47 protein-coding genes, 1 tRNA gene, 1 other RNA gene and 2 pseudogenes (2 of these 51 running past the window's edge) are annotated in these 57,671 nt (G+C 42.8%); 26 read left to right on the forward strand and 25 right to left on the reverse strand.

The genetic code is table 11. The annotated features are described in order from the left end of the window. Positions 1–335, reverse strand: a pseudogene (locus HYU97_08260) (ORF6N domain-containing protein) (it extends 52 nt beyond the left edge of the window). Between the two features lie 94 nt (positions 336–429). Here HYU97_08260 and HYU97_08265 point away from each other — a divergent pair. Beyond that, complete coding sequence (locus HYU97_08265; protein MBI2336737.1) at positions 430–1,728, forward strand: hypothetical protein; 1,299 nt, start codon at positions 430–432, stop codon at positions 1,726–1,728. Here HYU97_08265 and HYU97_08270 read toward each other — a convergent pair. After that, a pseudogene (locus HYU97_08270) lies at positions 1,703–2,230 on the reverse strand (ORF6N domain-containing protein). The gene HYU97_08265 and the pseudogene HYU97_08270 overlap by 26 nt on opposite strands. After that, positions 2,227–2,403 (reverse strand): hypothetical protein, encoded by a 177-nt coding sequence (locus HYU97_08275; GenBank protein MBI2336738.1) that lies wholly within the window; start codon positions 2,401–2,403, stop codon positions 2,227–2,229. Before HYU97_08275 ends, HYU97_08270 begins: the two are co-directional and overlap by 4 nt. A gap of 154 nt (positions 2,404–2,557) precedes the next feature. Here HYU97_08275 and HYU97_08280 point away from each other — a divergent pair. Both HYU97_08280 and HYU97_08285 read left to right on the forward strand, forming a co-directional pair. Continuing rightward, positions 2,558–2,644 (forward strand) — tRNA-Leu (locus HYU97_08280). A 4-nt stretch (positions 2,645–2,648) separates the two neighbouring features. Next, positions 2,649–3,101 (forward strand): nucleotidyltransferase substrate binding protein, encoded by a 453-nt coding sequence (locus HYU97_08285; protein MBI2336739.1) that lies wholly within the window; start codon positions 2,649–2,651, stop codon positions 3,099–3,101. A 253-nt stretch (positions 3,102–3,354) separates the two neighbouring features. Here HYU97_08285 and HYU97_08290 read toward each other — a convergent pair whose 3' ends face one another. Further along, positions 3,355–3,738 (reverse strand): hypothetical protein, encoded by a 384-nt coding sequence (locus HYU97_08290; protein MBI2336740.1) that lies wholly within the window; start codon positions 3,736–3,738, stop codon positions 3,355–3,357. A gap of 63 nt (positions 3,739–3,801) precedes the next feature. On the opposite strand from HYU97_08290, the gene HYU97_08295 reads away from it, so the two are divergent. After that, positions 3,802–4,458 (forward strand): carbonic anhydrase, encoded by a 657-nt coding sequence (locus HYU97_08295; GenBank protein MBI2336741.1) that lies wholly within the window; start codon positions 3,802–3,804, stop codon positions 4,456–4,458. Here the strand turns inward: HYU97_08295 and HYU97_08300 are convergent, their stop codons facing one another. Both HYU97_08300 and HYU97_08305 read right to left on the reverse strand, forming a co-directional pair. Beyond that, entirely contained in the window at positions 4,459–6,675 is a 2,217-nt protein-coding gene (locus tag HYU97_08300; protein ID MBI2336742.1) for a hypothetical protein, read from the reverse strand. Continuing rightward, complete coding sequence (locus HYU97_08305; GenBank protein ID MBI2336743.1) at positions 6,665–9,535, reverse strand: hypothetical protein; 2,871 nt, start codon at positions 9,533–9,535, stop codon at positions 6,665–6,667. The genes HYU97_08300 and HYU97_08305 overlap by 11 nt, the downstream gene beginning before the upstream one ends. A 155-nt stretch (positions 9,536–9,690) precedes the next feature. On the opposite strand from HYU97_08305, the gene HYU97_08310 reads away from it, so the two are divergent. Beyond that, positions 9,691–10,869, forward strand: coding sequence for a PD40 domain-containing protein (locus HYU97_08310; protein ID MBI2336744.1), 1,179 nt, complete (start codon positions 9,691–9,693; stop codon positions 10,867–10,869). 174 nt (positions 10,870–11,043) lie between these two features. On the opposite strand, the gene HYU97_08315 is transcribed toward HYU97_08310, so the two are convergent. Continuing rightward, entirely contained in the window at positions 11,044–12,210 is a 1,167-nt protein-coding gene (locus tag HYU97_08315) for a hypothetical protein (GenBank protein MBI2336745.1), read from the reverse strand. A gap of 142 nt (positions 12,211–12,352) precedes the next feature. Here HYU97_08315 and HYU97_08320 point away from each other — a divergent pair, with 142 nt between their 5' ends. After that, the gene (locus HYU97_08320; protein ID MBI2336746.1) at positions 12,353–12,580 is read left to right on the forward strand and encodes a twin-arginine translocase TatA/TatE family subunit; all 228 of its coding nucleotides are present in this window, start codon (positions 12,353–12,355) and stop codon (positions 12,578–12,580) included. Continuing rightward, positions 12,564–13,295: a twin-arginine translocase subunit TatC gene (gene tatC / locus HYU97_08325; GenBank protein ID MBI2336747.1), complete on the forward strand. Its 732-nt coding sequence runs from the start codon at positions 12,564–12,566 to the stop codon at positions 13,293–13,295. The genes HYU97_08320 and tatC overlap by 17 nt, the downstream gene beginning before the upstream one ends. Before the next feature lie 244 nt (positions 13,296–13,539). Here tatC and cysN read toward each other — a convergent pair whose 3' ends face one another. The 4 genes from cysN to HYU97_08345 all read right to left on the reverse strand — a co-directional run bounded on the left by cysN (position 13,540) and on the right by HYU97_08345 (position 17,601). Beyond that, positions 13,540–14,778 (reverse strand): sulfate adenylyltransferase subunit CysN, encoded by a 1,239-nt coding sequence (gene cysN / locus HYU97_08330; protein MBI2336748.1) that lies wholly within the window; start codon positions 14,776–14,778, stop codon positions 13,540–13,542. Beyond that, positions 14,779–15,681: a sulfate adenylyltransferase subunit CysD gene (gene cysD, locus HYU97_08335; protein ID MBI2336749.1), complete on the reverse strand. Its 903-nt coding sequence runs from the start codon at positions 15,679–15,681 to the stop codon at positions 14,779–14,781. 146 nt (positions 15,682–15,827) lie between these two features. Then, complete coding sequence (gene raiA / locus HYU97_08340) at positions 15,828–16,148, reverse strand: ribosome-associated translation inhibitor RaiA (protein ID MBI2336750.1); 321 nt, start codon at positions 16,146–16,148, stop codon at positions 15,828–15,830. Between the two features lie 67 nt (positions 16,149–16,215). Continuing rightward, entirely contained in the window at positions 16,216–17,601 is a 1,386-nt protein-coding gene (locus HYU97_08345) for a hypothetical protein (protein ID MBI2336751.1), read from the reverse strand. A 417-nt stretch (positions 17,602–18,018) separates the two neighbouring features. Here HYU97_08345 and HYU97_08350 point away from each other — a divergent pair, with 417 nt between their 5' ends. Further along, positions 18,019–22,908, forward strand: a complete 4,890-nt coding sequence (locus tag HYU97_08350) for a sigma 54-interacting transcriptional regulator (protein MBI2336752.1) — start codon at positions 18,019–18,021, stop codon at positions 22,906–22,908. Positions 22,909–22,944: 36 nt separating this feature from the next. Here HYU97_08350 and HYU97_08355 read toward each other — a convergent pair whose 3' ends face one another. Then, positions 22,945–24,936, reverse strand: coding sequence for a LysM peptidoglycan-binding domain-containing protein (locus tag HYU97_08355; protein ID MBI2336753.1), 1,992 nt, complete (start codon positions 24,934–24,936; stop codon positions 22,945–22,947). Positions 24,937–25,144: 208 nt separating this feature from the next. Here HYU97_08355 and HYU97_08360 point away from each other — a divergent pair, with 208 nt between their 5' ends. From HYU97_08360 to HYU97_08370, 3 genes are all read left to right on the forward strand, one after another. Beyond that, positions 25,145–27,709, forward strand: a complete 2,565-nt coding sequence (locus HYU97_08360; GenBank protein MBI2336754.1) for a hypothetical protein — start codon at positions 25,145–25,147, stop codon at positions 27,707–27,709. A gap of 106 nt (positions 27,710–27,815) precedes the next feature. Beyond that, positions 27,816–28,583 carry a hypothetical protein gene (locus HYU97_08365; protein ID MBI2336755.1) on the forward strand — a complete coding sequence of 256 codons (768 nt, stop codon included), beginning with the start codon at positions 27,816–27,818 and terminating at the stop codon, positions 28,581–28,583. Between the two features lie 117 nt (positions 28,584–28,700). Further along, positions 28,701–29,345: a hypothetical protein gene (locus tag HYU97_08370; protein ID MBI2336756.1), complete on the forward strand. Its 645-nt coding sequence runs from the start codon at positions 28,701–28,703 to the stop codon at positions 29,343–29,345. A 15-nt stretch (positions 29,346–29,360) separates the two neighbouring features. On the opposite strand, the gene bioD is transcribed toward HYU97_08370, so the two are convergent. From bioD to gmhB, 5 genes are all read right to left on the reverse strand, one after another. After that, entirely contained in the window at positions 29,361–30,083 is a 723-nt protein-coding gene (bioD, locus tag HYU97_08375) for a dethiobiotin synthase (GenBank protein ID MBI2336757.1), read from the reverse strand. 3 nt (positions 30,084–30,086) lie between these two features. Further along, on the reverse strand, positions 30,087–31,379 hold the full coding sequence (bioA, locus tag HYU97_08380; protein MBI2336758.1) for an adenosylmethionine--8-amino-7-oxononanoate transaminase: 1,293 nt from the start codon (positions 31,377–31,379) through the stop codon (positions 30,087–30,089). A gap of 114 nt (positions 31,380–31,493) precedes the next feature. Next, complete coding sequence (gene bioF / locus HYU97_08385) at positions 31,494–32,669, reverse strand: 8-amino-7-oxononanoate synthase (GenBank protein MBI2336759.1); 1,176 nt, start codon at positions 32,667–32,669, stop codon at positions 31,494–31,496. Further along, the gene (gene bioB / locus HYU97_08390) at positions 32,666–33,607 is read right to left on the reverse strand and encodes a biotin synthase BioB (GenBank protein MBI2336760.1); all 942 of its coding nucleotides are present in this window, start codon (positions 33,605–33,607) and stop codon (positions 32,666–32,668) included. The genes bioF and bioB overlap by 4 nt, the downstream gene beginning before the upstream one ends. 82 nt (positions 33,608–33,689) lie before the next feature. Continuing rightward, entirely contained in the window at positions 33,690–34,238 is a 549-nt protein-coding gene (gene gmhB / locus HYU97_08395) for a D-glycero-beta-D-manno-heptose 1,7-bisphosphate 7-phosphatase (protein MBI2336761.1), read from the reverse strand. A gap of 38 nt (positions 34,239–34,276) precedes the next feature. Here gmhB and tsaD point away from each other — a divergent pair, with 38 nt between their 5' ends. The 6 genes from tsaD (at position 34,277) to HYU97_08425 (ending at position 40,208) form a co-directional block, all read left to right on the forward strand. Continuing rightward, positions 34,277–35,302 (forward strand): tRNA (adenosine(37)-N6)-threonylcarbamoyltransferase complex transferase subunit TsaD, encoded by a 1,026-nt coding sequence (gene tsaD / locus HYU97_08400; GenBank protein ID MBI2336762.1) that lies wholly within the window; start codon positions 34,277–34,279, stop codon positions 35,300–35,302. Further along, complete coding sequence (gene rsmA / locus HYU97_08405; GenBank protein ID MBI2336763.1) at positions 35,247–36,065, forward strand: ribosomal RNA small subunit methyltransferase A; 819 nt, start codon at positions 35,247–35,249, stop codon at positions 36,063–36,065. The genes tsaD and rsmA overlap by 56 nt, the downstream gene beginning before the upstream one ends. Before the next feature lie 592 nt (positions 36,066–36,657). Next, positions 36,658–37,320 (forward strand): deoxynucleoside kinase, encoded by a 663-nt coding sequence (locus HYU97_08410; GenBank protein MBI2336764.1) that lies wholly within the window; start codon positions 36,658–36,660, stop codon positions 37,318–37,320. After that, positions 37,295–38,092 carry a 3-methyl-2-oxobutanoate hydroxymethyltransferase gene (gene panB, locus HYU97_08415; GenBank protein ID MBI2336765.1) on the forward strand — a complete coding sequence of 266 codons (798 nt, stop codon included), beginning with the start codon at positions 37,295–37,297 and terminating at the stop codon, positions 38,090–38,092. Before HYU97_08410 ends, panB begins: the two co-directional genes overlap by 26 nt. Continuing rightward, positions 38,089–38,928 carry a pantoate--beta-alanine ligase gene (locus HYU97_08420; protein ID MBI2336766.1) on the forward strand — a complete coding sequence of 280 codons (840 nt, stop codon included), beginning with the start codon at positions 38,089–38,091 and terminating at the stop codon, positions 38,926–38,928. The genes panB and HYU97_08420 overlap by 4 nt, the downstream gene beginning before the upstream one ends. Further along, positions 38,925–40,208 carry an amidohydrolase family protein gene (locus HYU97_08425; protein ID MBI2336767.1) on the forward strand — a complete coding sequence of 428 codons (1,284 nt, stop codon included), beginning with the start codon at positions 38,925–38,927 and terminating at the stop codon, positions 40,206–40,208. The genes HYU97_08420 and HYU97_08425 overlap by 4 nt, the downstream gene beginning before the upstream one ends. Here HYU97_08425 and HYU97_08430 read toward each other — a convergent pair. The 4 genes from HYU97_08430 to HYU97_08445 all read right to left on the reverse strand — a co-directional run bounded on the left by HYU97_08430 (position 40,205) and on the right by HYU97_08445 (position 45,865). After that, positions 40,205–40,816, reverse strand: a complete 612-nt coding sequence (locus HYU97_08430; protein ID MBI2336768.1) for a hypothetical protein — start codon at positions 40,814–40,816, stop codon at positions 40,205–40,207. The two genes, HYU97_08425 and HYU97_08430, sit on opposite strands and share 4 nt — an antisense overlap. Positions 40,817–40,876: 60 nt before the next feature. Continuing rightward, positions 40,877–41,164 carry an HU family DNA-binding protein gene (locus HYU97_08435; GenBank protein ID MBI2336769.1) on the reverse strand — a complete coding sequence of 96 codons (288 nt, stop codon included), beginning with the start codon at positions 41,162–41,164 and terminating at the stop codon, positions 40,877–40,879. A 101-nt stretch (positions 41,165–41,265) separates the two neighbouring features. After that, complete coding sequence (locus HYU97_08440) at positions 41,266–44,373, reverse strand: efflux RND transporter permease subunit (protein ID MBI2336770.1); 3,108 nt, start codon at positions 44,371–44,373, stop codon at positions 41,266–41,268. Then, on the reverse strand, positions 44,348–45,865 hold the full coding sequence (locus HYU97_08445) for a TolC family protein (protein MBI2336771.1): 1,518 nt from the start codon (positions 45,863–45,865) through the stop codon (positions 44,348–44,350). Before HYU97_08445 ends, HYU97_08440 begins: the two co-directional genes overlap by 26 nt. Positions 45,866–46,153: 288 nt before the next feature. Here HYU97_08445 and HYU97_08450 point away from each other — a divergent pair, with 288 nt between their 5' ends. Both HYU97_08450 and HYU97_08455 read left to right on the forward strand, forming a co-directional pair. Beyond that, the gene (locus HYU97_08450; protein MBI2336772.1) at positions 46,154–46,798 is read left to right on the forward strand and encodes a sigma-70 family RNA polymerase sigma factor; all 645 of its coding nucleotides are present in this window, start codon (positions 46,154–46,156) and stop codon (positions 46,796–46,798) included. Further along, complete coding sequence (locus tag HYU97_08455) at positions 46,795–47,589, forward strand: zf-HC2 domain-containing protein (GenBank protein MBI2336773.1); 795 nt, start codon at positions 46,795–46,797, stop codon at positions 47,587–47,589. Before HYU97_08450 ends, HYU97_08455 begins: the two co-directional genes overlap by 4 nt. Positions 47,590–47,792: 203 nt before the next feature. On the opposite strand, the gene HYU97_08460 is transcribed toward HYU97_08455, so the two are convergent. Further along, on the reverse strand, positions 47,793–48,002 hold the full coding sequence (locus HYU97_08460; GenBank protein MBI2336774.1) for a hypothetical protein: 210 nt from the start codon (positions 48,000–48,002) through the stop codon (positions 47,793–47,795). A gap of 106 nt (positions 48,003–48,108) precedes the next feature. Next, on the reverse strand, positions 48,109–48,450 hold the full coding sequence (locus tag HYU97_08465; protein ID MBI2336775.1) for a hypothetical protein: 342 nt from the start codon (positions 48,448–48,450) through the stop codon (positions 48,109–48,111). Positions 48,451–48,610: 160 nt separating this feature from the next. On the opposite strand from HYU97_08465, the gene HYU97_08470 reads away from it, so the two are divergent. Further along, a complete protein-coding gene (locus HYU97_08470; GenBank protein MBI2336776.1) occupies positions 48,611–49,402 on the forward strand; it encodes a DUF4065 domain-containing protein in 792 nt (263 codons plus the stop codon). Beyond that, positions 49,377–49,766, forward strand: coding sequence for a hypothetical protein (locus tag HYU97_08475; protein ID MBI2336777.1), 390 nt, complete (start codon positions 49,377–49,379; stop codon positions 49,764–49,766). The genes HYU97_08470 and HYU97_08475 overlap by 26 nt, the downstream gene beginning before the upstream one ends. Here HYU97_08475 and HYU97_08480 read toward each other — a convergent pair. Beyond that, positions 49,763–50,755 (reverse strand): AAA family ATPase, encoded by a 993-nt coding sequence (locus HYU97_08480; protein ID MBI2336778.1) that lies wholly within the window; start codon positions 50,753–50,755, stop codon positions 49,763–49,765. The two genes, HYU97_08475 and HYU97_08480, sit on opposite strands and share 4 nt — an antisense overlap. Before the next feature lie 93 nt (positions 50,756–50,848). Then, the gene (locus HYU97_08485; GenBank protein MBI2336779.1) at positions 50,849–51,775 is read right to left on the reverse strand and encodes a hypothetical protein; all 927 of its coding nucleotides are present in this window, start codon (positions 51,773–51,775) and stop codon (positions 50,849–50,851) included. A 142-nt stretch (positions 51,776–51,917) separates the two neighbouring features. Between HYU97_08485 and HYU97_08490 the strand changes: the two genes are divergently transcribed. The 5 genes from HYU97_08490 to HYU97_08510 all read left to right on the forward strand — a co-directional run. Next, a complete protein-coding gene (locus HYU97_08490) occupies positions 51,918–52,613 on the forward strand; it encodes a hypothetical protein (protein MBI2336780.1) in 696 nt (231 codons plus the stop codon). Positions 52,614–52,623: 10 nt separating this feature from the next. After that, positions 52,624–52,908 (forward strand): hypothetical protein, encoded by a 285-nt coding sequence (locus tag HYU97_08495; GenBank protein ID MBI2336781.1) that lies wholly within the window; start codon positions 52,624–52,626, stop codon positions 52,906–52,908. Further along, on the forward strand, positions 52,901–53,317 hold the full coding sequence (locus HYU97_08500; protein MBI2336782.1) for a ribonuclease HI family protein: 417 nt from the start codon (positions 52,901–52,903) through the stop codon (positions 53,315–53,317). The genes HYU97_08495 and HYU97_08500 overlap by 8 nt, the downstream gene beginning before the upstream one ends. 732 nt (positions 53,318–54,049) lie before the next feature. Continuing rightward, an RNA gene (rnpB, locus tag HYU97_08505) (RNase P RNA component class A) lies at positions 54,050–54,369 on the forward strand. A 536-nt stretch (positions 54,370–54,905) separates the two neighbouring features. After that, positions 54,906–57,671, forward strand: partial view of a vitamin B12-dependent ribonucleotide reductase gene (locus HYU97_08510; GenBank protein ID MBI2336783.1) — the 5' portion only. Its footprint extends 1,488 nt past the window's final position; 2,766 of the gene's 4,254 nt are visible here — the first part of the coding sequence; its start codon is at positions 54,906–54,908; its stop codon lies off the right edge, out of view.

A 57,671-nucleotide genomic window follows, 5' to 3' on the forward strand; every position in this document is an offset into this window, starting at 1 on the left:
ATTTCGATGTTTACCCGAACAGCGTTTTTGCTCCTCAGCACACTTGAAAGCATAGCAACCCCTTGTTCAGTAAAAACGATTGGTAAGTGCTTGATATTTTTACCTTTAATCAAGGTCACAATTTGTGACCTTGATTGAATCACTCCTACCTCATCCCATGTAAGTTCAAACATAAAGTCCATGGGAAATCGATCAAGGTTTCGCCTTACCGCCTGGTTTAAAACCTTGGTTTGCACACTATAAAGCATTGCTAGATCGCTAGCGAACATTACTTTGTATCCACGTAAGAAGAAAATACGTTTGGTAATTTCATCAATTGAGATTAAATCTCTCATAAAATTTTATCTTAGCAATTACCATGCCAGTTGGACTGGTCACAAATTGTGACCAATTGTAAAACAGAACAAAATAAAATAGAGGTTTATTTGATTGAAAACTAAAACAAAAAAAATTCTGCTGTTAGTGGGAATTCTTAGCGCGTTTGGCTTATTGGTTTTTTATTCACCGATTTTTCTTGGTTGGATCACTCACGATATTTCTCCCATCGATGATTCAGACCTTCTACTCGGTAAAATTTCCATCTTAGAACAGGGCAATGGCTATTTTGATTTAGTCAAAGCCGTGGCAAATCTTAAATCTATTATTGATGAGCACGAACGAAACCTTGAACTTTTTGACATGGTGGAGGGAAAAACTTGGGATGAGAAATTGGCTGATGAACTACTTTCACAAAATCAGGCTACTTTGGACCACTTTCATGCTGCAATGCAAAGGCCAGCCTTTCAAAACCCTGCTTTTAGCAATCCTGAAGAAATAAGTTTTAAAACAAAATCGTTCGTAAACGCGTTTTCAATAATGGATCTAAGTAAACTCGAAACCCTCTATTTATTGTCCCTTACCAAAAAACGGCTTCATCATGAAGCCATTAACCAATCCTTACAACTAATGAAATTCGGACAAAAAATGCAGGATTCGGTCACAAGCCTTTTGTTTTATATGGTAGGAAGCTCTCTTAAACAACAAGGGATAAACATCATACAACAAACGATTCTTTCGAATTCAACACCGGTTGAAGATCTACAAAGTTATATCCAATCATTAGAACCATTTTATGACAATGAACGTGGTTTAATTAATGCAATGAAATTTGAATACGCCTTGTTCAAAAATTTATTCAAGAATCCAAAAAATATTAATGAACGGAACATCTTAATCAAAGATAATAAATCTTTTTTAAAAAAATGGTTTAAGAAAGGTGACCCACGTTCTCGAACAATCGAGATTGGTTATTATTTTAGACCCAATAAGACACTACAAATGAAGGCCGAAAATACTCGAGCCATAATCGAAAAAATATCCCTCCCCTGTGGGGATTTAGCGGACATCCCACAACCTACTCAAAAATCTCGCGTCATCATGTATTTTACCGAAAATATAATGGGTAAGCTGATGGTTGAAATGGTTTCCCTTGACCTCGTACGACACATTGAAAAAAGGTGTGAAGAAGATTGGCTCCTTGCCACCACCCAAAGCCTAATGGCCATTCAAGCTTACAAACTTGAAAAAGGAGATTATCCGAAAACTTTAGAGGACTTATCTCCCACTTACCTTCCCCACCCTCCCATCGACCCTTATGATGGCCAAGTGCTAAAGTATGATCTTGAGAAAAAAATCATTTATTCAGCAAGTAAAGATAAAAATCTTAAGTATTCTTTTGATCAACTTTAAACCCAATTTGCTTTTTTGATTTTGTCGGAGGTTTCATCAATTCACGAATAGCTTCAAATAATGTGCGAATATGACTGTCGTGTTTTGAAACTACTTTCTCTCATTCGGTCATCTTTTCAAAAAGCTCTTTGTGATGAGAGACAAGCTCACGCATTTTTACAAAGGCACGAACTACATAAATGCTAGCCTCGATGGCATGCTGACTGTTTAGCAGCGATGCTGCCATAATAGCCCCATGCTCAGTGAACACGCATGGTAACCCCTTATAAAATTTAAGCTTTTTGAGGTGGTCACAAATTGTGACCACCTCATGTTTCTCTTTCTTAGTAATTTGAAAGATAAAATCCTTGGGAAATCTTGAACTATTTCTTTTCACAGCTTGGTTTAAAACTTTTGTCGAAACCCCATAAAGACCCGCCAAATCAGCATCTAAAATGACTTTTTGGCCACGAAGGAATAAAATTCGTTCGGTAATTTCATAAATGGGAACTAAATTATTCATGGTCGATGATTAAAAGCAATAATCATACCAAAGACGAAGTGGTCACAAATTGTAACCACCCATTGGGTTTGAATCAACGATTGCCAAACTCCCTTATTTTCACTAGTGGGATAGGGGAAATTTGTATAAAGGTTTTCAGAAATGTCCCAGGCCAAGGCAAAATTAATTTTCAAGCGAGGCGTACTCGCGTAATAGGTAAACTTCAGCCAGTGGCTGAAGGCAAACTATGGAAGCGTATAAGCTCTTGATCCGAGCTGGCTGTACGTCGAGCGAAGAAAATTAATTTTAACGCAGGCATGGGGCATTTATGGAAACCGTATCTTTAAGGCCCGGGTGGCGAAATAGGTAGACGCACAGGACTTAAAATCCTGAGTTCCGAATAGGGACGTGCCGGTTCGATTCCGGCCCCGGGCACATTATGAAAAATGTACGTTGGAAACAGAGATTTCAAAACTTTGAAAAATCTTTTTTGCAGCTAGAAATAGCACTTAAAATCAAAAAACCTTCTGATACAGAGCGGGCGGGGCTGATTCAATTTTTTGAGCTTAGCTTTGAATTAGCATGGAAAACACTTAAAGATTATCTTGAATCACAAGGCTTTCAAGTGAATAGCCCCCGAGAAACGTTGAAGCAAGCCTATCAGGCCCAAGTGATCAACCATGGAGAGATTTGGATAGAAGCGCTCGATAACCGTAACCTAACCGTGTATGCCTATGATGAAGCTACCTGTTTGAAAATTGTTGATTTGATTCAAAATAAATATTTTTCTATTCTTAAAGAACTCTATCAAACCTTGAAAAATAAAAACTCACAAGCAGAAGATTCGGAATTTACCCTGAGGGCTGCCGAAGGGCCTCTGGGTTCAGAATGACATGGTAGTTTGAGTTGATTTTAATACTGTAACTAACCCAGAATTTAAAAAGCACATCCAGCAATACGGTCAAATTTTTTTTACTAACAAGTCCTCTGTATAGGCTACAGATTGCGAGGATTATGTGGCGAGAGAAGGAAAATGAGCAAAAAGCCCGCAGGCGTACCTTAGGGTACGTCGAGGACTTTTTGCGAAATCTGACGCACTCGCAGCCCATAAGCCGAAGCAAGCTGTAGCCTATACAGAGGACTTGTTAGTAAGGCACGCTGACGTAGCCTTGGCATTTGCCTGAGCCTTCGATGGCCTGGCCTTGGAGGCCTTTGCTTAGGCAAGCCGCTAAAGTGCTATCATTGGGGTTTAGCAATTTTAGTGAATCTACCTTCCCGGCGTTCCAGACCCATTCCAAAGAAACTTCTTTTCCTTTAAGCCCGCACGATTCAAAAGTCTTTTTATTCGAACCTAAAAAAGCCGTCATCATAATAGAACCCATGAATGACGCCTGCGATAGCTGGCAATTGAGCTTGCGGGCCTTGACTCCATCAACGTCGGTATCTTCGATCTTGATATTCATGATGGCCAAAGCAGGAGAGGATAATAATAATATAAATAATAACGAAAAGGCTTTATTTCTTTTCATTGTAAGTTCCTTTACTTATGCTGTTGAACATTTACTCTTTAATAGGATTTGATGAGGTAAGCTATGCTTAAAATGGTTCAGGGCGTTATTAATTTTCATAAAAATATTTTGCCGGGCTTGCGCCATCAATTTGCCCAATTAGGTAATGGCCAATCACCCGACACCTTAATGATTGCTTGCTCAGATAGCCGGGTGGTTCCTAATCTTTTTGCCTCAACAGACCCTGGGGATTTGTTTGTGATAAGAAATCCTGGCAATTTAGTTCCACCCTATCAAAACACAACAACAACTCAAACCTCAGAAGGGGCAGCCATTGAAATCGCCGTTGATACCCTCAAAGTAAAAGATATTATTGTTTGTGGTCATTCTCACTGCGCTGGCATGACGGCACTTTTAAATGAAGAAAAGGCAACCCCTCAATTAAAACAGTGGCTACGCCATGGACAAAAAGCAAAAGGTACCTTTCATTTAGGTAAAACTTTTAATGATTCACTGCCTGCAACTGAGCAGCTTTCTCAGCTCAATGTAATGAGTCAGCTGGAAAACTTAAAAACCTACCCTGAAGTATTAGATCATTTAAAAGCAGGCACATTGCGTCTTCATGGATGGTGGTTTGATATTGCAGCTGGCAACGTCTATGCTTTTGATCCTGAAGAAAAAAAATTCTTAATCATCGACGAAAAACAAGGGGCAAAAATTCTGCAACGCTTGACCACTTAGCTATCTTTGATGACAAGTGCCACAGGTATTTCCGGTGTGGCAGGCGGTGGCGCAACTTGCTTTCAAGCTTTCAGCTCGAAAATCGTTTCCGTGAAAAACGGGGGACCAACGATCGATCCATCCCATTGCATGGTAGCGTTTATCAGGAGAGGCGGTTTCGGGGGTGAGGTCGTTTTTACCATGACAAGCTAGGCAGGCACCTGAACCTGAATGACAAGTGCTGCATTCTGACGGATTGGCCCAAAAGCTTGCTCCGTGCCCTTGGAAGCTGCCGAGGTGATTGCGACTGTAGGCCTCGAGAGGTTCTCTGGGTTTGTGACATTCAAGGCACGTTGTCGTGGGATTAACGGGGCCCTCTATTTTAACGGGTTGATGACAATGACTGCATTGCGCCAACGGCACAGCGCTTGTTGCGAGCAAAGCTTGATCGGTTGAGTATTGATGGGTTGATTTCCAATTAGCTTCAGGATGCACCACCACCTGCCTCTTCGTGTGACAGGTGTTACATGTCCCTTCGGCTCCCTTAGATGGAAGCGTAGGCACACCTTCTCCATTATCGGTATGGCAAGTGGGGCAGGCAACACCTAAAGCGCCCGTGGTATGCTGCCCATAAATACGATGATCGATGTTAGGTGGAATTTGTGCAGAGGGTTTTTCGGTATGGCAATAGTCACAATTCTTTTCTTCTATTTCGTCATGACAACTTACACATACTTTCTCTTTTGGGCGTAATTGGCCAGAATCCTTGGGCCTATGACAAGTGCTGCAATTGTCGTCCATGTCTAAATAGGTAGTACCTGAATAACCGGGAGTCGCAAAATGGGGAACATGCTTGAGCGCAAAAGGCGCCGCTGCATCCCGAGGCGAAACGGGCACATTAAGGGCATAGCTGCTCGGAGTTTCTTTCGGAGAAGGTCTCCAGGCAATTTGCACAAGCCCTCTTACATCTATACCAGAACCCCCAAAAGTTGAGGCTGGGGTCAAAACCTCCGCAACAGGTGCAACATAAAATCCCTCCCCAATAGCAACTTCAGCAGAGACCCTACCCCCACCTGACAGCTGATCCTCGGGTTGATAGGGTTGCCCCGGGCTTGGCATATAAAATTCTGCGGGTACATCAAAAGGTGGCAGAGAAAGAATATCGGCTGGCTCTACATAATTTAAATAACCCGTGGCTAATAAAACAACAGGGCCCAAGGTGGTACGAACGTTCAAAGCTAGTTGGCTAAGTCCCCCATCGGTTTCGCTGTCACGCCTCATCCCGGTTAAACCCATTTGGGTAAAATAATCTAATAATGAAAATCGAATATCTGCATTGAGTTGATAGCCATCTAATTCACTCTCACGCATTAAAAGGCCAGCTACCGTCATGACCTCAAGACGGTAGGCACCTGGAAAATCAAAAGACAAGGCTCCGGCCAGATCCACCTGATGTCGAGGTAAGCTGGTTGGCCCATCCGCTACTTTTTCTCCATCCACATAGACCTGACCCCCTGGAAATAAAACTTCTAAGGGATGCCCCTTTAGTAAAGACGCTAAAGGGTTTTGATCGTATTGATAAGCCACCCAAACTCGCCACGTGGAATCGGTAAGAACGGTCAATCGAGCCGCCCCTTTAGTGACGCTTTCTGACAAGGGATCGATGTCAACCATACCTTGAAGGGAACCAAGGCCTGGATGAGAATAAGCACCGCCTAGACCAACATCCACAGTTTCTAGGTCTGGAAAGGGCTTGCGGTAATCAGCTCGAGTGTAAAAGATTAACCCATCGATGGGTCGCAGAGAAAGTTTTGCCCCCACGCTAGGAGAATCATCATGAACTTCAGAATAAAGATCGACAGGCCAACCTACATACGCATCAAACCCAAGCCAAGGCGCGATAACAAACCGCCCGGCTACCCCATCGAGCGATAAAGGCGCACCATGGTCTAATAAAAAAAGCCGCCCGGCTTGAACTGCTCCCGATCTCCAAGAATATTGGGCATAAGCTTGATCGACAAAAAGTTTATAATTCCCCTCTCCACGATTATCTTCGGTCACTCCGCCTATTCTTAAAAAAGCCTTGGCTTTCTCATATAAAGCTACCCAACCATCAAAGTCAAAAAGCCCCGCATAGTGATCTTCTTGTAAAAAAGAACCCACCCGGGGATTGAGATTGTAAGTAATGACTGCAGGCTCCGAAGTTGCTCCAACCGCTAATGGCCCTTTATCCCCCATGGTGACACTCCTGACATACAGGTTCTTGATAAGTAGTTTTGGGCTCATGGGCCTGGTTGTGACAAAGGCCCAAATTTCCCTTACTACACGTGTTTTGAATGGCTGGAATGGTGCGGGTATCGTAATGAATATTTTCGGCGGGGCTCATGCCTTCTGCATTCACAAATAAAGGGCTGAAGTGCATAAACGCAGTATGCCCAGGGCTATTAGTAGATACCCAAGGGGAATTATCATAAGACACATGGGGATAGGCGGTGTGACATTCATAACAAGAAGGCACGCCTTGCAAATTATTCAGAGCAAGGTCGGCTTTGCTTTGTTGGTTCGAGCTAAACCCCACAACCTCACCGTGACATTTCAAGCAATTTTGATTAGACTTCGAATAATAAAATCCGTGGCCCTCACCTTTGGCCCATTGCCCAACATGGGTCACCCCTTCTTTTGAATCATGGCAGCCGATGCGTTCACAGTTAAGTTTAGGGCGTACCCCTTCATCGGTGCGATCATAATCTTCGCCGTGACAGGTGCTGCAAACTTTTGCATCGGTTTTGCGTTCTTTTAAGAAAGTAAGCGCATGTTCGGTTTTAGGCGCAGGGCTCAACCAATCACTTTGCCGATGCGGATATAAGGCATGGCATTCATAACAAGAAGGTGCCAGGTCACTACCTTCAAAAGAAGAACCATGACAATTGACCGTATCACACGATTGCTTACCATCATCGTAGGCCTCTGCACCATGCACCTTGCCCTTTTCCCAACGGTTGTTGCCATTGTGACCTTGAATGTGCGGATAATTTTCGTGGCATTTGAAACAAGAAATACCTGAGTTGCCTCCCTTAAGATCATCGCCATGACAATTGCTGCATTTTATTTGCCCTTCATTATGACACAGGCGGCAAGAATCTGGTTTTCCATCAACCTTGGTTAGTTCGAACGTGTAGGTCCCATGTTTAACTTTGGCATCCCAATTGGGAATATGTGGATAGCTAGGGTGACAGCTTTGGCAACTCACTTGCGTTACCCCACCCGAATAATCACCCCCGTGACAAAGCCGACATTCGGCCATCTTATCTTCGGCATTACTCGTTTTAATATACTGCGCATGCCCTTCAAACTTAGGCCAGTGTTCGAGAGTCGCTGCTGGATCTATTTTTGCTGATTTGTGTTTCAGAAAACTGGGGTGACATTCTTGACAAGTTTTGGCCCCCTCTGGGAACTGATCTAAATTAGAACCATGGCAGGTTTTGCAACGATCAATATCGGCTCTGGCTGCCTGCCCATGCGATAACTTCCAACCTTGATTCCATGGGCTATGGGGATAGTCTTCGTGGCAACTTCGACAATCGGGGCCTTTAGTCTTTGGCCCTGGAATGAGATTATCACCGTGGCATCGCACCGTGGCACAAGAATTAGCTGTATTCGCTAATACAAAATCTTTATGAATATTGGCTTCCCCAGCATTAGGGCCCCAATTGGCGGCGTGCGGATATTCTTCGTGACAGCCATAACAACTGGGGTTTTGCCCCCCTTTAAGATCGTCGCCGTGGCATTGAGTACACTCACTCTTGTCGTGCGACAGAGTATAGTCGCCGTGAAATTCATATAGCTTCCACAAACTGGTATCTTCTAGAGTGTAAAGGCCTGTCTTGGTAGCATGTGGATAAGAGGGATGACACGTAAAACAGTTTTTACCGTTGGGTTTAACTTTTGCTAAATCAAAACCATGGCAGCCCTGACAGGTGATAACATTTTTATTTAAGTCATCACGCACCACTTCATCGTGGGAATTTTTCCAATCATTAAGGTGGGGATAGTTGTGACAAGAAAAACAATTTTTATCCCCCAAAACTTTTTTGAAATCATCCCCGTGGCATTGTTGACATATCGCAGGCCCAAATTCTTGATAAGCCTGGCGATGATCTGTTTTCCAACCTTTGTCATGGGGGAAAACACCCTCGTGACATCCTTTACAAGAAACGCCTGAAAGCCCCCCTTCTAATTTGGTGCCGTGGCAAGATGTCGCACATTTTTCCTGTCGCACTTTAGGATCGGCTGATAGCGCACCATGCTGATCAGAACTTACCCAATTTTCTGGATGAGGATAGGTGCCGTGACAAGAAAAACAATTTTTGCTCGGCACTTCATTGCCTTGAAAATTTTCCCCATGACAGACTTGGCATTTTTCTTTGGCGGCTTTTTCAGCTTGTTGGCCGTGAATGTTTGCCAATTTCCAGTTTCCTTCATGAGGGAAAACCCCTTCATGACAACTTTTGCAAGCAACCCCCGAAAGACCCCCTTCTAATTTGCTGCCATGACAAGAAGTAGCACACTTCTCTTGTCTTACCTGTGGATCAATAACCAATGCACCGTGTTGATCAGAATTTTTCCAATTTTCTGGATGAGGATAGGTATCGTGACAAGAAAAACAATTTTTACTCGGCACTTCATTGCCTTGAAAATTTTCCCCATGACAGCCTTGGCATTGTTCTTTGGCGGCTTTTTCAGCTTGTTGACCGTGAACGTTTGCTAATTCCCAATTTTCTTCATGCGGAAATAAACTGTGACAACTTTTACAATCGGGTGCCCCTTGCCGCATCTTATGACAGGCCAAACACACCTCCCCTAGGTTATCGTTTAAAAATTCTTGCCCGTGCATGGAGGGACTAACCCAATCAGCGGGGTGAGGATAAGGAAGCTCAAGAGAAACATCTAGGTTTGGGTCAAGACTCGCTGGGGGGTTGGACTCGTTTAAAAGGTCTTCTAAAGTGTAGGTGTCCCTTCCACAACCTGCTAAAAAAAGCAGGATGGTACAAAAAAGAAGAGTAAAAAATTGTCTATCTGGATATGGAAGTAAATCCATAAGTAGTCATCGGTTAAAAAGGGCTTTTGTTTCTTAAGAACTGCCTTTTTTATGGTAAAAAAATGAATGATTTAAATCAGTTAGCGGCATGATCCAATTCATGTTCAAAAAAACGTACATTGACAAAATGTTGTTACACCGACTAAAATCATGACATGTGGGCCTGCACAAAATGTAACCTGGGGGTCATTTTCATAGCTTTAAGTCTGCTTGCAATGAGTTCCTGTGGAGGCAGCCAAGAACCGACGAACCAACAAGAAACCCTTACCCAAGGGCAAAACAAGCCTACTCCACCGCCTGCGACTTCATTCCCCTCATTGTTTGGTCCAACTTTGAAGGCGCCATTTTTCCCTCCCATGGGCCCTATGTTTCAACCACCACCTAAGAAGCCTCAGCCCACTCCATCACCCACTCCACGATCCACTTCGCAGCCCACTCCACCACCCACTCCACCGCCTGCAAATACGGCTAACCTCATTGTTTATACCCGCAATATTATCCTCAATAATTTTCTAGGTGGCCCCTCGTTACAAAACGGCGGACCCTTCATCGAAATTCTAAACCCAGATACTAAAACATCTAGAACCCTGGTTCAGGATGCCGGAACCACAAGCCTCATGCCTTCTTGGAACCAAGACAAAACAAAAATTGTTTTTGCTTCTAACCGAGATGGAGATGCCACGAAAGATTTAGACTTATGGGTGGCTAATGCGGATGGTAGCGGTTTGGCACCTTTAACCAATAGCCTTGGCCACGATTGGACGCCCGCATGGTCTCCCGATGGTAAGTGGATTGCCTTTGCTTCAACTCGAAGGGCTGCCCCCAATCAATACAATGAAGTTTACGCGTTTGATATTTTTCTTCTTAACGTTGCAACGGGCGAACAAACTTTGTTAGCCGATCTGGGCCGTCAAGATGAAGACCCTATTTTTTCTAAAGACAATCAAAAAGTCTATTTTGTTGGCGAGGTGATCGAACAAGACCAAAGTGTTTTTAAGATTTTTGAGGTCAACATTGCAGGTAATGCACAACCTCGTGATTTAGGAATAAGAGGCGAAGATATTAGCATCGATTATAATAAAAATATTTTATACTATTACAACCAAGCTAGCCTTTATTCTTTTGATTTAAATACTCCACAATCCAAAAAATTAACCGCTGACGGGCAAAACATCCCTTATGAACCATGGGTTAATTCTAATGGAAATCCACTCCAAGTGGTTTACATCAATAATTTAGGGGCCAATGGCGGAAATATCGTTATTTCCAATTTAGATGGTTCGAATGCTTCAACCGTAGGCCTCATGCCTGATGCCTTTTTCCCACGCTGGTAAATTACTAACCAGTCGGCCGTATGGGCTACAGCTTACTTCGGTTTATGGGCTGCGACTGTGTCAGATTTCACAAAAAGTGCTCGACGTAGCTATGGCTACGCCTCCGCGCTTTTTGTTCATCTTCCTTGTCTCACTCCATAACCCTCGCAATCTGTAGCCCATACGACCGACTGGTTAGTAATCATTTTTTATAACCTTAAGAAAAAGATTAAAGCCTAATTCTTCTGCTAGGATTTCCGGTTTGGAATCTGCTGGGGCCAGAGCAGCTAGTTCTTCGCGAGTGCGAAAATTCAACGGCCATTCATTCACATACCATTGAAAGATTTTAGTCGTTTCTGCTGGGCAAAGATTACCTACTAACAATACCCCCTTAGGATTCAACATCGAATACAATACTTGTAAGAGCATTTTGGAAAGATTGTCATCGAGATAATCAAACAGCCCTGAACTAATAATTAAATCTTGGCCGTTCAATTGCCCCATGGTTTCGGGATCTGATAACATTTTTTGAATGGGCTGGTTAAAAAATGCAAATCGGGTACGGCGTTGGTATTGTTCTTGTAAATTGCGCAACCGATGTTGCAGCCTCTCAATGGCATCGGTGTCTTGGTCGAGAAAAAAGGCCTCTACCTGATTACTCTCGGGGGTTGTCATAAAGTGTTGGAACGGAATCGAAGGCCCACAGGCTAAATCTAACACACGCACGGTATCTTTGGATTTTAGCGCCGCTTGTATGGTTGCCACTAAAACATCATACATAACTTTAAGCCGATTTTTGACCGGAGCCCCCGAAGGTGAAGTCACACTGAAGCGATGGCAGCATTTTTCAAACAAAGTTTTACCCACATAAACATTATCATCACAAAGCATTTCCATCATGATAAAATCGCCAGCATAACCATGGGGTTTGAGAATAGCACGGGTGGAAAAGGCTGAACAAAAAGTGACAAATCCTAAAAGTTGTTCTTGAAAATAGGTTTTGTAAATAAAGTGCTCTGCTGGAGAAAGCCCTTGGCACAAGGGCTCCATAAGTTTGGCGTAGTGATTGATATCGTCTACAATTTTATCGCCATAAATCGTCAGCAGCTCTTTTTCCATTTTGGTTTTTATTTCATAAGGGGCATTGGCCAAAATCTTTTCTTCGGCATCGAGCAGGCGTTGATAATGACTCAAACAATAACGAAGATCGGCCACGTGAAGGCGAAATTCTGGTTTGATTTTCTCAGGATCAACTACTTGTTTAAGAAATTTTTCAGCTCGATCGCGAGTATCTTGTAACTCGGTTTCTTTGAGTTGATTATAAATGGCCTTTGATTGTTGAAGGTAATAATGGTCGTACACCGAATAGGCATAATTTAAACAAAGTTACGGGTCAAGAGGCCTTCTTTAGTTTTGTGGCCTTCTTTAGTTTGTGGTAGGTTGAAAGATCACATTTGTCCCATTGTGTTCTGAACCCATTTGCTGTAAAAGAATTTCCTGCCCTATGTTTGGCTTAAGTTCCCCAGAATTGATGGTCGTTTTGTTGGTTGCGCTAATTTTTATTGGCCCTAAACAACTCCCTGAATTGGGAAAAAGACTGGGCCACCTCATGCGTGCCTGGCGCTCCACCAAAACAGAAATAGAATTGCAAATTAAAGATTCTATGAACCCTGCCGATAAACCTAACCTCAAACCCCCTCCGGCCGATAAGCCCCATGAACCAAAACCCTGAATCCACTTTAATCCAACATTTAGTCGAACTGCGCCGTCGCTTAATCTCGGCTCTGCTTGGTTGGCTAGTGGGTATTGGAATTTGTCTTTATTTTTCTAAAGAAATCTTTGGGTATTTAAGCCTTCCCTTAAAAAAGGTTCTGCCCGAAGGTTCCCACTTCATAGCCACCCACCCCATTGAAGCCTGGACTACTTATTTTAAAGCCTCGCTCTTGGCAGGTTTCTTTTTAAGCTCACCCTTTTTATTTTACCAATTGTGGAAATTCGTAGCGCCCGGGTTACTAGCCAAAGAAAAAAAAGTCACTCTAGGGTTTGTCATCACCTCGTCTGTCTTTTTTATTGGAGGTTCGCTTTTTGGTTATCATTATATTTTTCCCATCACCTTCCAATATTTTTCGGGGTTATTTTCAGGAACCGACATTTTACTTTTGCCCCGAATGGCGGATTATTTTTCACTGGCAGCCCAAATGTTACTGGCCTTTGGTTTGATTTTCGAATTGCCTTTATTGATTTATTTCTTAGCTTCTTCAGGGATTGTATCTTTCAAAACCCTCTGGGGGTTTCAACGCTACTTAATCGTCGTTGCCTTCATCATAGGCGCCATCCTCACCCCACCCGATGTGCTTTCTCAAACCTTACTCTCAATCCCCATCATCCTACTTTATCAAGTAGGCCTGTTAGGCGCATGGTTTCATCGTAAAAAAATCCCAAAATAAAATTTATCTGGTCTCCCCTAATTTGCAGCCAACCCCTACTGAAGAGACCCGGCGCTCCATCGCCGACCCTCATATGGGTCTGTCCGGCATGGACTTTCTGTCATTGCGAGCCCAACGGGCGTGGCAATCTCACCGGTTAAACCGAGGGGATTGCTTCGTCGCAGACTCCTCGCAATGACAGAAGGGGCCCCGGCGATTCCGCGATGGGTCTCTTCAGTAGGGGTTGGCTGCAAATTAGGGGAGACTATTTAATTATGCCGGCGGCAACGGTGTTGTTGGTGAGTTCATCAATGAGAATGAAATTCCCGGTGTTGCGATTATACGCATAGGGATCGTAGACCAGGGGTTTGAGTGTCTTGATTTGCACGCCCGCAATTTCGTTGAGATGCAATTCGGTTGCCGGTTGTTTTTCTAAGGTATGGATATCGACCCGATGATCCAGAGCCTTCACCATGGCTTTCGTCAGCAAGGTTCCATGTTTGATTGAATATTTTTTTTGAAGTTGAAGAGGTGCCTCAGCCATCCAACATAGGGTTGCCGAAAAATCGGTGGATACTTGAGGTGCTTTTTTTGTGTCGGCCAACGTGTCCCCACGACTAATGTCAATTTCATCTTCTAGGGTGAGGGTAATAGATTGAGGGCAGAAGGCTTCTTGCCAAGAGCCTTGGAAGGTATCAATCGATTTAACTTTCGATTGACGACCCGAAGGCAACACCTGTATTGCTTGGCCTACCTTTACCACTCCGCTTGCAATTTGCCCAGCATAGCCCCGATAATCTAAATGAGGGCGAACGACATACTGCACTGCCATACGAAAATCTTTTAAATTGCGGTCGTGTTCAACCTCGATATTTTCTAAAATATCTAAAATAGTTTCTCCTGAGTACCAAGGTGCCAAGTCACTACGCCGTACAATATTGTCACCCTTGAGGGCAGAAATGGGGATAAACCGTAAATCTTTTAATTGAAAAGTTTGGGCAAAATCTTTAAATTCTTGGACAATGGCGTCGAAGCGCTCTTGTTTCCAATCCACCAAATCCATTTTATTGATACACACTAAAACATGCTTGATACCCAATAGATTGGCAATGTAGGCATGGCGCCGGGATTGAGGCAACAAACCTTTACGGGCATCGACCAAAATCATCGAAAGATTAGCGGTTGACGCACCTGTGACCATATTGCGGGTGTATTGTTCATGCCCTGGGGTATCGGCAATAATAAATTTGCGTTTGTCGGTGGAAAAATAGCGATAGGCCACATCAATCGTAATTCCCTGTTCTCGTTCGGCACGCAGCCCGTCGGTGAGCAGTGCCAAATTAACACGTTCTTCTTGTTTACGTTGGGCGGTTTTTTCAATAGCTGAAAGTTGGTCTTCGTAAACTTGATGGGCATCATACAGCAAACGGCCAATCAGCGTTGATTTGCCGTCATCAACACTCCCGGCAGTGGTAAAACGTAAAATGGATTTTTCTTCCATCATTTAAAAATACCCTTCTTTTTTCTTCTCTTCCATCGATGAATCCGAGCCATGGTCAATTACGCGATTTTCTCGTTCGGAACGTTTGTGATGAAAAGTTTCATCGACAATTTCTTGCAAGGTTGTGGCCGTGGAGCGAATCGCCCCCGTACAAGGGGTGCAACCGAGCGAGCGATAGCGACAAACAATTTTTTCAATTTTATCTCCCGGTCGTGGGGGATTTTTTTCGGTCAGTGGTAAAATCATTTCCCCACGAACAATCACTTCTCGTTCTTTAGCAAAATACAGTGGCACCACGGGGATTTTTTCCACCATGATGTAATGCCAAATATCGGCCTCTGTCCAATTGGAGAGCGGAAACACGCGAATCGATTGCCCTGGATTAATTTGCGCGTTGTAAAGGTTCCACAATTCGGGGCGCTGATTTTTAGGGTCCCATTGCCCAAATTCATCGCGAAAAGAATAAATTCTTTCTTTGGCCCGTGATTTTTCTTCTTCACGCCGGGCCCCACCAAAAGCCGCATCAAAACCATATTTACTCAAAGCCTGAAGCAACCCCGTAGTTTTTAAGGCCCCACAACATTTGTCAGTACCATATTGCCAAGGGTTCATATTCCCAGCAATGGCACTTTCGTTGCGCTCAACAATGAGATTAGCCCCAATACTTTTAATAAATTGATCCCGAAATTCATACATTTCGGGGAATTTATAACCCGTATCGATGTGCATGAGTGGAAAGGGAATTTTGCCCGGATAAAAAGCCTTGAGGGCCAAGCGCACCATCACACTAGAATCTTTACCCACCGAATAAAGCATGACCGGGTTTTTAAACTCGGCCACTACCTCACGGATAATATGAATGCTTTCCGATTCTAATTCTTCTAAATGAGTTAAATGATGAGTCATAATTTATCAGCAAGCCTCAAAAGGGGGCCTCTAAAAAGGGCCCAGATGCAAGGCGCCCGCAAAGACGCGACCGGAGCGTATATGGAAATACGTGAGGATCGCGGCTTTGCGGGCAACGCTGCAGATGGGTCCTTTTTAGAGGCCCCTTAGGCTGATTTAATGGAACCATTGTGCCGCCGCTGCGATACCCTCAGGTCATGATCTTTGCGCAGCTGCATTTCTAATTTATGCACGGCTAGATCAATGGATTTATACATGTCGTCGGACAATTCCGTGCTCGTATAATCCTTGCGATTGGCATGAAATTCAATCTTACATTGAAAACTCTGTTTTTTCCCAACCACCGCAAGATAAACATGGGCATTATCCGGATCGGCAAACTTGGTAAGGTGACCCATAACGCCTTCAATATGATTTTCAATAGCTTCGGTTCTTTCTACATCGTGAAAATGAATCTGAATTTGCATTAAACACTCCTCATCGTCAAACAACGAATTCTGTTATGCTTATGGTTGGGATGAAATGTCAAGCCCATCAGAAATCGGAGAGAGAAATCCAAAAGATCGCCTGGCCAGCATCATCGATAACCATCAATTTCCCCGCACTTTCATCGATGACTAAACGCGCTGGATCAATGGCCTGCGTGCTCACCGAAGACGAAGCTGCTGCAGATTGCGCTGGGCTATATTTATAAACAACTCCATCTGTGCCTAACATATAAAGATCAGTGCAACTGCTACGATCCCCACAAACAATATCCACGGCTAAAACAGAGTCCGGCAATGTTAATTCATTAAAACCAAAATTCGAATCAAAATAACCAGGGATTGAATCGGAGATGCGAATTCCTAAAGGCCGCTTCACTGCACTTGCGCCCACCACTTGACCAGCCGAAAAGGCACGATATTGGGCGGGCACACTATTAGTACTACCATTGATTAATTGGGTGTCTTCAAACATAACCAACTCCATTGTCCCATCGGTTGCACCAACATAAACAAACCAACCTTCATTACCAAAGGTTGCAAGACCTAAAATAGAATCTACGTCGATATTTGAAACCTGGTCACTCTCCGTCGGATAAGCCGTGCTAATCAGATACTTTATTAACTCAACAAAGTCAGTGCCCGCACATAACAAAAGATAATCTGTAGGATCAGCGCCACTAGCACCAGGGCTATCGATACGCACATATTTTAGTGAGGCATTGGTACATTGACTACCCTGAGAACTGGTTAAAGCTGAAGCTGATCGATTAATTTTATGCAGCTTATTATTCGCATAGTCTGTAACCAAGATAACATCGTCTTTAGCGGTTGCACTCGTTAATTCCATGGTAGAATCATTGATGATCGAAACAAGATCAAACGTCGATTCTAAAGACGTGCCGGTATTACTAAAAACTTTCAGCGTATATTGATCGCTTAAATCTTTCCCTAAAAGGTAGCTGCGATTATTTTCTTCATCTACATACACATCAATAATTTGCGATAACTTATGGGCAAAGGCGTCATCCGGCACCGTAATACTGCCGCAGCTGGCGCTGGTACCCGCACTGGTGGTTTGCCGAATACAAAGGATATCACCCGCATCGGCCGTAATGGAACAAGCAAATGAACCATCACTTTCTGCGGTATCGCAAAATTGACTGGCATAGGCGGTTGAAGACAAAATCTGTTGCCATGGGATGATCGAGCTCGTGCCATCTTGCACCTCGATGGTAACCTCAGCCCCACCTTCCACGGCCCCGGCCTCGCCCACCACATACACACTGCCACTGCCATCGGGTGTCACCGTAATATTAGCCACGGTTGGCGCTGGAATAGAAACCGGCGGTGCTGCAGAACCACAATTGCTGAGGATTAAAAATAGACTAAAAAGAAAGGCGGCGCGTAGGAGGCGCAAATTGCTTGGGAACATGAAAAAGCCCTCAATGGATCGTATCAACTAGACACCTCTAACCTTATGCAGGTTAAAGAGCCACTATACTATCCTTTTGGTGCCCCTACGAGAAAATTTAGAAGACTCACTTGTCATTGCGAGGCCAGCCGGCCGAAGCAATCCCCTCGGTTAGGCAGAAGAGATTGCTTCACCCTGCTGGGTTCGCAATGACAGAAACCCTAACACAACTACTATAAAAAAAATTTAAAGCTCAATCAATGGTTATCTCATCAAAAAAATCTTAGAACTTAAACGAGATAACCATTGGTTATCCTTGAGCTTCCCCTTTTCCCCTATCCAAAAAATCGATGCTGTTAAATAATTTATATATATAATATTTTTACAAAGAACCGCTTTAACTATATAATCAAGTGCCTACTTAATAGAAATTATCGAATGAAAGTGGGGCCGAAGTTGCCTACCATTGATCAACAATATGAAATCATTAAAGAATTGGGCTCAGGCCTACAATCTACGGTTTTCTTGGTCAAAAAAACAAACCAATGCCTTGCCTTAAAGCTTTTTAAAGAGGCCCTGCCTGGTTACGATGTTAATGCGACCCTCGAAGCGATTAAGGCGGAGTGCCAAGTTTTAAAACAGCTCCATCACCCTGGCATCGGAAATTTAGAAGAATTTGGCTATGACCCCAACCGGCAACAATATTATTTAGTTTCAGAATATATTGAAGGCAATAATCTCTACGAGGCCACCCACGAAGCCCATTTTGAAACCGTTGAAAATCTTTTCATTCAGGCCTTACGTGCCCTAGCTTATATCCACAGTCGAAAAATTTTTCACTGCGATTTAAAACCTGAAAATATTCGGGTTCAGCCTTCCGGGGTTTTGAAAATGATCGACTTCGGATTGAGTGGTTTAAAAACCAACAACACTTTTTTTGGTACCCCGGCTTATGTAGCACCCGAATTAGCCTTTGGCTTTGCACCCAACAGTCGCTCTGATCTTTATAGTTTAGCAGTTACTTTTTATGAATGTATCTTACGCATCAATCCGTTTCGCAGCCCTACTTTAACCGAAACTTTAGGGCTGCAACAATCGCTACATCCCACTGAATTAAGAAAAATCAATGTTCACATTCCGGAATATTTTTCTACTTTGATTGCCAGGCTCATGGCAAAAAATCCCAGCCGCCGCCCAGGTAGTGCGGCTTTAACTCTTAAGGCGCTCAATCAACTCTCTGGCAAACAAATCCCTTTAGAAACCGAAGCCACTCTGCAAAGCTATCTCCCGACCGACACCGAACTCATCGGGCGCAAAGAAATCTTACGTTCTTTTGAAAATATTTTAGCAACGCCCCAGAACTCTACCCTAATTTTATGGGGTGAAAGGGGCAGCGGGAAAACGCGCCTCTTAAAAGAATTAAAATTTTTAGCCCAACTCAAAGGGATTTTTACCCAAAGTTTGAGTAAACCTGCCTTGCCTTTAAAAGAAGAAGCTTGTGTCTTATTTTTCGACAATGCAACTCCTGATGCTTTAAAAAACCTCCACTTACTAGTTTTAAGTTTTCGCTTTCCTCTTTTGATCGTGGCCACCTGTCACCTGGCCCCCGAAGAAATCGAAGGCTACAAATTTGAACTGCCTCCCTTTACACCTGATGAAATCAAACAATACCTCACCTCACTCACGGGCTTAAGCGATCCTCCGCTTCAATTATGTCAGGAATTACAAAAGCGAACCCATGGCAATCCTTTATTCATCACGCATCTTTTACAAGAACTCATCACTCAAAAGCGCCTTTTTGATGACATGGGGCGATGGTCTAAAGATACCTTTGAAGATTTGGGAGTGGAATTTGAAAACCTTCCCCCCCCTGAACAAATGAAACACTACTTTGACAAACTTTTAACTCATCTTAAACCGGATGAGCTTCTCATCTTAAAGCTCATGGCTATTCATCCTAGCTCGGTTAATCAAAAAGACCTACGAGCACTTCTTCCCAACTCAGAGCCTCTATTACTTAATCTATTGGGAAAAGACCTCTTAGCAAGACTTGATTTCACCTACCACTTTACTAATCCACTTTTAAAAACCCACTTACAAAGCAAACTAAAAGATGAAGCCCCTTCGCTACATCAACGTTGGTTAAAAATAATTAAACCAACCGATCCTACTACTTATCTCCATCATGCAGGTAGAATTGAAAACAACGAAGCCGCAGCCAAAGAGCTTCTCTCATTGGCAGAACATCAATTAAAAGAGAGCCAGCTCGATAACGCCTTACAAAATATTCAACTCGCTTTATCTTACAAGCTCCAAGAGGTTGAACTGCAAGCTAAATTACTTAACTTACAGGGAATTATTTACGAAAAACTTAATCTTTTTACTCAAGCCCTCCAAACCTTTGACCAAATTCGTTCGCTCTTACCCAAACTTAAAAATCTGGCCTCTAACCTACCTTGGAGAATCGAATTACTAGAAAAAATCGGCGTAACTTACTTGCGGGGTGAGCAACTCGAAAAAGCCAAAGAATGTTTTGTGGCAGGGCTTGCCTTACTCGAAGATAAAGATGATTTTTTAACCAGGCAATTGCTCTTTAAAAATTATTTGGGTCGAGTGCGAATTAAAGAGGGTAACCTCCAAGAGGCGCAAAACATTTTTCAAACCACCCAAGATATTTGGGCAAAACTGCCACAAGACCGCCAAGCCCAAGTGGTTAACAATGATTTAGGCAATGTGCTGCTCATGCAGCAAAACTTTTCAGCTGGCCTACAACAATTTCAATCAGATTTAATCTTCTTTAAAAAAATTGCCCATGCCCAACTGATTGCTCGCACCCTCTATAATTTGGGAGAAACTTATTTTCACTTAAAAGATTATGAAAACACCATTCATTGTTTGAAAGAATGCGTGGAACGCTCCCATGAAATAAAAAATTATGAATTGTTACTCAGGGCCTACAATGGCCTAGGTAATGTTTATAATGTAAAAAACGACCTACAGGAGAGTCTGCATTATTACTCCAGAGCATTAAGAATCGCTGAAAAAACCCATGAGTTCCAAAGCCAAGCTGCCATTTCGACCAACATGGGGAATATTCAAAACCAATTGAACCAACTCGAAGAAGCCTTGGTGCTATTGAAGGGCGCCATTAACATTATAAAAAGTTTAGGCGGACGAACCGCCCATGAACAATATTTTGAAATTCGTGCCCTGGTTGAATTAGCCGATGTGTACTTAAAGCTAGAACGATGGGAAGAAAGCCGCGATTGTTTGCGCGATGCCTTGCACTTAGCTGAAAATTCTGAAGCCAACCGCAATCAAATTTTTTGGATCAAACTCGGGCAATTGAAATATTCATTGCTCCGCCAAGAGACCGATCGAGTCAAAGAATTGCAACATGAGTTAACTCAAAGCGCTACCGAAGAATCTCAACATAAAGAAATTAAAACTCTGCTAGAAAACTTTTCTAAACCACCTGAAAAAAAATCGATACCTGCACCCATGGGTCACAAAAAAAGGGATACCCGCATGGAAACTCTAACCGAACTAGAATATCAAAAATTATTAAGCCTGATTAAATTGATTAATTCTGAACACGATCTTGATTTTGTCTTAAAATCAATTCTTCACCATGCCTTGGAATTGTCTGGCGCTGAAAGAGGCTTAATTTTATTACTCAATGAATCTGATCAATTAGAAATAAAATGTTGGGTCAATATGGAGGTCGACCCTTCTTTAGAACAAATTTCAACCACCATTGCTCAAAAAGCCATCGATAATGGGCAAACAATTAAAACCGACAACGCCTACGATGACGAACGCTTTAATCAATACCAGTCGGTTTTAGTTTTAAAACTACGGTCGATTCTTTGCTTGCCCATTTACTCTCGTAACCGCACGATTGGGGTGTTGTATCTCGACAACAAATTTCGAGCCAATGTGTTTGGCAAGGTTAATCAAATACTGCTGGAAGCTTTTTGCGATCAAACCGGTATTGCTATTGAAAATGCTCACCTCTTTAAAAAACTACAAGCCGCGACTCTCCAGTTAGAAGACAAGCTGAAAAAAACTCAAGACGAAGTGGAGCATTATCAAAATTTAATTCAAGAAGGTGGGGCGGGGCCTACTCGCTATAGTTACAAAAATATTGTGTCTTCTACCAAAGCCATGCATGAAATTTTTCAAGTCATGGATAAGGTGACCAACACGAATCTCAATGTTTTTATCCAAGGAGAAACCGGAACCGGAAAAGAACTCATCGCCAAGGCCCTCCACTACAACCATAAATCTCGTGCTGACAAACGGTTTGTGGCCATTAACTGTGGGGCCATTCCTGAAAATTTAATTGAAAGTGAATTGTTTGGTCATAAGGCAGGGGCGTTTACGGGGGCAATCAAAGATAAAAAAGGATTATTTTTAGAGGCCCACGGCGGCACTATCTTTTTAGATGAAATCGCCGATCTTCCTTTGAACTTGCAGGTTAAATTGCTTCGGGTTTTACAAGAAAATGAAATCACCCCGCTAGGTGGCTCCCAACCAGTTAAGGTTGATGCCAGGGTGCTATGTGCCTCGCATAAAGATTTAAACCAACTTACAAGTCTTGGGAAATTTAGAGAAGATCTTTATTACCGGCTTTGCCAAATCAAATTAACCCTGCCACCCCTAAGAGAGCGAAAAGAAGATATCCCACTATTGGTAGAAAAATTTGTGGGGGATTATGCTGAACAACACAAGCTTAAACAATCCCCTAAAATTAGTAGCGCTTTCATGAAAATCTTGATGGAACACGCTTGGCCAGGCAACATTCGCGAATTAGAGAATATTGTTCATGTCTCTTGTGCACTTTCTGATGGCAAAGTCTTAACGCCCGAGTGTCTACCCAGTCATTTTCAAATTCGTAACCAAACCGATCAAACCATCGACCCAACCCGCTACGTTGAATCTCAAAAAATTAAACCCGTGGTCGAAACCCCCATTGATACCCATAACCCTTACGACCCTAACTTAGCTTGGCAAGATTATGAACGGCTTGTCTTTGCCAAGGCCTATGCCCAGTGCAATTTTAACCCCCAAGCAACAGCTAAAAGCCTGGATGTGTCTATTGCAACCATCTATAAAAAAATTAAAGAATTTGGATTGTCGAACCCTCACGCCGCAGTCTTCCAAGAAAAATTTCATTACGACACTCAGAAAAATCTTAAAGACTATCTAGAGTGCATCGTCAAAGCAGCCCATCTAGCTTCAGGAGAACGCCCTTACACCGCCATCAAATGGCTAAAAATTTCTCAGGGGCATTATTATAAAGTACTTAAAGGTTTAAGGGAATAACCTTGTCATTGCGAGGCAAAGCCGAAGCAATCTCTCTTATATTTTTAACAAAGAACCAATCTTAACTGTAGAACTTTTCATTCCATTGGTCTTCATAATTTTTTGAACAGTGGTGCCATTGGTTCGAGCAATCTCAATAAGAGTATCCCCGTGTTTAACCCGATAATGAGCTTTTACATTTTTGGTTTTTGCTTTGGCCACTATTTTCGGTAATTGGACAACAGGGCCAGTTTTGGCATCAGAAGGAATGGTCAGAACCGTCCCATATTTTAAATTTTTAGCGGATTTGCCATTGGCCTGCATCAATGCGTTTAAGTTGGTATCATAACGTTTGGCAATAAGGGTTAACGTCTCGCCCTTTTTCACTTTATGATAAATTTTACGTGCTGGCTTGGAAGTATTAACCGTTGGCTTGGTTGTAAGCGAGCCCGTATTGGCCTCGCTCAATACAATCGGATGGGTTGATTCTAACTGAGCTACCGCATTTTTAAGCTCGTTATCTAAAACGGCCGGGCTGACCTGTACCTGTTCTGCATCAAAATCAGCCAAAGCTAAATTGCCCGAGGCTTCTGTTGAGACAACAGAGAGAGGAGCAGGATTACTGGCAACCTCAGAAGTTTTTTCTTCGGTTGCAATGGGATTATTGTCGTTTAAATTGAGCGAAGCAAATTTCTGCACATTTTCTGGATTGACCTCTTGCTTAAGTTTGTCTTTTTTAGAGGCCAACAACACCGATTCTACTTTTTTCTTACCACCACCCGTAGCATTAATACCACTGGGGTCATAACCCGAAGCCAATCCATAAAGGCGTCTGGCCCGCAATGCCGCAAGATCATCCCGAGTAGAAGCCCCACTTAAACTCCAACCCGAACCTTCGCCCGCTTGAGGAATTAACAAATCAGTCCCTCGTTTAAGGTGCTTGATGGTTTTTTTAGAATTATTGGCAACAATATCTCGGGTAGAAACCCCATAGCGTTTAGCGACTGATTTAAGCGTGTCCCCTTTGGCAACTTCATAACGGACCATACGACGACTTGGACGGTTGCGGTCACGCACTCGATCGAGATTATGAGCCACTTTGACTGCCGTCCCTCTGGGAACTTTAACCTGATAACTATAAGGCGGTGTGACGCCCCGATAAAGCTCGGGGTTTAATAGATAAACTAAATCTTCCTCTACCCCAGCAGCTTGGGCAATGTTATCTAAGCCTATTGATTCGCTCGTACGCATTTTTTCAGTTGCTAAAGGGACTTGAGATTCAATGTTGGTGAAGCCATATTTATGAGGATTTTTACCAACAATGGCCGCGGCAAGAATTTTAGGCACATAATCTTTGGTTTCTGGCCGAAAATAAGAACCTTCACAGAGTTCCCAAAAATTGGTGGTCCCATATTTTTCAATGGCTCGTTTTACCTTGCCCGCACCGGCATTATAGGCTGCAAAAGCTAGGTACCAATCCCCAAATTCTTTATGCAAATCGGCCAAATGCCGAAAAGCCGCATGGGTAGATTTTTCAATGTCTCGCCGCTCATCAATATAGTAGTCGACCTGCAACCCATAGTTGGCCCCGGTAGAACGGATGAATTGCCACGGCCCCACCGCACTGGCCCAACTGGTGGCTCGGGTATTAAGCCCACTTTCGATCAAACTCAAAAAAGCAATATCTTTGGGCAAACCATATTGAGAGGCCACTTGAAAATAATAGGGAAAAAACCGCCCCGAACGAGCCAGTGAACGATTAAAGAAACCACGCCCCGACCCTGTAAAATAATCGACCCATTTGTGGACTCGGTCATTTAAAACAACCGGGATATCAAAAGAACGATTCGTGCCATAACGAACTTTGCCCTTCACCTTGGCATGATTGGTTTCATTGACACTATAAATAAGGTCATCAATATTTTTATAATGATGAACGGGTTTGCGATGGGTATTTTTAGTGTGTTTAGGTGCCGATGCGCAAGCCGCAAACAACCCAACTATAGGAATTAATAGAAAAAAAAGAGGGATCCGCCTTAGGCTTGCCATAGTTTAATAACTTTCTCTAAAGTTTAAAATTAATCCCTATTTAACAGGTCCACTCTTTTAAGAAAATCGATCAGTCCCAGGATTCGCTTCGCATTATACGAAATTCAGTAAAAGCCTGTCAAACAAATTGCTCATTCTGCCCCACTTTGTACAAACTTTTCAGAAGCCCCTATTTTGTTACTAAAAAAATTGACAGTCCTGCACCCCTATGCTGGAACTTCGACTTATGCCAGGGCAAACCACCGCTAAACGAGTCGAAACCAAACACGTTGTTTTTAATTTTGATCGCACGAAGTTCGTCCAAGAATTATTATCGTTGGGGCTCAAAGCCATTACGCCCAAGGTAGCAAAAAAGATCTGCCAAGAAGTTGAATTACATCTCCAATCTTACCAAGCCACTTCGATCACCTCCGAGTTGATCAGCAATGTGGTACGTTTCAAATTAGAAGAAATGGGAATTATCCCCTATCGTCCACAAAAAACAAAAGTTACGCGAATTCCTCCCCTTAAAAAAGAAGCCCCTCGCCAAATCCCTGAACCCGAAGAACCCACCGTCGTTGCAGCGGTGTGGAATGAAGATGCTGCGCTAGAAAAGTTAGTCGAATTGCCTGATAAAAAAGAAACCCCCGAAGTTAATGAACCTATTATTTTACCACCTAAAGTTTCTTTAAGTTTACCTGAACGCAGCCGTCATTATTTAGAAAAGCAGATTTTAGATGAAACCCACGCAAGTAGCTTAGAAACTACCTTCTACAAACTTGCGGAAAAAATAAGTGGTGGCGATGAACTAACCGCCTTAACCTTTTATAACCTCATGGCCACGGGAGAATTTTTCCCTCACCTTTCGGTTTTTAAATCCAAAGATCACAAACCGATGCTCAACCCCCTTTGGGGTCAGGTCACAGGAGAATTAGTAGAAAGTCTTCATCATATTCAAAATGCCATTGAACTTTTACAAAACAAAGTAGAATTTTCTATTTTTTTAAACCTAGAAGACGAAGCTTCGCCTCCAGATCGCTCTGCTAATTTTCATTGGTTAAAAATTTTTGATAGCACAGCAAGCCCATTCCCTTCAGGCCCACACCAAGTAGTGTTTCCTATTGATCATCCTGAAATTGAAGATTTCATCCGATTAATTTCCACAACTCCATTTGAAAAAGTAAAACCTCAATTTGCCTTATCCAGCGAATTTTTACAGGCAGTAGCCGCAGATACCTTTTTTGCGCTTAAACGACCCAGTAGCGGAAAAACAGTTAAATTAATCCCGGCACGCAAAATTTATGATGAACTTGTCAATTTAGCCAAATCGCAAGTCACCAGTATAGGCGTGCTTTTTCTCGACAACCTACCCCCTGAATTTCATGCCATACCCGCCTATATGGTATCGCCCGGCTTCACCCTTTATTCAGGGCTTAGCATGGGTGCCCTCAATCTTTTTAAGGCGATTGAAGGTCAAGAGATTAACTGGCAAAAATTACGCAGGATGATTCATGCTAGTGTGCAATTTTTAGATAATCTGGTTGATGTTGCGATGGTAGGCCTTGCCAATTTTGCAAGCCTAGAGGCCAACTTACAACAAAATCGAAGTATTGCTTTAGCGCCCGTTGGGCTCGCTGATCTTTTAATTGAACTTGAAATCCCTTATGGCTCGGAGCGCGCTTTAGAACTGACCGATCAGCTCATGGATTTTATTCGATTAGAGGCACTTGAAGCCAGCCGAGCCCTAGCCGAGAAAAAAGGCCCTTATTTAGGTTGGAACCCTGACAACAAAGGAAAACCTTTGCGTAATCAAAATATTTTGGCCATGGTTGAATCACCTGAATGGAGCAAGATTTTAGGGATCGAAGGGGGCATGCAACCCTTGCAAACCTTGACTTTGCAAGAAGGTTCGCATCAAGAAGAAAAACTTTTTTCAATCTATCCCCCTTTGGCTAAGGCCTGTTACGAACAAAATGTTTTTACACCCGAATTGGTTTCTCAATTACAAAGAGAAAATTCGATTCAAGGCATTGTAGGCATTACTTCTGATATCAAAGAAATTTTTGTAACCCGTCAAGATATTGGGGTTGATGCCTTGCTTAAGAGTTTTGAAGTGATTGCTAAGTATTGTGATTATTCTTGGGGCTTATCGGTTTCATTCCCTTCAACCTGTCAAACCCAAGCCCTACGCCAGATACTAGCCCGTGCCTATTTAGGAAAGCTAGATCGTTTAGAATTTAAAATTGCTATACCAGAAGACTTCGAATTGGAAGAAACCGAAATCGCTACCGTGGCAGAAGTTACTGCTCCCATCAAAACCCCTCAAAGCTTACCAACCTTTTTGTCTTATGTAAGACCAACATTGTTAGAAGGTTACACCCTTCATTTACCTTCAACCGAGCAAGAATTTTATGTGACCCTTAATTTATTAGACAAAGAGCTCAAAGAAATCCTTGCCCATACCAGCGAAGTCGAAGATCACTTTGGCCCCAACCAACTGAATGCCTTCACTCAACTTATCAATCTTATTTTGGAAGAAGGCTTAGATCTTAAAAAAATTCTAGAGCGCCTGTCTGCCTCTGAAAGTAAAGTTAGTTTTTTTGCCAAACAACTTAACAAAACCCTCGAGCAATTTCTCAACCAAGACCCGGTTACTAAACATTGGGCACTTAAGACGGCCCCACCCCCCACTACCCATACTTATCAAGAAGTAAGTTTTGGAACTTATCGCTATAAAACCTGGCTTTGCACGGCCTGCCAAACCCCCCATTATGCCCGCATTTCCAATTCCTAATCTTATTATTTAGTTAATACATATAGTTACAAAAAAATTGAATAAGAAAGAAACTTTTATACACAAATAAAGCGATATTCTATATTAGGACGGAAATAATTAAATTATGCAAAAATCAAATTTCTCATTTAAATGGTTCTCTTTTCTGGGCATGAGTCTCGTGCTGTTGGGATTTTCCACCCAGGCAATAGCTCAACTACCCTACCCTGGTATTTTTGTTTATCCCCAAGAATCGGAAGGCATATCCGATGCTGAAGCAGCGCTGATCGAATCGAGTCAACCTGATATTTTAAAGAAATACAGCAATATAAAGTTCATTCGTTTTCCCAGTGACAATGGCCTTGAAAGCGAAGTTCATCAAGAACCTTACCAAGCTGATGGTGTCGTCATGGATATGGATGGAATGCAAGCGGATTTAAATGTTGGTCATGTGGCAGGTTATGTAGTCAAGGTTGAGCATCCAAAAGATGTTTTGAACCAATACAAACCCAATGGTAAAATTGAGAAAGTTGATGGTTGCCAAGAATTCCCCAACCCGAGTGAAGCTCTGAAAGAGTACCAAGCCAAAAACTGCCCCCCTGCAGAAAAAGACCCTGCGGCTGCGGATGAACCTGACAACCAAGTCCAAGCAACTTCAACCCCTGTCGAGGGAACCGCTACTAATACCGTTGGTTCTGACGTGACCAATCCATCAGACCCATCCGATGAAGCTACAGAAGAAATAACCGATGAATTTGATGCTGCCGAGCCGGATAGCATTATTAGCCAAGGCGGCGGTTGCGCTTTTGGCCCTGCCCTACTTTCCACGAGTTTTTCATCTTTCTGGATGTTGACCCCCCTTACCCTGATTTTCTTGCGCTTCCTCCGCAGATAACTATTTAAAATCATTAATATTTACATTTTTATACACTTTTTTTGTCATAATAGTGAACTTTAGTACATACTATAGCCGATAAACTAATTAGGCACATTTAAACTTTTGGGGTGTGAAATGAAATCACTTAAAATTTTATCAACCACAATCGGTTTGATCTTAATGATAGGTTTAGGAACCACAGCTCGGAGTGAAGTATTCAAGGCTGTCAACTTAGAACAAGCAAAGAACATAAGAAACGCACTCGTTCAAGATTACGCCAATGATTATCCCTGCTCTTACAGAACGATTAGCACCATTGACCAGTTTTTTGAACTCACACTTATAGCTTTTGTAGCTCCTGGGGAAGCGCCACCCGCCAAAGCAGGCAACAAAAAACTTAAAGCCATTTATGGTGGCTATGCTGATTGTCTTCGTGCACAACAACAAGAACCCGCTCCAACTGAAGAACCTTCTCCTGAACCAACCGAACAGCCCATAGCCAGCCCTACTGCTAGCCCTGAGGTTGAAGTTATTGCTGAAGATACCACAATCACTGGGACTACCGAAGCAACGGATAATTCAACAGCCCCAGCTTATACGACTGGCTCGACTGCCCCTACTTCTCTGGAAGCAGGTTTAACACCTAATACGGTTGAACTAGCCATTGAAGGCACCGGTGGCTGTTCCTTAAACTCCAATGTTGTGGGCTCACCCAGCACCTTCTTGTGGATGTTCTCAAGTTTAATTTTAGTCGTCGCTAGCTGGATTCGCCGCAAATAAATTTTGAAAGTTTGTTTAGGGCCCCTTGATCAAATGTCTCATTTCACTCCCCCCAGAGGTGAGGCAGTCAAGGGGCTCAATTTTTTCAAGATAGGGGAACGTTCCCAGCACCGGCACTTTTGTAAACTCTTTTAAAATAGATTCATTCGAAGAGGCCGATTCATCCAACGATGAACTCAAGGCCTTAAAAATAACCCCGGCAATGGGTAAACGATGTTGCTGTAAAATTTTTAGCGTCATCAATGTATGATTGAGCGTGCCTAAGCCTTGTTTTGCCACCACCACGGCAGGAAGTTTAAATAAGGCAATTAGATCCAAAACTGTTTTTTGTGGAGTTAGCGGCACCAGCAGCCCACCGGCACCTTCTACTAAAATAAAATCAACCTTGGTTTTTAATTGCTCAAAATCTTGTTGAATTTTTTTAAAAGAAATTTCGATTTTTTCAAGGCGCGCCGCAACTAATGGCGCCAAGGGGGCGTGGAAAGAATAACTGTTAATAATATGGATCCCCCGGTCTACGCCGGGGGATGACATGGGGTTAGCGGGGGATGACGCGGGGTTAGAAAATAATTTCTTATAAAACCGAACGTCCCCATCAGCGCCCGTCACGCCGCTCTCTACCGGTTTAAAGATCCCCACTCGCTTGCCTTTTTTTTGAAGGGCCAAGGCTAAACTTGCCGTTACCATCGTTTTGCCAACACCCGTGTCAGTGCCGGTTACAAAATACCCTTGCGTCATTTCTTAAGTCACCTCATCCATGGCGTCATAAACCCCTTGCACCAACATTTGTAGGGTTGGCAAATCAATGGCCAGTGGCGGCATCAGCACTAAGGTATTTCCTAAGGGGCGGATAATAATCCCTCGCTTTCGAGCCGCCAACACCACTTGATGGCCCATTTTTTGCTCGATGGGATAAGAATCTAACTCGATCCCCACCATAAACCCTAACTGACGAACCTCTTTCACGTGAGGATGTTTTTGAAATTTAATCAAGGCCTCGGTCAAAAATTTAATTTTAGGCTGCAAATGAGTGAGCACCTGTTCTTCTTCAAAAATTTGCAAATTCGCCAGGGCTGCGGCACAGGCCAAGGGGTTACCCGTATAACTGTGACCATGAAAAAAAGTTTTGAAATCACGATAATCCCCACAAAAGGCCTGAAAAACCGATTCCGTTGTAAGAGTAGCAGCTAAAGGCAAGTAGCCACCCGTGATCCCTTTGGCTAAACACAAGAAATCAGGTTTCACCCCTTCATGTTCAATGGCAAACATCTTGCCAGTTCTACCAAAGCCTGTCGCCACTTCATCGCAAATTAAAAATACCCCATAGCGATCACACAATTTTCGCAAAAAACTTAAAAAATTATTGGGCATTAAACGCATGCCCGCTGCCCCTTGGATCATGGGCTCTACCACGCAAGCGACAATTTCTTCTCCCTGTTGCTTAAAAATTTGTTCGGCTTGTTCAACACTAAAATTTTGAATCGTAAGGGGTTCAAAAACCAAATCTTTAAATACAGCGTGAAATAATTCAATGCCACCTATCGACACACTCCCTAGAGTATCTCCATGGTAGGCATTGGCCAAATTTACAAAACGCCGCCTTTTTTTAAACTTGAGATTTTTGTCTTCGAGGTTACGAAAATATTGGTAGGCCATTTTCAAAGCTATTTCGACAGACGTGGCACCATTATCCGAGAAAAATACCTTGGTTAAATTCTCTGGCACAAACTCTAAAAGTTTTTTGGCAAAAAGTGTTGAAGGTAATGTAGACTGGCCCAGCAGGGTGGCATGGCATAAACGATCAACTTGATCTTTCAAGCTAGCTTTAAGCTTGGGGTGCCCATGGCCGTGGATATTGACCCAGAGCGAACTGACCCCATCGATATATTTTTTACCGTAGATATCGATTAAATAGCAACCTTCGCCGCGTTCAATGATAAGATTTTGCTCACGCAAATAATCTTGCATCTGGGTAAACGGGTGCCAAACCATTTGTTTGTCTAAACGTTCAATTTCTTCAGGGCGATATTTCATAAAACTTGCTCTAACGGGCATGTTGAAAAATGTCATTCCCGCGGAGGCGGGAATCCAGAACTATTTGAAATCACTGAATCCCTGCTTTCGCAGGGATGACAGAAAGTGCACTTTTCAACATTCCCCTAACGTACTCACCAATCGAGCCAATTCTTCATCGGTATGACTTGACATCACGGTAAGGCGTAAGCGCTCGGTACCTGACGCAACCGTTGGATAACGAATGGCCGTCAACCAGAAGCCTGCCGATTTTAAGAACTCACTCGCTCGCAAGGTTTTTTCTAAGTGATTAAGACGAATGGGCACAATGGGCGAAACAATTTTAAAAGTGTTATTCCACTGAGTTTGCAGCAATTTCTCTAACGTGCGCAGATTGTGCCAAAGCCTATCTCGCCTAACATGCTCTGCTGGCATCATTCTCAATGCCACAAGGCTCGCCCCTAACACAGCAGGGGGTAGCGAGGTGGTATAAATAAAAGTGCGTACTCGATTGACCAACCATTCGATTAAATTTTTTGAACCAGCGATAAAAGCACCAAATGAACCAAAGGCCTTGCCAAAGGTCCCCATTTGAATGACCCGCTGCAAACGCTCCGTAGAAATACCGCAGGCCTCTACTAAACCCTGCCCGGTTTTCCCAAATACGCCCACGGCATGGGCTTCATCTAAATAAATCCAAGTATCATACTTTTCAGCCAGGCTCAGCAAATCAAGTAAAGGTGCCACGTCTCCATCCATCGAAAAAACGGATTCTGTCACGATTATCAATTTGCCCTTGGCGTTCTCAGCACGTTCTTTCTTTAATTGTGCCTCGAGAGAATTTAAATCTAAATGAGGATAGATGACTTTTTTCGCCTTTGATAAACGCAGACCATCAATAATAGAAGCATGGTTGAGTTCATCGGTAAAATAAACGTCGCCCTCTGCTGCAAGCTGGCTAAGCACCCCCACATTGGCATGATAACCCGAGTTAAAAAGTAGAGCTGCTTCGGTTTGCTTAAACTTCGCGATCGTTGATTCTAATAATTCATGAAGGCTCGTACTACCATGGATCAGCCGGCTAGCCTTGCCCCCAGCCCCCCATTCTTGAATGGCCTGAATCGCGCCCTGTTTTAACCGTTCATCATCAGCTAAATCTAAATAATTGTTAGAAGAAAAATTAAGATAGGCTTTGCCATTGAAGGTTAGATGTTTGCCGTTATTGACCTGAAAAGAATAAAGCGAGCGATAAAGGCCTTGGGCTTTGATCTCTTCTAATTCCAATTGAAAATGGTTGCCTATTTCTTTCATGCCAGGGTGGGGCGTAACCCCAATTTTTTAAAGAGAAATTCATCTTCGGTAGCCGCAGGATTGGGAGTTGTTAAAAGTTTGTCCCCGTAAAAAATAGAATTGGCCCCTGCAAAGAAGCACAGGGCTTGAGTTGCCTCAGGCATGTTTTCACGACCGGCAGAAAGGCGCACTCTACTTTTTGGCATGGTAATACGAGCCACCGCAATGGTGCGAACAAAATCCAAAGGATCTAAACTTTCTACGCTCGATAAGGGAGTCCCTTCAACCTTGACCAAAAGATTGATGGGAACGCTCTCCGGGGGTGGATCTAAGTTGGCCAATTGAGCGATCAAGCCGACACGATGCTGCACCGATTCACCCATCCCCACAATGCCACCACAACAAACTTTCAAGTTGGCCTGGCGCACCTGGGCAAGGGTGTCTAAACGATCTTGATAAACTCGAGTAGAAATAATCTTGCCATAAAATTCAGGGTCGGCATCGAGATTGTGATTATAATAATCAAGGCCGGCGGCCGCTAACTTTTCGGCTTGGCCCGGTTTTAGCATCCCTAAGGTTACACAGGTCTCGAGCCCTAAATCTTTAACGGCTTGCACCATGTTTGCCACTTTTTCTAAATTTTCATCATTAGGGCTGCGCCAAGCCGCGCCCATACAAAATCGGCTGGCCCCCATTTTTTTTGCCTGCCTCGCCCTTGCCAATACTGTTTCTAAATCGAGCAAATCTTCTTGAGTGATCTTAGTTTCATAGTGAGCCGATTGCGGGCAATAAGCACAGTCCTCGGGGCAACCCCCTGTTTTAATCGATAAAAGGGTGCTCATTTGCACTTCGTTAGGGTCAAAATTTTGCCGATGAATGGAGTGAGCTTTAAACAACAAATCGTTGAAGGGGAGATTAAAAAGAGCCTCAATGGCTTCAATACTCAGGGGAAGATTCATACCTTAAGGTGGTTAGACCAAAAGATAGGCCTTAGTCAAATAGGGATCCTAGAGGTTAGACAGAATAATTAATGTTAAAACATCACTCCCCTAATAAATGTTGAACGGCTGCCCTAAGATCAGCAACAACATAATGGGCTTGGGTGGTAGATTTCTCTTCTTTACCATAACCTGTTTCTACCAGGTAGGTCGTCATGTTTAATCGAAGCCCAGCTTCAATATCAGAATTTTTATCACCAATCATCACCGCTTGAGCAGCAGAATTTTTCACAAGCTTTAACCCCTGCTCTAACATCCCTGGATTCGGTTTTCGGCAAAGGCATGCCATGGTATAGGCCTGAACGGATCCATCGGGATGATGCGGGCAGTGAAAGACCCCCTCAATTTTCACATGCGCTTCTGCAAGCTCTTGTAACATGTACTGGGTTAGATGATGGTAATCTTCTTCCGTATAAAGACCCCGAGCAATGCCCGCTTGGTTGGTAACAATAATAATTTGTTTTTGCGCACGGGTTAAAGCCTGTAGTGCGGCCAGAACTCCAGGTAAAAACTCAAAATCATCGACCCGATAAATATAGCCCCGATCATGGTTGATTGTCCCATCCCGATCAATAAACACAACTTGTTTCATATTGAGTTCTTCTAGCATGTAAAGTATCCAATGCAAATATGAAGATTCTAGCTATTGAATCCTCCTGCGACGATTTATCACTTTGCATCTACGAAGATAAAAAAGTTTTATCGCTAGTGTCAGCTTCTCAAACCGAAGTTCATAGCCCCTTTGGCGGCGTAGTCCCAGAGCTCGCCTCCCGCGAACACTTAAACGGCATTGTGCCAACGCTCACCCTTGCCTTAGAAAAAGCTAATCTAACATTGGCTGAGATTGATGCCATCGCAGCCACCTATGCCCCTGGCCTGATTGGTTCTATTCTAGTGGGTTTGAGTTTTGCCAAGGCCTTAAGTTATGCACTAAAAAAACCCTTCATCGGCATTCATCATATCGAGGCCCATTTGTTAAGCCCGCTGCTCGAGGGTGAAATTGATTTCCCCTGTCTGGGGCTGGTGCTCTCCGGGGGTCACACCCATCTTTATAAAATTGCTTCGATTGGAAATTACGAATTGTTGGGAAAAACCGTCGACGACGCCATTGGAGAGGCGTTTGACAAAGTGGGAAAAATTTTAGCTCTGCCTTACCCTGGTGGCCCCGAGATCGATCGATTAAGTTCTCAAGGCAATCCCAAACGTTTTCAATTTACTTTTCCCATGGTAAAGTCCAACCCACTTTATGTCAGCTACAGTGGGCTCAAAACCGCAGCAGCGAGCCTTTGGGAAAGTTTGCAAAAGACCGATACCGAACGGGCCGATTTAGCCGCTAGTTTTCAAGAAATGGCCATTCGTATCATTGAAAGAATGATTGAACGAACCCGACATAAAATCGGACTATTGCGCCTGTTAGTATCGGGCGGAGTGGCCTGCAATCGTCGTCTAAGACAAGGCTTAAAAGGACTCGCCGATTCGCAAGGTTTTCAGATCTTGCTCCCCTCCCCTCGCTATTGCACCGACAACGCCGCCATGGTAGCTCTGGTGGCGGATTTTTACCTGCATAAAGGAATTGTTTCGCCACTTGATCTTGATGCCTATGACAGCCAACCACTTGGGGTTTTCCCATCCAATCGAATTAGTCCGACAAGCTAAGTTAGCTTGCAAAAAATCACTGGGCCAACACCATTTAGTTGCGCCTGGGGTGATTAGTAAAATCACAGAGCTAATCCCAACTCAAAGTTCAATCATTGAAATTGGGCCTGGAGCTGGGGTTTTAAGCTGGCCACTGGCTACAACCGCAAAAGATTTTTATTTAATCGAAAAAGATTCGATCGCTTATGACTTTTTAAAAAATTTATTCAAAGACTTTCCTCATGTAAAATTAATTCACGAAGATTTTTTAGAATTCGACCTTTCGATCTTTCCAACTCAAGCCTACTATATTGTTTCTAATCTCCCCTACAACGTAGGCACGGCAATACTTTTAAAATTATTAAAACAATTTCCCCACGCTCATCTCATGATCTTAATGTTTCAAAAAGAAGTCGCTGACCGTCTCTTGGCAAAACCCAAAACTAAAAATTATGGAAGCCTTTCCGTTTTCGTGCAAACCTTAGCTAAGGTAAATAAAATAAGCGACGTAGAACCAGGGGCATTTCTACCCCCACCCGATGTCCGTTCGACCATCGTAAAAATCGAACCTTATCCCACTCAGAAACATTCTCCCAAATTAATCACCCGCTTAGAAAATCTACTTAAAAAAGCCTTCCAACAACGCCGCAAAATGTTAAAAGGCACCTTAAAGGGATTTTTCCCTCCGAACCAATTAGATAGCTTATTAAAAAAATTCGGAAATCCCAAAGCCCGCCCCGAAGAACTCACCCCCAACCAATGGCAGGAATTAGCAACCTCTTAACGACTGAGACAGCTTCGTCAAATTAACGCACCTAAAAAGTTTTACTGAAGTCGGCAGAGGCTTCCAGGGGTCCGTGTCGTCCGGCGGTTACGGCCGCCGGACGCACTCAAAGTCTCAGCTTTCACGGCTATATAGCCATAGTGGTGAAAGCTGGAGTTTACCCTGAGCGAAGCGACAGGGACAAACCCCTTCCAGCCTCAGCCAACTTCAGTAAAACTTTTCATATTTCTCAAATATTTGAAGAGAAGTCTTTTCGAGGTAGGGAGAGGTCAAGGGAGAGCCTTTTAGCGCAGAAGGTCGGATCCAACGCATGCGCCTCAGGACAGGCTCCGGAGGGCGTCTGTCCCTCGCAATGACAGATGCCCTCATAGGCCGACCGGGCGCGGGCTCTCCATTGGCCTCTCCCTACCTCGAAAAGACGTGACCCTAATTGAAGAACTAAATGGAAGATTGCCACGCTCGTTATCATGGGTCCCCGCCTTCGCGAGGATGACACCGCTCGCAATGACAGATGAGCCCTGCTGGACTCGGAATGACATGACTTCTATTAATGACTAGACAAACCTAATGGGCGTAGGTAGGTTTTTTGCTTATGGAGCGCTCATTCCGTTACATTGCTGTGGAAGGGCCCATTGGAGCGGGCAAGACAACCCTTGCCACCAAGATCGCTCAAGATTTATCTGCTCGACTTATTTTGGAAGAAGCGGAAAAAAATCCTTTTTTGGCCCAATTTTATCAAAACCTAGACCACAAAGGAGGTTATGCCTTTCAAACTCAAGTTTTCTTTTTGCTCTCTCGTTTCAAACAACAACAAGAATTGGCTCAACAAGATCTCTTTTCTACCACCCAAGTTTCGGATTACATTTTTGCCAAAGATCGAATTTTTGCTTTTCTCAATCTTGAGCAAGAAGAAATTTCCCTCTACGACAAACTTTATCAAACTTTAGATACCCGCGTGGTAAAACCTGATCTGGTAATCTTTTTACAAGCTAGCCTTGAAACCCTAAAAGGCCGCATTAAAAACCGTGGGGTTGCTTATGAAAAACAAATCACTGATGAATACTTAGAAAATTTATGTCAGGCTTATAATCAGTTTTTCTTTCAATACAATGAGGCACCGCTTTTAACTATTAATTGTAGTGAAATCGATATCATTAATGAAGAAGCAGATTACAAACGTCTCATTCGTGAAATCGCCAATATGGAAAAATCAAAATTAACCCGTCATTATGTTAGCATCAGCAGCAAAAAATAAAATCACCGTCCCACAAATCATACAGGCCAAACGTCGAGAAAAACTGGCCATGGTGACAGCTTATGATTACACCATGGCAAGGTTCGTTGATGCAGCAGGCGTCGATATTATCTTAGTCGGTGATTCATTAGGCATGGTGATTCAAGGAAAAAAGAACACCTTAAGCGTCACCATGGAACAGATGATTTATCATACCCGTTGCGTGGCCCAAGGCGCCCGCCATGCCCATGTGGTTTTAGATATGCCTTTCTTAAGTTATCAAGCTTCAAAACAAGATGCCATCAAACATGCAGGCCTTGCTCTAAAAAAGGGAAAGGCCGAATCGATTAAATTAGAAGGTGGAGTGGAGATTGCTGAGATTGTTAAAACCCTCACCGCTCTGGGCATACCCGTCATGGGACATGTGGGCTTAAAGCCCCAACATGTTCATGCCATGGGTGGTTTTAAAATTCAGGGCAAAACTCCTGTAGCCGCCAAAAAAATCTTGCAAGATGCCATTGCTCTGCAGGCCGCTGGGGCTTATGGTTTGGTGTTGGAAGGTATCCCACATGTACTCGCTAAAAAAATTACCAAGGCTCTAAAAATCCCCACCATCGGGATTGGCTCTGGAGTGCACTGTGATGGCCAAGTGTTGGTTTGCTACGATTTATTAGGGATGAATCCTGATTTTACACCTAGCTTTGTTAAACAATTTGCCAAAATAGGCCCTGCTATTAAAACAGGGGTTAGCCAATTTGTAAAAGAGGTTAAATCAGGAGTTTTTCCCTCATGAAAATGCTTAGCTCCAGCCTCGAAACGTTTGATTATTTACAAAATTTAAAACACCAAAAAAAAACCATCGGTTTTGTGCCCACCATGGGCTACCTCCACCCGGGGCATCTTTCACTCGTTGATATTGCCGCACAACACACCGACATTGTGGTGATGAGTATCTACGTTAACCCCACTCAATTTGGCCCTAATGAAGATTTTGAAAAATACCCCCGCGATTTAAATCGTGACATCCAGTTAATCGAAAAAAAAGTTGATGTTTTATTTACGCCAGAAACGAACGACATCTATGGTTTAAAAAATATCCCGGTGTGGAAAGATCAAAACAACCTGGAGTCTAAATTGTGTGGCAAATCGCGGCCTGGGCATTTTAAAGGAGTCTCTGAGATCGTTTTGCGTTTATTCAAAGTGGTTGATCCTCACGTGGCAGTTTTTGGAGAAAAAGATTATCAACAATTAACGCTCATCCGACACATGGTTGAAGATTTGGGTTTGAAAATAAAAATTTTGGGTGGCCCCACCCTACGAGACAGTGACGAACTGGCACTGAGCAGTCGTAATGTTTACTTAAAACCAGAATCTAGAAAAGAGGCCTTGACCTTATATGAAGCTATTCAATTGGCGCAAAATTTGGTAAAAAAAGGCGAGTTGAGCGTTGCTAATATAAAGGCTGCATTAATGAGACTTTTTAATTCTCATCCTAACCTCGAAATTGATTATGTAGAGATTGTTAATGCCCATACCCTTGCCCCTCTAGAAAAAATCAATGAACCTGCTCGGCTGATGCTGGCCATCAAAATCCAAGGAGTTCGTCTGATTGATAATGCAAGCCTATGACTAAAGATGTTCAAATCATTACGGCCGACTTTGTGCTTCCCATTGAAGACCCACCCTTTGAACAAGGCGGTGTAGCCATTGCTGAGGGAGCCATTCTTGCGATGGGTTCAAAAGAAAAACTTTCCCAACAATTTCCTCGCGGCAATCCAACCCACTTTGCCCAAGGGGCTTTACTCCCAGGGCTTATTAACCCCCATTTAATCGTCGACGCCAATGCCTTAGCCAGGCGACTCAAGCCTTGGCTTGACCCTAACAACGAACATTTTAACTTTGTGGAATGGCTACTTACTTACGCTGAATTAAAAAGCCAATTATCACCTGAAGAACTTTCGGCTTCGATCCAAAGTAATTTAATTAAAACTCAAAGCGCCGGCATTACCACGCTAGGTGCGGTAAGTTCTTGGGATGATAGCATTCAACTCTATGAAAAATCGCCCTTGAGAATCGTAGCCTTTGCCGAAATTTTGAACCTCAACAAACAAAAAGCCGCCCACGATTTTGAAAGTGCTATCAGTAACATTGAAAAAATAGCCGAACATGAGTTGAAACGCATCACCCCAGGGTTAGCCCCTTTTTCCGCCTTCACTTTATCAAAAAATTTACTTAAAATTTTGGCCCAACATGCCGATGAATATCATTTGCCCGTTCACCTCCACGTGGCCGAAACGTTTAGCGAGATGGAATTTTTTTATGCTTCAAAAGGAGATATTACCGACCACTTGTTTCCCGAAGCCGGCTGGAAAGAAATTCCCCCACCCCATCAAATGACTCCTATTCAATATTTACGTGAAATTGATTTTTTAAAACCCAATCTTATTTTAATGGGCTGCCTTCACTTGGGCGCCACTGACCTGGCCATTTTAGAACAAGCCCATGCTAAAATTTTACTCGCCCCGCAGGCCTTTTACCGGCTTAAGTTGGGTGAAATCCCTTTTCAAAAAACTTTTGCCGCTTCTCTTACCACAGCATTGGCCACCCTCGGCTCTCCTTGGGGAGGGGGAATTTCGTTGTGGGAAGAATTACGTGCCACTACGACTCACTTAGAAAAAAATGGGGTGGTTTTTAGCTATGAAGATTTACTCAAAAAAGTAACCCTTGATGCAGCCAAGTGCTTACTCATAGAACAACAAATTGGTAGTTTGAAAAAAGATAAACGGGCTGATCTGTTGGTGATTAACACGCAAGCCAAAGACACAGCGGCACTGGCGGAACGCCTTGTTTTAGATACGGATGAAGCGAATGTGCAAGCCATGTGGGTAGATGGCAATCGGGTTTCTTAACGCACGGTTAGGCTCACGATGTCTTCCCCGCATTCGTTAAGGAAAATCGTATAACCAAAAATTTTTACAGAAACCGGTTGAATGGGCTTGCGAGTATTTTGCGATACTAATTCAATCTCTTTCTTTTTACCCCCTGAAGAAATTTCTAAAAACATCCCCACAACCCCTTCATGAGTACAATCATAACCTTCTTGACAAAGGGTATTAATAAAATTTTTACCAAAAATTTTTAAAGTTTTATTGCCGTCTTGTAATAGGGCGGTTTGGGCAACCCCTAAAAAGAATTCTTGGCCAAGGGTGATGGGAATTTGATGAGTTAATAAATCGTGAGAAGGAATTTTGCCTTGGGTCACCTGGAAAGATTTAGCAGCAAAGACCCCGTTGGGTTGACTCTGCCCCTCTACCTCAACATAATCACCAGGTTTTACTTTTTGACCCCCAGCTGAACCACTTAAATAAACCCGAACGATGGGAGGGACTTCTACTGAAAAGCTTCTCCCACTAGGATGCACTGACTTAACAATGCCCTTGATGGTTTCTGCTTGAACAACGTACGGAACAATCAAAAACCACAAACTAAACCCAATTGTTTTCCACTTCCACATCATACTGATAGACCTGTTGAAGGTTTTTTAAACCTTCAACAGATCATCATTTGAAAAATCAATCTACTTCTTGCCAAGGATAGAATCTTTGGCAGCTTTAGCAACACGGAACTTCACAACCTTTTTGGCTGGAATTTTAATAGGCTCACCCGTTTGTGGATTGCGACCAATTCTAGCTTTGCGGTTTACAAGTACCAGTTTCCCCAACCCAGGAAGGGTAAAAGAATTTTTGGCTTCACGATAAGCAAGCTTAACGAGCTCTTCAAAAAATATTACGATCTCCTTCTTAGTTTTATCAAGTTTCTTAGCAATGGCATCGACAGTCTGTGACTTGGTCAACGGCTTCGACATAATTTGACTCCTCTATGTTAATAGGTTGAATTGTTAATGGAGTTACAAATAGCAAGGTTTTATGGGGTTGTCGACAGTTTTAATGTAAAAAAGTGCGATTTTTAGGGGCTTTTTTGTAAGTTCAACCTTTTTTCGAACGGAAACAGGGCGTGCTGTGCAACCAGGAAAAGTGGAATCAACAAAAACGAAAAAAGCGTGCCCAACGTTAAGCCCCAACTCATAGCCAATGCCATAGGCCGAACAAACGGATCGGAGCCCCCCAACCCATAAGCGGTGGGCATAGTCCCCAACACGGTGGTAAGGGTGGTAAGGATGGCCGGCCGCAGACGCAACCGACAGCCTTGTAACAGGGCATCTTTAAAGGTAGCCCCCTTCGCCAGTTGACGATTAAAAAACTCAACGATTAAGATGGCGCTATCGACCACCACCCCTGCCATCCCCACCAACCCCAACATGGCCAAGAAATTAAGATTAAGCCCATGACTAAAAAACGCAAAATAAATCCCCACCACCCCTAAAGGAATCGTAAACATAATCATAAAAGGTTGAACCACCGAGCGTAGGGTTGCAGCAATAATCACAAAGATGAGAAAGAGAGCCACGAGAAAGGCCTTGGTTAGTTGGCCCATACTTTCTTGAATATCTTCAAGCTCACCCCCAAATTCCACAAGCACCCCTGGAAATTGGCTTTGAATTTTTTGCAGTTCGGCCTCCATCTTTCGATTCACAGCAATGGGAGTGGTTGTTGAAATATCGACATTGGCCGATACCGTAATAACCCGTTGACGATCTTCATGTTTGATCGCTGAAAAAATTTGGCCCGTTTGAAAAGCCCCTAGGGATTTAAGTGGAATCAAATTCCCTTTAGCATTTGCCACAAAAATATTCTCCAAGGTGCTGGCTTTTTTACGTTCGGTTTCAGGGAATCGCACCACAACATCAATATCTTCATCACCTTCTCGAATATGCGTCGCCACATTACCTTCCATGGCGGTCCGCACCGCTATGGCCACATCTTCAAAGCTAAGCCCTGCCTGGCTTAAACTATCTTGGCTTAAGATAGCTTTAAGTTCTTGATTGCCAATATCAAAATCTCTTTTCACATCTAAAACGCCGGTGAGCTTTTGCAGCTCTTGGATGCCAATGCTACTGGCCTGAATCAACCTGTTTAAATCGTCGCCCTTAAACTTAAGTTCTACCGGCCGTTTGCGGCTGGGGTTATGCACCACTTCATCAAAAGAAATCTTTTTGAATCCGGTAAGTTTATCGGTTTGTTCTCGTAGGGCCTGAATAATTTCTATTGAACTGCGCTTGCGATCGACCTCGGGGACTAAATGCACCATGATTTGCCCGAGGTAAGGTTCGCGCTGGGTGAGATCATCGCGCGGATGAAGTTGCACAATCCCCCCTTCGGTGACAAAATCTTCAACTTCGGTGGAAGGCAGGGCTGCTAGGAGTGCTTCAATTTCTTTTAATTTCTCCATGGTTTTTTCTACCGGCGCACCTTGTTCAAGTTCAACGCGAACAAAAAATCGGTCGACCCCACCGGTCGGAAAGTGAACATAAGGAATGACTCGAGAACCAACCACTAAAAGAAAACCGGTAAGCAAAACAGCCCCTACACTTAAAAAAACGGCCGTTTTTTTCAAATTGGCAATGGCAGATAAATACTTGCCATAGCTGCGATCAAGGAATGACATCACTCTGGAGCGTTTAACTTCAACGACCTTGCCCTTCGCCCACTTAGAAAGTTCAAGCATGTGGTTGGGCAAAATAAATAGCGCCTCTACTAAAGAAACACTCAACGCTAAGGTGATAATCAGGGGAATTTGCCGCACAAATTTACCCGTTAAATCAGACATCATCAAAAGAGGAACAAAAGCGGTAATCGTTGTTAAAACCGTCGCCATGATGGGGCGAGTCACTTCTGCAGAACCGTGCAGCACAGCATCCTGATAATTTTTACCCGATTCTAAATGCCGCTGAATGTTCTCGGCCATCACCAGGTCTTCATCTACCAGCATACCCGACACCATAATAAGCCCAAACATAGAAAGTAAATTAATGGAAAGCCCCGTCATTTTCATCAGAGCTAAGGTGCCCAAGAAAGCAATGGCCATTCCAAACAAGGCACTGAGCGCTGCACGTTTGGATAGGAAAAAAATTAAAGGGATCAATAAAAAAATCAAACCGTAGGTGCCATTATTTAACAACACATTGAGCCGACGTTTGACAAAATAAGTCATGTCGTTGTGTACACTCACCTGAATGCCCGCTGGTTTACGTTTGGAATATTCAGCAAGTTTAAGCTTCACTTCATCCATGAGACGAATAGCATCGTAACTACTACGTTTGATGATGAGAAGATTGGTGGCCTCACGCCCGTTGGTACGTAAAGGATAATTATTTTCTTCAAACCCAAAACTCACTTGTGCGACATCTTTGATCTTAATGGAATAGCCCGCATCGTTACTGCGCAACACAATATTTTCAATTTCAACCTGGGTTTCAAATTCACCCGAAACACGCAATAAATGCTCTTTACCCCCTTCTACCACCCTGCCCCCTGGCACATTGACATTGGTCTTTTTCAATACCTGCACCACTTCATTCAACGAAACATGGTAAAGCTTTAATTTTTCAGGATCGACATAAACAGAAAATTCAGGATCTCGGTAACCTTTACGTTGAATCGAAGAAATACCCTTCATATCGAGTAATATGGTTTCTAAAAAACTCACTTCTTGCCGTAAAATTTTTGGATCTACTTCTCCCGCAATAGAAATTTCTGCCAAAGGGTCGCCCTTGGTGGTAATTTCTTGAACTACGGGTTTATCTTCTAGGTCGCTTGGCAAGTCTTCGACACGATCAACGGCCCGCTGAATATTATTAATAATTTTGCTTTTATCCGAGGCATCGGGCTCAAGGGTAAGATTGATAATTGAAATACCTTCTGCCGAAACCGAACTGGTCTTTTTAATGTCATCAACCTCTTTTAATTCTTTTTCGATCGGTAGGGTGATGAGTTTTTCAATTTGAGCGGCAGTGGCTCCGGGGTAGCGAGTTTGAATAATCACCCGATCAAATTCAATATTGGGAAACACATCCCGATTCATGGTTGAAACGGAATAAATCCCAACCCCCAAAATTAGGAGGGTCAAGAGATTAACCAAGATACCATTATTAATGGAGAACTTCGTCAGTGACACCAGCAAACTCCAAGGGAATGAGGTCTCCCATCGCTAACTTTAACTTTAAATAACCCAGCTGATAATTCAGCCAAGCTTCCAACAAAAATTTTTCTTGTTGCATAAATTCGTTTTGGTAACGCAGCACCCAATCGGTTGAAGAACGCCCCACCAGAAATTTTGCCATCTCTAAATTTAATTTTTGCTTATGCAGGCTAACGGTTTGGGCAAAATTGCTAATCTGACTTCTTCTAAAATTCAAATCTCGATAGGCATCTTCAACTTCTTGGATAATCTGTGCCTCTAACTGTTTTAATTTTAAAAGAGTTCGGGCCTTGTCTAATTCGGCACGGGCCAGTTCGCTTTTTGCCAAGCGGTTCTGAGCCGACAAACTAAACTGCATACCAAAAAGCCAATTAGGATGACTAAAATCAAAGGTCTCGCCCACGGTTTTATCTAATTTGCGATCAATCCCATTTAATTCAAGTGAGCCAAACAAATCGAGGCTGGGCCATTTTTTGTTTTTTTCTAAAACCACCTGAATTTTTTTGGCAGCCAATTCTTTTTCTAAGGCTAAAAAATCTGGCCTTTGCGTAAGGGCCATTCTTTTTGCTTCTGCTTTGGATTTAAGTGCATGAGTATTGAAAAGACTCCCCTTCACATTAAGCTTAGTTTCCTGGCTTAACGCCAATTGCTCTTTTAATTGTAACTGATAAGCCTGAATATAACTTTGCGCAGTTAACACTTCGTTGTGGCGTTCAAAAACCGAGGCCTTGGCCGCTAACACATCGGTGTCTTCGGAAAGCCCGAGAGATTTTTTCTGAAGATTGGTTTCTAAAAAATTCTTTCCAATTTTTTCATACTCATGGGCCCACGTTAAATATTGATAGGCCGTCATGAGGTTCCAATAAGTCTGCAAACTTTTGACCAGAATGGCTTGTAACTTAAAGGTCTTTTGTAAAGTAGCACTTTGAGTATTAAATTTGGCTATTTCAATAGGGTTTTTGTCTAATAAACCCATGCGATTTTTTAGTAAAGGAACTGAGGTTTCTAGCTTCACGGTTGATTCATGCAAAGTCGAGTCGGTATAAAAAGGGGAATTAGTCGAAAAGCGCTCGTGATTAAGCGACAGTTTGCTATCAATCCCAAGGGGGAACCGCTGGCTGGCTTCAACATTCAGATTTAAAGCACGATTGTCAGTGCCAAATACAATTGAAGACTCATCACCTTGATCAATATTATAAGACGCAAGCCCAGTCACCTTAGTATCATAAACACTTTTGGCTTTCAATTCGCCGGTAGCAACGATCTTAGAATTAATTTCTTCTATTTTGACCTGAAAATGATCCCGCAAAACCCTTTCGATAATCTCTGGTTCGCCTATTTTTAGAGTTTCAGCTTGAATCGGTAATGATGAAAAAAAGATCAGCCCCAAGGAGAAAAAATGTCTCAAACTAAAAATTCTAACCGGGTTTTTGTGCACAATGCCTATCCTAAAGGTTAATTGCCTCATTGCCTGGCTTATCAGAAATTATTGAAATAATTAGAAAAATGGCTATACTTCCACCCTAGTGCTTCGACAATTTAATTATTTTCTCTTTGAGAAAATAATTAAACGCTCAGCACTAGTCCTGAGCGCTATTATAAGATAAAAATTAAGCTGTCGAAGGACTAGAATTATCTAGCTGGCTTTATCATGATTTGTTAGATCGATCAATGCTAGCCACATCGTCTCTTTAAAAGAGGGCTTTGTTTTAAGTCCGCTTGATTCGATGTTGGTTAGGCTTTAGGGTTAAACCCAATGAAACATGCCCATAGCCTCGAAAACCCAACCGACTCCAAGCAGTCTTGGCCCGACGAAAAATTAATTAAGGGGTATTTAAAAGGAGAGATGGATTGTTTCAGGGTCATTTACGATCGCTATCAGCAACGGGTTTTTTTTATAACCCGTCGCTATTTTAACGATGGCAATAAGGCCGAAGAAGTTTTTCAAGAAATCTTTTTAAAGGTCATTCAAAAACTGTCAGGTTATCAAAACACCGGGTCGTTTCGCGCGTGGCTATTTAAACTTTGCCGCAACCATTGCATTGATGTGATTCGTAGTCAGGCCAGAAAAAAAGAAGTAAATGAGAGTAATCTGCATTCTAATCACGATTCGGAAGACAATGCTGGAGTTTTGGATGAACTGGCAACCGTTGAGGCCACGATGGAAAATCACACCTATGATCAACAACTGGCAAAAAAATTAGACCTGGCCTTAACTAGCCTACCTGAAGAACAAAAAGAGGTTTTTTTGCTTAAAGAAAGGGGCGGCCTGACCTTTGAAGAAATTGCCGAAATGATTCAAGTGTCAGTAAACACGGCCAAGAGTCGCATGCGTTATGCCTTAAAAAGTTTACGCCGTTCACTCAAAAGTAAATCTTACGTTAAGGAAACATTGCAATGAATTGCCAAGAATTCGAAGCAAAAATTGAAGATTTATTCTTAGGCGAACTCTCCGGTAGCGAAGAAGATCGCATGGAAAATCATATTGCCGAATGCAGCCATTGCGAAGATTTGTGGATGGAACATCGAGAGATTCAAAAAGGCATTCAAGCCCTGGCCGAATTGGAGCGCCCCAGTGGCATAACCACGGCTAACATTTTAAAAGCCGCTAACGATCAAATCACTCGAAAAAAATTTGTGTTAGCTAGATTTTTATTAACTTTTACTCGGCCGGCTTACGCGGGTTTATTTGCCTTAGTACTCACCGCAGGTCTTGGGATCTTTGCCCATCACTTGGGGATTTTTTCTTCGCACAAACAAAATGAAATCATGCTACCTCATATGCCCGCCTCTTCGGTAAAAGAACTCCCCACTACACCTACTACCCCACCTAAACAAAATGTGAGTGCCCCTGAGCCTGATAAAGATAGAATAGTAAAAAGAGACGAAAAAGATTTAGAGGTCGTCCCTGTTACAACAGGCACGATTACCCCTTCTGTTCCTGTAGAACACGCCCTCGATGAAAAACCGAAGGCACAGCAAGAAGCCCAAAAAATAACCAATACCAGTGCACCTGCAGGGCTTGGTGTTGTCACAGACCACTTTGCAGAACAAACCGATGATCCACAATACCTTCAGGCCATTGACGATATCGACAAGGGAAATTGCAAACGCGCAAAAAAGACTTTAAAAAAACTTTTACAAAAAAACGCCCGCCCCGAATACGAACAAGCCCTTAAAAAATGTCAGTAGCTTAAAAAAACCAGTTTCATATTTCATTTGACTTTTACTATAGTATTTTAACTTTTTGATAGTATATTTTCTGTCATCCTCGCGAAGGCGGGGATCCAGTTCTGTAAGTAGGGTTAGGCACTGGATCCCCGCCTTCGCGGGGATGACAGCCTATTTAAAAATTGAAACACTATATTATTCTGACATTTATTGAACCTTTATCGTTATGCCCTATTATTTTTGGGGGCTCTATCTTCAAACACTTTTTTGGCATTTAATTTGGCTAATTCTTGAAAATCATAAAAAAATATTTTTCCATTGCCTTGAAGATTCCAAATCGCAAAAGACCGCTGAAATTTATTCTTAATACATTTTTTGTAAACAACCCAACCCACAACCATAAGGAGAATTAAAACTATAGCTGCAATACGCAACCCCATAATTATAAATAATAAAAATTCTGAACCTAGAATTATAAGGATTAAACTAGAAAAAATTGTAAGATAAACATGCGACTTAATCCTTTGATCTTCATAACTATCATACGTATCTATATATATACGATGAGTTCGGCTTAAACTCAGCCAATTTACATAATTCATCTTCATTCTCTGGTAATTTACCGTAGATTTTATTCAAAAATGTATAAAAGGCTTCATTTAGTAAAAAAACTCCTAAGACTGAAAGAAGCCAAAACCATACAAATAAAACGATTTGGGAAAAATCGTTAGTATTTTGATTAATCCATGCACTTTGTTTCAACCATTGATGCAAATTTGAGCAATATGTGCTGCCAACAAAATATGTACTCACAACAAATAAACCACCTAAAAAGGTGTATAATTCATCTCTTTTCAAGGTTCCTGTTGGTAAAGTAATCATGTTTTTCAGGCCTACCACGTAACCAAGGTAAACTGAACCATTTTTGATCAACTCAAAACACTCATGATTTGTAAAAAAATTTTACATTTCTATTGACAAATTATTTTACATTTATTACTATACTGTTTCACTTAAAGAATATGAGGGCGATTTTTAAATTATGCTCGCAAAATTTATTCGAGAACAACGCAAAAAGCATAATCTAACTCAGGAGTTTTTAGCTTCTAAGCTAGGGATTTCTCGTCCAACCTATATGCAGGTTGAGCTTGGGGAAAGACCCTTAAAGATTCCTGAAGCTGAAAAATTGGCAGAGCTGTTTGATATTCCCATGGAAAATTTTTTACATGCTAAAGGCCACTCTGTTTCGGTCGAAATTGAAAAACAAAAGAAGCGAGCAAAACCAGAAAAAGACACTATACGTATTAGCATTCCACAGGAGCGGGTTGATAAATTCAAACAAGTTTTGTTCTACATTCTTAAAAAAGTGGGGGGCAAGCCTAATGTTGGCATGACAGTATTATACAAACTTCTTTACTTCATTGATTTTGACTATTACGAAAAATACGAAGAGCAGCTCATGGGGCTGGTTTACCTTAAGCATCATCATGGCCCTACCCCACTTTTATTTGAAGATCTCATTATTGAGATGGTTAAAAGTAGTGATGTGGAAATCATAAAAAGCAAGTTCTATAAATACCCCCAAACCAAATACCTTCTTAATCCAAATGTTGAACCCGATTTAAGCATCTTAAATGGTCAAGAAAAAGAACTCATTGATTGGGAGTTGCAACGACTTTCTGATTTAACGGCCAATCAGTTATCCGATCTCTCTCACAAGGATGTCCCTTGGCTCAGCACAGAAACTGGCAAGCCTCTTGATTACGAATCAGTTTTTTATCGCACTGCCGAAACCAGCATACGGAATTATGACCACACAGACAACGCGGATTGAATATGGCGAAACTGACTCGTTCCGCAAAGATCTAAAAAGACTTCTTAAGAAATACCGAACTCTTGAAGAAGATTTAAAAACAGTCAAACGATCTGCAATTGAGCTTTATCATCTTAATAAGATAGATTCTCGTAGCATTTTTCCAATTCCTGGATTCTGCACCAAAGAAATTCAAATATGTAAAATTAAAAAATTTACCTGCAAGGCATTGAAGGGAAAAGGCGCGCAAAGTGGAATTAGAATTATTTATGCTTTTCATACTACAATTTCTAAAGTTGTCTTTATTGAAATGTATTTTAAGGCTGACCAAGAGAATGAGAATACCCTACGCATTAACGAATATTTGAAAACAAATAACCTTTAGATTTGCCTAACAGAAATTTTGGCTTCTTTGAGGAGTTCGACTGATTTTTCGCCTAAAGGATAATTGGCGTTATAGATCACCTCAATGATACCCGAATTAATGATCATCTTGGTGCAAGTAAGGCAAGGCGAAAAGGTGGTGTAAATCGAGGCGTCTTTGATGGCTACCCCATGATAGGCCGACTGAGTAATGGCATTTTCTTCGGCATGAGAACAAACACATTCATCTAAATTTTTGCCCGAACCTGAGAAACTATGACAACGCGGGCACCCGCCCTCGTTACAATTGGTGATGCCACGGGGCGTGCCGTTATAACCCGTTGAAATGATCCGTTTGTCTTTTACCAACACGGCGGCTACTTTGCGTTTGAGACAATTGCTGCGCATGGCTACCGTGCGAGCGATCTCCATAAAATATTCATCCCAGGTGGGCCGGGGTTGGGCTTTTAACAAGGTCAAAACCAAAGGCCTCACTTTTTCTCGCAGCTCTTCTAAAGTGCCATTATTTTCAATTTCGACATCTCGCATTTTGGCCACTAAATCTAATTGCTGGGCGTTGGGGTCAGCATTAGCTGCCTCACGTTGTTCTAAACTTTTGAAGGCCTCTAACGTGGTGGGGTCGCCTTCGCGTGCCCGTGTTTTAATGCGCTCGAAGCGGGCCGCAGGCAATGCGGTGATATGGAATAATTTAAAAGTAGGTTCACGCCGCAACACCCGAACTTCTTCAGGGTTGCGAATCGAATCAATCACGTAATTTTTATCGCTATCGAGCTTGGCCATGGTCTTTTCGGCCAATACGCCAGGCCCGCCAAGTTTACGCAGTTCATTGCCAATTTTGATTAAATTTTCTCGCAACACAGCTTCTTTTCGATTGGTTAATTCGTCGCGCAGGACATCGGAGAGCGAAAAATAAATAAACCCATTTTCTTTTAAAACGGCGGCCACTTCACCCTTACCCGCCCCGTTCTTTCCCGTTAAGCCAATGATCATGTCAAAAACCTTACACGGCCCTAAAAAGAGTGTCAAATTAAAGAAGTAATTTTTGAGTGACAGGAGGTATCCTCGGCTGTCACTCAAGAATTACTATTGTAACTCCATCTTCAACTGACAATGCTTTTCTTTGCGTTTTTCTACACTGTAGCGTTTACAATATAATTCTAATTTATCTTGTTTAATTTTCTTGCGCTTGGGCGCTTTAACCGTCCCATAACAAAATTGCTCTACACGGTTGTAATAAGGGTCCATACCCAAAACCGTTCCATCTTTCATAATCCGCAAGACTTGGTAAATTTCAAAGGGGGATTCTTTTTTAGCAAGATAATAAAGATTTTGTTTATCGGTGCTAAACGGGGTTGACTTGTAACGACGCAAAATTTTTCTGTCTTGCGGGGTTGGATTTTGTTTCATGTTTTCTAAACCCATGGTTTCAATTTTGCGTTCATAATCTTGAAAAGAAATGAGCTCTGCCTCATTGAATGAAAATCCACAGGTATTTTTCTTAACGACGTATTTACCAGGATGAGTGTTAGGGTAATTTTCTAAATGGAGATCATGGGTATAAAGCCCAACGAAATATTTGCGATAGCGTTCGTAACGTTCTTTATAACTACTCGTGGCTGAGAAAATAACCGCACCCAAAATAATGGCCCCCAAAACAATAGCGGCTGCAGCTAATTCAGCCTCGGGATCGTGGCCATGGCCATAACCTCCATAATAATAAGAATCATAAGAATGATAGTGATGAGTCGTAACCGTGCTATTACTTGAATACCCTAGAGTGCCGGCCCCACATTGATAGCTACTATGTACCACCGGGGCAGGATGAGCTTTGCCTTTAAACTCGTGACAATGCAGAATGCCTTTTTCAACCCCTGACCAACAATTGCAATCTTCTTCACAAATATGGCAACCATAAGCATCGGTTTCACCTGGATGCGAAACAGCTTGCCCTATTGGAGTTATCACCAATAAAAAAACCATCCCATAAAGACAGATTTTTTTTGGAAACATATTCATTCCCCCTTGAGTTAGAAATTTTAGCCTATTCCATCAAATTTTCACACCTCATTTTAGAGACTTAAAGCACCCAAATTGCGACTTGCATTTTTCATAAATCAGACTATTTAGGGGGTGGTTTAAAAAAGGAGCGCCATTGAAAGATCAAATTGAAAAGCTAATAAGTTACGGTAAGTTGGATTTTGAAATCCACGAAATTCAGTCTCAATTAGAAGATATTCCACAAAATTTAAGGCTTTTAGAAGAAACCTGGCAACAGGCCAAACTTGCTTATGATACACAAAATACCCTCTTAGTCGAAAAAGAAACCCTATTACATTCTCTACAACAAGAATTCGCCACCGACCGAGATAAAACCAACGAAAAAGAGGCCCGGCTTCATCAAATTAAGACCCAAAAAGAATTTCAAGCCATCACCAAAGAAATTGCCGATACCAAGCGCATCAACCATGAAAAAGAAACCAAGATCAATCAATTGACTCAAGAGGTAGAACCGCTCAAAACTGTGGTTGCCGAATTAAAAACCAAACTCGATGCGGCGTGGAGTACTTACAGCCAAGAAAAAGAATCTTTTAGTGAAATTCAAAATGAACTTAGCAACAAAATCACTGAAATCTTAGAGAAGAAGAGAGCTATTGAAATCAAACCGATGTTGTTAAGTAAATATGAGCGTATTTATAAAGTCCGCAAACCCGCTCTTTCACAAGTGGCATCAGGCAGTTGTAATGAATGCAATATACGTATTTCACCTCAGGTCATTAACTTAATGCATCTACAACCCGACTTATACACTTGCGCAAATTGTGGACGAATTTTATACTTGGCTCACTAAAAGGTAAACTATGAAAAAAATCCCCAAAGATGCTTTAGCAGAGCTTCTGATTTACATCGCTGAGCATGAAACCTTTGCTTCGCTCAAAGATTTCTCGAGTTTTAGGCCCGCCGAAGTGCGCTTTGCTTTAAAAGAATTGGCCATGCAACTGAAAAAAGAATTGCAAAGAGACGGGGTGAGCGGGGTTGATATTGCTAAATTAAAAGGGATTGATAAACGCACCAAACAAATTCTCTCGGCACTATCCCCTCGCGAAAGCAAACTCCTCTTAAGAGCATTCTCCATCGATGGCTAAAAAACTCATCCTTTACGCCGATGGCGCCTCACGTGGTAACCCCGGCTTAGGGGGAGCAGGCGCGGTTCTTAAAGATAAAACCGGAAAAACTCTGGAAGAAATCACCTACTTTGTGGGCCAAGCGGTCACCAACAATGTGGCTGAATATACCGCCTTGCTCGTAGGTCTAGAAAAGGCCTTGGAATTAGAGACAACCGAGATAGACATCTTTATGGATAGCGAATTAGTGGTGCGCCAAATTAAAGGTGAGTATCAAGTTAAGAACGAAAAACTTTTAGAGATTTTCGTTCAAGTTCAAAGGCTATTAAAAAAATTTTCTTCTTATAAAATCCAACACATCCCCCGCGAAAAAAACAAAGAAGCCGATCGCCTTTCCAACCAAGCCATTAACTTAAGAGACATGGCTTAAATCATTTGCAAATAGAGCCACGTCTTTTCGGCGTCATTGTTGTGGTGAAGCCGGCGCTCCAGCGGCGACCCTTATGCGGATTTGCCGGCACGGAATCCTTCCGCGTTCCCCCATCATGGGTCCCTGCCTTCGCAGGGATGACATGGGCCTCGGCTTTCCATGCCGGCAAATCCGCATAGGGGGCCCCGCCGCTTCCGCGATGGCTTCACCACAACAACGACCCCGAAAAGACTTTTCTGTAAATATTTGCAGAAATATAAAAAGTTTTTCTGAGAGGGGCTAGAGGGTAACTTGAGAGCCTTTTAGCGCAGGAGGGCGGCTCCTTCGAGAAGCCTCAGGACAGGCTCCGGAGGGTATCTGTCATTGCGAGCCCAACGGGCGTGGCAATCTCACCGGTTAAACCGAGGAGATTGCTTCGTCCCCTCGACAGACTCGGGATAAACTCCGACTCCTCGCAATGACAGAAGCCCTCCTTAAGCCGACCGGGCGCGGGCTCTCAAGTTACCCTCTAGCCCCTCTCAGAAAAACTTTTTAGGTACGGTAATTTGCAAATGAAATGGAAAAATGTCGTTTCAAAACCCGTATTGACTTTTGGATGACAATGCTCAAACCTAGATGCGAGGCAGAGAAAGAAGGTCGCTTTGGGGAGCCTCTGAAAAAGCTCCAGATGCAAGGCAGGCTGAGGAGGCCGACTGAGGCGTACTAACAAGTACGCCGCAGGGAGTGCCGACGAAGACAACGCAGCAGATGGACTTTTGCAGAGGCTCCCCCAGAGAGGAAAGTCCGGGCACCAGAAGAGCACCGTAGTGGGTAACACCCATCCTATTTGTCGAAAGACAGGTAGAGGACTAGTGCAACAGAAAGTATGTACGTCCGCTCGCGCGGAGCTGTAGTGAAATCAGGTAAACTCTACGGGGTGCAAAACCAAATAAGGAGTTGTTTCGCTCTTAACCATGACTCCGGGTAGGTTGCTTTATGACCCGCACAGTAATGTGTGTGGCAAGAGAAATGATCTTCCACGACAGAACCCGGCTTATTTCTCTGCCTTACTAAGGAGCCCCTAAGGTTCTACACATCTTGCTTCGGCTTATGGCCTGCGACTTCGTCAGGCTCGTCAAAAGTCCTCGACGTAGCGCTTTGGCTACGCCTCCGGGCTTTTGACTTCGCCTTCCTTGTCTCGGCTCATAATCCTATGCAATATGTGCAGAACCTTAGGGGCTCCTTAGTATTTTTTTTAAGTGAATTGACTGTGAATGGTTTGTGGATGATTGAGGCCTAAAATTATTTTACTTTATTTTTCAATGGTTTACAAATGACGCTGCGCAATATTTTATAATATTTTTTTAAAGGCATTTTTCCACACCCACGCTAGACGCTTAATTTTCAATAGTTTGCAAGGCACCCCCATGGCAAAGTCGGTCTAGTCAATAAAAAAACAGCTTTCCTCACCACGAATCATCATTAATCGTGGATTGGCCGGGCATCTCATCAAAAATTGGGTGAGGACGTTGACACACTACATCTTGTGGTTTAGGCTGTAGCTCAACCACTACATATTGTGTTTTTGTTGGGAAGGAGGACTCTATTTATGGCAACCAAAACAGCTATCCGTCAAACTTCGGTTCGTAACCGTAAACAAACTTTAGACGTAGCCCAAAAGGGCCTTAGCGTTAGGCGTTTATTTACTCGAGCGGGGGTTGATGCTTACGAAAATATCAACTTTGTTCAACGTCAGTCCACTATTATTGACCCTGACGGATCCGTAGTTTTTCAAATGGATGCCGCTGAAGTTCCAGAAACTTGGAGTCAATTGGCCACCGATATCTTGGTCCATAAATATTTTCGTAAACGCGGTGTTCCTGTAACCGGTGGCGAAAATTCGGCTAAACAAGTTTGCCATCGTATTGCCCATGCCATTCGCCAAGCCGGTGAAGCCTTTGGGGGATATTTCAAAGACGAGGCCGAAGCAGAAAGTTTTGAACAAGAACTTAAACACATTCTCATTTCCCAGAAAGGCGCCTTCAACTCTCCGGTTTGGTTCAACTGTGGGTTGTGGCACGAATATGGCATTGCGGGGAGTGGGGGTAATTTTGCTTGGAATCCAGAGACACGACAAATTGAAATGATGGCTAATTCTTACCAAGCTCCCCAATGTTCGGCTTGTTTTATTCAATCGGTTGATGATGACCTGATGAGTATTTTTGATCTCATCAAAAGTGAAGCTCGATTATTTAAATACGGCTCGGGCACGGGCACGAATTTTTCAAAAGTTCGTGGCAGACAAGAACGGTTATCAGGTGGCGGCACTTCGTCGGGTCTCATGAGTTTTCTTGAAGTCTTAGATAAGGGTGCTGGTGCTACCAAAAGTGGTGGCACTACCCGGCGCGCTGCCAAAATGGTCTGCCTCGATATGGACCACCCTGAAATATTAGATTTTATTAACTGGAAGGTTCGCGAAGAAGACAAGGCCAAGGCCCTCATTGCAGCCGGCTATCCCAGTGATTTTAATAGCGAGGCCTACAAAACTGTTTCTGGGCAAAATTCTAACAATTCATTGCGCGTAAACGATGAATTTATGCAAAAGGCTTTGAGTGGGGGGCAATGGAACACAACTTTTCGCACCACAGGTGAAGTTTGCGAAAGCTATGATGCCAGCCACTTGTTAGAACAAACTTGCACGGCCGCCTGGCGCTGCGCTGACCCTGGCTTACAATACGACTCCACCATTAATAAATGGCACACCAGCAAAAATTCGGGCCGCATTAACGCAAGCAATCCGTGTGTGACTGGAGACACCGTTGTTGCCACAACTGAAGGGCTCAAGCCTATTATAGAACTTGTTGGGAAATCGGCAGATATTTTAAGTTTTGATGGGCGGATCGTCCATACTTCAGAAGTTTTCGCCACAGGGTTCAAACCTGTTTTTGAACTTAAAACTCAAAGTGGTTATACACTCAAGTTGACTGAAGATCATAAAGTTTGGACTGTCAACCGTGGTGATGTCCCTGCCATAGAACTAAAAGATACCGACCAGTTTGTTTTAGTTCCAGGGCACTTTGGCACCACTCACTTAGAACAAAAAATGGCTGAATGGATTGGCCTTTGTGTTGGAGATGGCTGCAAGGCCAAAGATGCCCAAGGGCTTATCACAGTCACCATGGCAAGTGAAGAGAATGAAATTTTACAAGAATATGTCGATTATTTAAATACTCTCAAAGCAGATCGAAAAATTGCCGGTGTTCGATATACTGAGACAGGAGTTCGCACAGCCACTTCGGCACAAGTTATCAAAGAAGTGGTCGATAATTACGCAGTCCTTGATGAAGGTTCCGCTAAAAAAAGATTCGCCATCGAAGCATTTCAACTCGACAAATCAAGTGTTGCAGCCATTTTACGTGGTCTATTTACCACCGATGGCACGGTCGCAAACTATGGAGAAAAATCACAATACGTTGCCCTTGATTCGACGAGTCTTGTCCTACTTCAACAAGTTCAAAAAATGCTTCTTTCTTTTGGTATCAAGTCAAAGATTTACGAAAACCGCCGGGCAGGAAAACTCAACGCCCTTCTACCTGACGGAAAAGGCAACGCAAAAATCTATCCCGTACAAGAGATCCATTCATTAAGAATCAGTCGTAGCTCGCGGATTTTGTTTGAACAATTTATTGGGTTCCATCCCCGCTCACAAAAGTCAAAGGCATTGCAAGAACTCAATCAAAAGGTCGGTGTCTATCAAGACCATTTAATAGATACTTTTAAATCTCTCACTCCCCTCGGTATTCAAAAAGTTTATGATTTACGAGAGCCTCTAACTCACCATTTTGTTGCCAACGGTTTGCTAGTCCATAATTGTTCTGAATATATGTTTTTAGACGACACGGCCTGCAATTTGGCATCGGTTAACTTGAGCAAATTTTTAGATGAAGCAGGTAATTGGGATGTTGAAGGTTACCGCCATACAGCTCGCATGCTCTTCATCGCCCAAGAAATTTTGGTGGATTTTAGTTCTTACCCCACTTCTAAAATTGCCCTCAATAGCCATGACTATCGACCCTTAGGTTTGGGTTATGCCAACCTGGGTTCTTGTTTGATGCGATTAGGCATCCCCTACGATTCAGAAGCCGGCCGTGCCATTGCGGCTGCCCTCACGGCCATTCTTTGTGGACATGCTTACAAAACTAGTAGCGAGATGGCCGCTAATAAAGGCCCCTTCCCAGGCTACGAAAAAAATCAAGAACCCATGGTAGAGGTCATGAATTTGCACCGTGATCACGCTTACAAAATTGATGAGCGGCATTGCCCAAAAGATTTATTAAAAGCCGCTCATGAAGATTGGGACGCCGCGGTAGAATTG

The organism is Deltaproteobacteria bacterium (genome assembly GCA_016183235.1).
Classification (GTDB): Bacteria; UBA10199; UBA10199; order DSSB01; family JACPFA01; genus JACPFA01.

What these genes read in the sequence shown, in the direction of transcription:
- HYU97_08285 (MBI2336739.1), top strand. Translation starts at nt 2,649, where the DNA reads ATGAAAAATGTACGTTGGAAACAGAGATTTCAAAACTTTGAAAAATCT.
- HYU97_08290 (MBI2336740.1), bottom strand. Translation starts at nt 3,738, where the DNA reads ATGAAAAGAAATAAAGCCTTTTCGTTATTATTTATATTATTATTATCC.
- HYU97_08295 (MBI2336741.1), top strand. Translation starts at nt 3,802, where the DNA reads ATGCTTAAAATGGTTCAGGGCGTTATTAATTTTCATAAAAATATTTTG.
- HYU97_08300 (MBI2336742.1), bottom strand. Translation starts at nt 6,675, where the DNA reads ATGGGGGATAAAGGGCCATTAGCGGTTGGAGCAACTTCGGAGCCTGCA.
- HYU97_08305 (MBI2336743.1), bottom strand. Translation starts at nt 9,535, where the DNA reads ATGGATTTACTTCCATATCCAGATAGACAATTTTTTACTCTTCTTTTT.
- HYU97_08310 (MBI2336744.1), top strand. Translation starts at nt 9,691, where the DNA reads ATGTGGGCCTGCACAAAATGTAACCTGGGGGTCATTTTCATAGCTTTA.
- HYU97_08320 (MBI2336746.1), top strand. Translation starts at nt 12,353, where the DNA reads ATGTTTGGCTTAAGTTCCCCAGAATTGATGGTCGTTTTGTTGGTTGCG.
- tatC (MBI2336747.1), top strand. Translation starts at nt 12,564, where the DNA reads ATGAACCAAAACCCTGAATCCACTTTAATCCAACATTTAGTCGAACTG.
- cysN (MBI2336748.1), bottom strand. Translation starts at nt 14,778, where the DNA reads ATGATGGAAGAAAAATCCATTTTACGTTTTACCACTGCCGGGAGTGTT.
- cysD (MBI2336749.1), bottom strand. Translation starts at nt 15,681, where the DNA reads ATGACTCATCATTTAACTCATTTAGAAGAATTAGAATCGGAAAGCATT.
- raiA (MBI2336750.1), bottom strand. Translation starts at nt 16,148, where the DNA reads ATGCAAATTCAGATTCATTTTCACGATGTAGAAAGAACCGAAGCTATT.
- HYU97_08345 (MBI2336751.1), bottom strand. Translation starts at nt 17,601, where the DNA reads ATGTTCCCAAGCAATTTGCGCCTCCTACGCGCCGCCTTTCTTTTTAGT.
- HYU97_08350 (MBI2336752.1), top strand. Translation starts at nt 18,019, where the DNA reads ATGAAAGTGGGGCCGAAGTTGCCTACCATTGATCAACAATATGAAATC.
- HYU97_08355 (MBI2336753.1), bottom strand. Translation starts at nt 24,936, where the DNA reads ATGGCAAGCCTAAGGCGGATCCCTCTTTTTTTTCTATTAATTCCTATA.
- HYU97_08360 (MBI2336754.1), top strand. Translation starts at nt 25,145, where the DNA reads ATGCTGGAACTTCGACTTATGCCAGGGCAAACCACCGCTAAACGAGTC.
- HYU97_08365 (MBI2336755.1), top strand. Translation starts at nt 27,816, where the DNA reads ATGCAAAAATCAAATTTCTCATTTAAATGGTTCTCTTTTCTGGGCATG.
- HYU97_08370 (MBI2336756.1), top strand. Translation starts at nt 28,701, where the DNA reads ATGAAATCACTTAAAATTTTATCAACCACAATCGGTTTGATCTTAATG.
- bioD (MBI2336757.1), bottom strand. Translation starts at nt 30,083, where the DNA reads ATGACGCAAGGGTATTTTGTAACCGGCACTGACACGGGTGTTGGCAAA.
- bioA (MBI2336758.1), bottom strand. Translation starts at nt 31,379, where the DNA reads ATGAAATATCGCCCTGAAGAAATTGAACGTTTAGACAAACAAATGGTT.
- bioF (MBI2336759.1), bottom strand. Translation starts at nt 32,669, where the DNA reads ATGAAAGAAATAGGCAACCATTTTCAATTGGAATTAGAAGAGATCAAA.
- bioB (MBI2336760.1), bottom strand. Translation starts at nt 33,607, where the DNA reads ATGAATCTTCCCCTGAGTATTGAAGCCATTGAGGCTCTTTTTAATCTC.
- gmhB (MBI2336761.1), bottom strand. Translation starts at nt 34,238, where the DNA reads ATGAAACAAGTTGTGTTTATTGATCGGGATGGGACAATCAACCATGAT.
- tsaD (MBI2336762.1), top strand. Translation starts at nt 34,277, where the DNA reads ATGAAGATTCTAGCTATTGAATCCTCCTGCGACGATTTATCACTTTGC.
- rsmA (MBI2336763.1), top strand. Translation starts at nt 35,247, where the DNA reads ATGACAGCCAACCACTTGGGGTTTTCCCATCCAATCGAATTAGTCCGA.
- HYU97_08410 (MBI2336764.1), top strand. Translation starts at nt 36,658, where the DNA reads ATGGAGCGCTCATTCCGTTACATTGCTGTGGAAGGGCCCATTGGAGCG.
- panB (MBI2336765.1), top strand. Translation starts at nt 37,295, where the DNA reads ATGTTAGCATCAGCAGCAAAAAATAAAATCACCGTCCCACAAATCATA.
- HYU97_08420 (MBI2336766.1), top strand. Translation starts at nt 38,089, where the DNA reads ATGAAAATGCTTAGCTCCAGCCTCGAAACGTTTGATTATTTACAAAAT.
- HYU97_08425 (MBI2336767.1), top strand. Translation starts at nt 38,925, where the DNA reads ATGACTAAAGATGTTCAAATCATTACGGCCGACTTTGTGCTTCCCATT.
- HYU97_08430 (MBI2336768.1), bottom strand. Translation starts at nt 40,816, where the DNA reads ATGATGTGGAAGTGGAAAACAATTGGGTTTAGTTTGTGGTTTTTGATT.
- HYU97_08435 (MBI2336769.1), bottom strand. Translation starts at nt 41,164, where the DNA reads ATGTCGAAGCCGTTGACCAAGTCACAGACTGTCGATGCCATTGCTAAG.
- HYU97_08445 (MBI2336771.1), bottom strand. Translation starts at nt 45,865, where the DNA reads ATGAGGCAATTAACCTTTAGGATAGGCATTGTGCACAAAAACCCGGTT.
- HYU97_08450 (MBI2336772.1), top strand. Translation starts at nt 46,154, where the DNA reads ATGAAACATGCCCATAGCCTCGAAAACCCAACCGACTCCAAGCAGTCT.
- HYU97_08455 (MBI2336773.1), top strand. Translation starts at nt 46,795, where the DNA reads ATGAATTGCCAAGAATTCGAAGCAAAAATTGAAGATTTATTCTTAGGC.
- HYU97_08465 (MBI2336775.1), bottom strand. Translation starts at nt 48,450, where the DNA reads ATGATTACTTTACCAACAGGAACCTTGAAAAGAGATGAATTATACACC.
- HYU97_08470 (MBI2336776.1), top strand. Translation starts at nt 48,611, where the DNA reads ATGCTCGCAAAATTTATTCGAGAACAACGCAAAAAGCATAATCTAACT.
- HYU97_08475 (MBI2336777.1), top strand. Translation starts at nt 49,377, where the DNA reads ATGACCACACAGACAACGCGGATTGAATATGGCGAAACTGACTCGTTC.
- HYU97_08480 (MBI2336778.1), bottom strand. Translation starts at nt 50,755, where the DNA reads ATGATCATTGGCTTAACGGGAAAGAACGGGGCGGGTAAGGGTGAAGTG.
- HYU97_08485 (MBI2336779.1), bottom strand. Translation starts at nt 51,775, where the DNA reads ATGTTTCCAAAAAAAATCTGTCTTTATGGGATGGTTTTTTTATTGGTG.
- HYU97_08495 (MBI2336781.1), top strand. Translation starts at nt 52,624, where the DNA reads ATGAAAAAAATCCCCAAAGATGCTTTAGCAGAGCTTCTGATTTACATC.
- HYU97_08500 (MBI2336782.1), top strand. Translation starts at nt 52,901, where the DNA reads ATGGCTAAAAAACTCATCCTTTACGCCGATGGCGCCTCACGTGGTAAC.